Origin of the sequence: Aeromonas sp. SCS5 (assembly GCF_001887375.1) — a bacterium.
Classification (GTDB): domain Bacteria; phylum Pseudomonadota; class Gammaproteobacteria; order Enterobacterales; family Aeromonadaceae; genus Aeromonas; species Aeromonas jandaei.
The window spans coordinates 1-56,220 of the sequence record NZ_LFCS01000013.1; the positions used below are offsets into that span (position 1 = coordinate 1).

Consider the following 56,220-nt stretch of genomic DNA (forward strand, 5'->3'; position numbering starts at 1 on the left):
AAGGGCCATATTGACCACACCCTCCTCCATCTGGACATCAATGGTAAAGCCGAGTCGCCTGGCGAGGGTCACCATGCCGCGATTGCTCGGCATGGTCATGCCTGATAAATCTGCGTAGAGCAAACAAATAGGCCTTCCCGTTGGGAAGGCCTATTTTCTTTATCTATCAGGAGATTGGGACCACTTTGTCGACTAATCAGGGTTTCTCTTTCTTGCCGAGGCTTAGACCCAGCTTGATGGAGAGTGCCGCCAGCAGCAGCAGCATCATGATCAGGGAGAAGAAGTTGCTGCCGAGTTCCGGGTATTGCACCTTGAGCAGGGCCGAGTGACCGAAGGCGCCGATAAAGAAGCAGAGCAGGGTGCAGATGGGGGTATTGCCCACCATGGGTTCGTGGCGATAGTGCTGGAACAGCTGATAGGCAGCCAGCCAGAGAGCGATCAGCGGAAAGAAGGAGAAGGGTACGACCGCGTTGGTCAGCACCGCCAGAGACGCGTCGCCACAGATGCCGATTAGCATCGCCATGGCGAGCGGTTTTTTGGGGATCACAAGCTGTTCAGTCATATCGTTCTCCGTCCTGTGGTCATGGATGGGGCTCACGGCGTTTCTGGTTCTGTACCTCGGCGCCCATGGCAATCATCCGCAGTTGGCGAATAGTGCGATCGGAGAGTGCCCGGCACTCTTCGCTGGTCATGTCGAGCGCATCGGCACCGGCGCTGAATACGATGGTAACCATGGCCTCGGCCTGGATATAGGCATCTTCCCGCGGTGCCTGGGTGGTGGCCTCCAGATAATCGGTCAGCTCGGCAATAAAGTGCTGGATCTCGCGAGCAACAGCCTGACGAAATGCGGCCGAGGTGCCGGAGCGCTCTCGCAGCAACAGCCGGAAGACGTTGGGGTTGTTCTCGACGAACTCCATGAAGGTCTGCACCGAGGTGCTGATGACGCTGCCGCCACCGGCAATGCGCTGGCGTGCCTGGCGCATCAGCTGACGCAGAGTCAGACCGCCCTCATCGACCAGGGTCAGGCCCAACTCTTCCATATCGCGAAAATGGCGATAGAAGGAGGTGGGGGCGATGCCCGCTTCACGAGCCACTTCCCGCAGGCTGAGATTGGAGAAACTCCGGTTGGCGCACAGTTGGCTGAATGCAGCATCGATCAATGTACGCCGGGTTTTTTCTTTTTGTTGAGCGCGAATACCCACGAAATCAGTCACCTTCAGCTTAACGAGGACAAATGATAACCCGAAGGCGCCTCAGGATCAGGTTTGTATCCTACTTTTTTACCATTGACCCTGGCGAAGTCGCCATGGAAAATGGCTAACAGCTGTTCGCTGAAAGGATGCAAGAAGATGGCTAGACCCCCGATTATTCTCACCAATACCCTGTTGTTCTCTCTCTCCGGACTGGTGGCGCTGGTTGCCGTGCCCTGGTATGGGATGAGCCACGGTTACGATCTCTGGCAGTGGGCTACGTTCCTGCTGCTGTTCTGTTTGAGCGGGCTCTCGATCACGGCGGGTTATCACCGCCTCTGGTCACACAAGGCTTACAAGGCTCATCCGGCGTTGCAGTGGCTGTTTGCCATCGGTGGTGCGCTGGCGTTGCAGAACTCGGCGCTGCACTGGTCGGCGGATCATCGCCGTCATCATCGTCATGTGGATGACAACGATAAAGATCCCTACAGCGCGGGGCGTGGCTTCTGGTACTCCCATATCGGCTGGATGCTGCGAGAGTATCAGGGGGAACAATATGGTGATTACAGCAATGTGCGGGATTTGCAGAACAACCCTGTGGTCATGTTTCAGCATCGCCACTATCTGGCGCTGGTGCTGGCGACCAATTTGGGCCTGCCGCTGCTGTTTGGCCTGATCCACGGAGACCTGCTCGGCATGTTGCTGCTGGCGGGCGTCTTGCGGATGGTGATGACGCACCACACCACTTTCTTTATCAACTCACTGGCCCATATCTGGGGCAGCCAGCCCTACACGGATCGCAATACCGCCCGTGACAACGGCATCCTGGCCTTTTTCACCTTTGGCGAGGGGTATCACAACTTCCACCATCTGTTCGAGAACGATTACCGCAACGGTATACAGTGGTGGCAGTTCGATCCGACCAAATGGCTGATCCGGTTTGCCTCATGGTGCGGGCTGGCGAGAGATCTGCGGTCATCGCCGGAGGAGCGTATCGAACAGGCCAGGCTGGAGATGCAGCTCAAACGGGCGCAGGCAAGGCTTGTCAAACAGGATGATCGCGAACTGTGGCAAGCACTGCTGCAGGAGGAGTACGCCAAGCTGAGTCAGCAGTTGCAGCACTACTATGCCAGTCGCAAGCGGCTGCTTGAGCTGCGCAAACGCAAGGCGCTGGCGCGCTATGACCGCCTCAAGCTGCAACTGGAGTACCGAGCCCTGCGGGACGGTTTCATCGCCAGCAAACGCAACTGGAGTCGCCTGCTGGCAGGTATTGCCAGAGCCCCAGTGTAAACAAGCAGAAAAGAGAAGACCGCCACTCGGCGGTCTTCTCTCTGGTGGAGCCTGCGCGCCGGTTTGGCGCCAGCATCTCTACTTATTCGGGGTGATCCTGCTCTTGCAGCTGGCTCAGGGTCTGTTGTTCCAGCGGGTTGAGCCCCAGTTGCTCGCACGCCTGCTCAAAGCTGATCCCCATATGGCACATCATGATATCCAATAACGGGAGGGCTAGTTGGCTTGGCTCTGCTGTTGCTGCAACTGATCCAGCGCCTGCTGCTCCTGCTAGCTGAGCCCCAGTTGCTCACACGCCTGCTCAAAGCTGATCCCCGGATGGCACATCATGATATCCAATAACGGGAGGGCTAGTTGGCTTGGCTCTGCTGTTGCTGCAACTGATCCAGAGCCTGCTGCTCCTGCTGGCTGAGCCCCAGTTGCTCGCACGCCTGCTCAAAGCTGATCCCCAGATGGCACATCATGATATCGATGGCGGGCAGATAGTTTTTCATAGCTTCTTCCATGGTGATCCTCCAGACCCGTCTCTTATGCCCTGAATGGTATGGCGCGGCAATTAGACTTTAGGCTTAGTCTCACCCTTTGATCCGCCCCCTGCCACTCGGTGGGGGAATTTGTTACCCTGCACCCAGATATAAAAACGGTTGCCGTATGACAGCGAGCAACGGGTGAGGAGCAGGGCATGTTATTGAGTTTCTTGATCATCGCTTCCGGTTGGTGGCATATCCGCGCCGCCTATGGTTCAGACAGCCGCCAGTTCTATATCAGCAAGCCGCTGACCATGCTGCTCATCATCGCGCTGGCGTTTGGCTATCAGGGCTATGACCACGATGGTTCCCACGCCTGGATCCTGCTCGGTCTCTGCCTCTCGCTGGCGGGCGATGTGCTGCTGATGCTGCCAAGCGACCGCTTTATTCAGGGCCTGGCGGCATTTCTTGTCGCGCACCTCTGCTACATCGTCGGCTTTGCCCAGGGGCCGCTGGTGCTCAATCTGGTGGATGGCTTGCTGCTCCTGCTCATCGCCGCGCTGGTATTTGGCCTGCTGTGGGGCAAGCTGGGAGAGATGCGCATTCCGGTCTTCTGCTACATGCTGGTGATCATCGGTATGGCCTGGGTGGCTGCGGGTGCCTGGCACGCATCGCTCACCGCAGGCAGTGCGGCTGCGCTGGCTGGTGCCCTGATGTTCCTCTTCTCCGACAGCATGCTGGCACTCGATCGCTTCCGCCGCCCCTTCCCCCACGCCAGAGCCTGGGTGATGAGCAGCTACTTTGCCGCCCAGTTCCTGATTGCGGGGTCGCTGGCGGGATGACGCCATGCAGTTGAATACAGGCAACAGATAAAGAAAAACGGGCGTTGGCCCGTTTTTCGTTTTATTTATCAGCTGCTTTTCACGCCTCTATCGGCTCGGCATCCGCTGCCCGCGGGGCGGGGGATTTGAGCAGCAGCATCAGACCGCTGGCGACCAGCAGGAAGATCCCCATGATGTAGAAGACCTGGTTGTAGGCCATGATGGCCGCTTCCCGGTTGATGGTGTTGGCGAGTATGGCGTGCGCCTGCTGCTCGGCCAGCTCGGGGCCGGAACCCTGTGCCATCATGCTCTGGGCCAGCTGCAGCAGATAGGTTTGTCCCTCGATACTGCTGGCAGGCAGGGTGCTGCCGATCTGGAGCATATGGGTGCGGGTATCGTTGTCGAGCATGGTCGCTATGATGGCGATACCAAAGGCGCCACCCAGGTTGCGCAGCACGTTGAGCAGGGTGGAGGAGGAGGGAACCTCATCATGACTCAGACTGGCGGTGGCGACCAGGGAGAGCGGCACCATGATGAAGGGCTGCCCAAGTGCCCGCACGATGAGCGCCTGAATAAGCTGCGGCCCGGCATAGTCGGCACTCATGTTGACGTTCATAAAGCAGCTGACGGCGAAGATGAAAAAGCCGAAGCTCACCAGATAGCGCGGATCGACCTTGTGGGTCAGTTTGGGCACCAGCGGCAGCACCAGCAGCTGGGGCAGCCCCATCCACATCAGCACTTCGCCAATCTCCAGCGCGTTGTAGTTGTGGATCTGGGTCATGTAGAGCGGCAGCACATAGATGGAGCCCATCAACGCCATCCCGAGGATCAGATAGGCGAAGCAGGCGAGGGCAAAGCGCGGGTTGTGCAGCAGCCGCAGGTTGACCAGCGGGTGGCGGCGCAGCAGCTGGCTGATGACGAAGAAGACCAGTGAGACGACCGAGATGATGGTCAGGCGCACGATGAAGGTCGAGCCGAACCAGTCCTCCCGGTTACCCTCCTCCAGCACCACCTCCAGCACGCCCAGGCCAAGCGCCATGGTGACGATGCCGATAAGGTCGACCCGCTTGATCACCTCCCAGTCCACCGCCTTCTTGTCCAGCCCGTGCGCCAGCATGGCCATCACCAGCAGCCCCGGCGGGACGTTGAGATAGAAGATGTAGTGCCACGACATCTGCTCGGTGAGCCAGCCGCCGAGAGTTGGGCCGATGGCCGGGGCGAAGGTGGCACAGAGACCGAACAGCGCCATGCCGGTAGCCCGCTTCTGCAGCGGCAGCAGGGTAACGATGAGGGAGAAGGCCATCGGAATAAGTGCCCCGCCGGTGAAGCCCTGCATCGCCCGGAAGACGATCATGCTGGTGAGGTTCCAGCTGAAGGAGCAGAGCACGGAGGAGACGATAAAGGCGCCCGTGGTCCACAGCAGGTAACGGCGCACGCTCAGCCCCCGGCTCAGCCAGCCACTAAGGGGGATGGCGATCATCTCCGCCACCAGATAGGAGGTGGAGATCCAGGAGCTTTCGCTCAGGGTGGCAGAGAGCGCCCCCTGAATGTCCTTCAGGGAGGCGTTGGTTATCTGGATATCGAGGATGGCCATGAAGGCGCCGATAAGGCCGCCGATGACCGCGATCCAGTGGCGACGTGGAATGGGTTCCATCAGTTGGCGGCCGTCATGGCATCAGGAGTACGGGTATCTACCGTTACTTCGCTGGAGAGACCCGGCAACAGCTTGCCGGCGAGCTGACCCGGCTCGGGGATACGGATTTTGACCGGTACCCGCTGCACAATCTTGGTGAAGTTGCCGGTGGCGTTCTCCGGTGGCAGCAGGGCGAACTTGGCCCCTGTGGCTGGCGCCAGACTGTCGATGACCCCCTCGACCGGCTGATCCGGATAGGCATCAAGCACCACTTCGACCTTCTGGCCGGGCTGCATATGGGCGAGCTGGGTCTCCTTGAAGTTGGCCTCGACCCACACTTGTTGCAGCGGCACCAGACTGGCGACCTGCATGCCGGACTGGACGTAGAGCCCCTCCCGCAGGCTGCGCTTGCCGATGATGCCATCGGCTGGTGCCCGCAGCTCGGTGTAGCCGAGCTCCAGCCTGGCCTGCTCCAGTTGTGCTTCACTCAGGGCCAGCTTGGCCTGATTCTGCTTGCGCTCGGCATCCAGTACCAGCAGTCGCTCACGGGCTGCCTGCAAGGCCGCTTTGGCTTCTTGTGCCTGTGCCTGATTGACCTGCAGACCAGCCCGCACTTCATCCAGACTGTCTTGCGAGCTGTAGTGGCGCTGGTTGAGCTGGCTGATCCGGGTTACCTGCTGGCTGGCGCGCAGCTGCTCGGCCTTGGCGGAGGCAACCTTGGCTTCGGCCTGCTGGATCAGGCTCAGCTGCTGGATGCGGGTAGCGGCCAGATTCTCGGCGGTTGCCTGATTGAGGCGCAGATCGGCCTCGGCCTCCGCGACCTTGGTCTTGTATTCGCGATCATCGAGACGGGCGATGAGCTGGCCCGTTTTGACCGGCTGGTTGTCGGTCACCAGCACTTCGCTGATATAGCCGGGCAGCTTGGAGCTGATCCCGGTTACCTCGCTCTGGAGATAGGCGTTGTCGGTGCTCTCGAAATAGCGGCCGTGGAGATACCAGTAGGCGGAGAAGAGGAGAGCGAGCAGGGCCAGGATCATGGCGGCCAGGAGAGGGATTTTCTTGTGTTGACTCATTTTGGAGATTCCTGAACGTAAGGGGCGCAGGCTAACACTGCTCGACTGTTTCGATTAGTATTGGTTCACGAGATATACAGTTTCACAGGTGCAACAATGGACCTAAATGCTGCGTTAATTCTGGTACGAATTGTCGACAAGGGCTCGTTTACTGCCGCAGCCCAGGAGCTGGGGATGACCAAGGCGATGGTCAGCCGGCGGATTGCCGAGCTGGAACAGAGGCTCGGGGTGCGGCTGCTTTATCGCTCCACCCGTCAGCTCACCCTGACCGAGGAGGGGGAGAAGTACTATCGGCACTGCAGCAAGGCGGTGGAGGCATTGACGGAAGCGGAGCTGATGTTGAGCGCCAGCCAGCAAGAGGTGACCGGCACTCTCAAGATGGCCGTGCCCATAGAGACGGGTCAGTTGGTGGTCGGGCGCCTGGTCGCCAAGTTTTTACAGGCCTATCCCGGCCTGCAGGTGGAGCTGGAGCTGACCAACCGGGTGGTTGACCCCATCAGCGAAGGGCTGGATGCGGTGGTGCGGATCGGCGATATGAGCGATTCCAATCTGGCCGCACGCCGCCTATGGAGCACCGGGAAGCTACTCTGTGCCAGTCCGGCCTATCTGGCGCGCAGCCCGGCGATCAAGCGGCCGGAGGATCTGGCCAACCATGAGCGGGTGACGGTGAGCAACGGCTTTCTCGCTTCCCACTGGTGCTTCGAGCTGGATGGCAAAGAGGTGCTGGTTGACCCTCCCTCCCGTTTTCGGGTCAATAATATTACCTGTGCCCGCGAGGCGGCCAAGGCGGGTCTCGGACTGGCCTCGATCCCGGCCATGCTCTGTCAGGAGGAGCTGGCCAGCGGCGAGCTGGTCGCGGTGCTGCCAGAGTGGCAGCAACCCAAGGTGTCGATCTACCTGCTGTTTCCGGAGCGACAACTTATGCCGCGTAAATTGCGGGCGTTCATCGATTTCATGGTGGAGAACGGGGCCGAGTTCGGCATCGACAAGCTGCTGTAAGGGGGAGCTATGGATAACTGGATCAATCTCTATCGCGCCTCTCACACTCTGGAGGCTCATGCTCTCAAGGGGGCGCTGGAGGCGGAAGGGGTGCCGGTGCGCCTCAATGGCGACGGCCTGTCAGGGGCCTTTGGCGAGCTGGCGGCGGATCTGCTGCAGGTGACCCTGATGGTGCGTGCCGAGGATCGCAGCAAGGCAGGGCGGGTGATCGAACGCTATCAGCAGCGCCAGGGTAACGGCTGGCTGTGCGGTCAGTGCGGGGAGGAGAACGGCGCCAACTTCGAAGTGTGCTGGCGTTGCCATCACGATCCCCACGACAACTAATCCTCCCTAGCGTAGGGGGACGTCGATATCTTCCCCGGCGTGTTCATCGTGATAGGTCGCCAGATCCAGCTCGTTTTCGCTGCGGGCGATCAGTACGGAAACCAGAATATCCCCCGAGACGTTGACCGCGGTGCGCGCCATGTCGAGCACCCGGTCAATCCCCGCAATCAGTGCAACCCCTTCCAGCGGCAGTCCGACCGCGGTCAGCGTGAGCGTCAGCAGCATCAGCCCGGTGCCCGGAGTGCCTGCGGTGCCGATACTGGCCAGGGTGGCGATGCTGATGATGGTCAGGTAGTCCACCAGATGCAGATCCACCCCAAATGCCTGTGCCACAAACAGGGCTGTGACCCCCTGATAGAGCGCCGTGCCATCCATGTTGATGGTGGCGCCGATGGGCAGCACTTTGGCGGTGATGGCGGGTGAGACCCCGAGCCGCTTCTCGGCACAGGCGAGGCTGATGGGCAGGGTGCTGCTGCTGGAGCTGCTGGTGAAGGCCACTGCCTGGGCATCGACGATGCTCTTGAAGTAGTGGATCGGATTGAGCCGCGCCAGCAGGAGCAGCAGGGTGCTGTAGACCCCGAGTACATGGAGCAGACAGCCGAGATAGACGGCGCCGATTACCTTGAGCAGGGGCAGCAGCAGGTCGATGCCATATTTGCTGGTCATCCATGCCATCAGGGCACAGACGCCATACGGAGCCAGCGCCATCACCATCTGGGTCAGCTTGAACATCCCCTCCGCCAGCGAGGTGAAGAAGAGGATGGCGGGGCGGCCGCGGCGGCCACAGGCATTGAGTGCCACCGCCAGCGCCACGGCAAAGACGATCACCTGCAGGATCTTGCTGTCCACCATCGCCTCGACCGGATTGCTCGGCACCAGATGGCTCAGCACGCTGGCCAGAGTCGGTGGTGTGGTCATGCCGGGTCGTTGGTAGGGGCCCATGTCGGCTCCCATGCCGGGCTCCAGCAGCCAGCCCATCATCAGGCCGATGCAGATGGCGATGGCGGTGGAGCAGAGGTAAAGGCAGCTCGCCTTGATACCTATACGATCGAGCGCCTTGCCCTTGAGCAGTGAGGTGAGGCCGGCGATGACCGAGCAGAAGATCAGGGGCACCATCAGCATCTGGATGGTGTTGACGAAGAGCACGCCGATGGGCTTGAGCAGCTGAGCCTGCTCCTCGAAGCCGACGCCAAGGGCGACCCCGGTCAGCATGCCGATCAGGGTCTTGAGCCAGAGCGGGCGACGGGTCCAGATCTGCCAGGGTTTGCTTGCCTCTCCATGGAACAGCATGGCGCCAATATCCTTATCAAATGTCTGCGGTGACCAAAAATGGGGCGCTAGTGTAGCGATCCCTGCAGTGGGTTGCCACATTATCGACAAAGCGGCGTCGCTGACCACTCTCGCAGCAGGGTAATCCGTTATTTATTGGCCTATATCAAGATCCCTCCTGACGGGAGAGGATTTAATTGACATTAAATATGTTCATTATTGAGGTGCAAGATGTCGCAATCGGTACATGGTCACGAAGTGATGGAGATGATGCTGGAACAGGATGGTCAATTCACCCGTGCCAGCCTCAAGCAGGCGATGGCGCAGCGGTTTGGTGCCGACGCCCGTTTTCATACCTGCAGCGCCAGCGAGATGGATGCCGAAGCGCTGATCGACTTCCTGGCCGCTCGCGGCAAGTTCATCGAAGCCGGTGAAGGTTTCCAGACCCGTGCCGACAAGATCTGCAATCACGGATAACCCCCCTTGGCGAGCGCGTGATGGCGCTCGCTCAACTTCTCGCCCTTTGCTATATTTCGCCCCCTCCCATTTCCCAATTCAAGGCGTAGCCCGGGCGTTGTATGGATACTTTTTCTGCCGCAGTCATGCTGTTTCTGATCATGGACCCGCTGGGCAACCTGCCGGTCTTCCTCTCAATCCTGCGCCATATCGATCCCAAGCGGCGGCGCAAGGTGATGATCCGCGAGCTGCTCTTCTCGCTGGCCATCATGATGCTCTTCCTCTTTGTCGGTCAGCAGATCCTCGGCTTCCTCAACCTGCGGCAGGAAGCAGTCAGCATTGCCGGCGGTATCATCCTGTTCCTGATCGCCATCAAGATGATCTTCCCGAGTGAAGGGGGGGTGACCGGACTGGCGGCGGGCGAGGAGCCCTTCCTGGTGCCGATGGCGATCCCGATGATCGCCGGCCCCTCGATCCTCGCCTCTTTGATGCTGCTGGCCAATCAGGAGCCCACCCGGATGGTGGACTGGTCGCTGGCGCTCTTCATGGCATGGGCCGCCAGCGCGGTGATCCTGATGTTCTACGAGGTATTCAACAAGCTGTTGGGTGAGCGTGGACTCACTGCGGTGGAGCGGCTGATGGGGATGCTGCTGGTGATGATCTCGGTGCAGATGCTGCTGGACGGGGTTCACCACTACTTGCAGGTAACGGGCACCCCTTGATCGGCGCGTGACTCCAGCTGACTCAGGATCAGGGTCAGCAGGGTCTCCCGCAGCCAGCGATGGCCGGGATCTTCCTCATGACGCTGATGCCAGATGAGCAGGTGCGAAATGCTGTCCAGCTCGATGGGCAGCGGCAGTTGCAACAGCGGGTAGACCTGGGTCGCGTGACGGGCATAGAGCTTGGAGAGGGTGACGATCATATCGGAGTGCATGCCCATCCGCAGCGCCGCCTCGAATGAGGGAACACTCGCCTCGATACGCCGGTAGAGATCGTGCTCTGCCAGCTTGTGATCCAGCATCCAGCGATCCCGCCCTTCGCAGTAGGTCTGGACATGGGGATAGCTGAGGTAGTGGTCGAGATCCCAGCGCGGCTCCTGCAGGGCGGGGTGGTGCTGTTGCACCAGACAGGTGAGGCCATCGATGGCGAGCAGTCGCTGGCAGATGCTGCCGGGCAGGGTATCGAGGCGGTAGTCGGAGTCGATACAGTTCTCCCGCACCGTGAAGGCGATATCCACCTGCCCCTGGCTCATCTCGGTCAGGCTGTTTTCGGTCCACTCCTCATAGCGCAGCCGCAATCTGGGGGCCTGTCGCTTCAGTTCGCTCAGGTAGAGCGGGGCAAACAGGGTGAAGGCGCTGTCCATGCTGGCGATGACAAACTCCCGATCCGAGTTGGCCGGGTCGAACTCCGGCGGCTGGATCAGGTTGTCCAGCGACAGCAGGATGGGTTGCAGCTGCTGTTGCAGCACCAGTGCGCGGGGGGTCGGTTCCAGCCCGTAAGCGGAGCGGATAAAGAGGGGATCGTCGAAGGTTTCCCGCAGTCGGCCGAGCGCCTTGCTGACGGCGGATTGACTCAAATGCAGTCGTCTGGCTGCCTTGCTGCCGTTGCGCTCCTCCAGCAGAACCTGCAGGATTATCAGCAAATTGAGGTCGATACGACCCAGTTGTTCCAGCAGCATGATATGAATCTCCTTCAACTCTAAGATGAATTTATACCATTTGTTTTCATATCTTGGCGATCTTATCCTCAATTTGTCTCTGGCTCGGATGAGCCACTGGTACAGGATGTAGCGGTTGAGGGGACACGTAGCACAATCAATATGGCGACCTTCGGGTCGCCCTATTTTTTGTAGTGATTTATTTGCTCACTTGCACCCGCCTTGATTTTGCCCAACAATTCTTGCGCTCTGTTTTGATACAACTGATAGATATCTCTCTTTGAGGAGCATCCCTATGGGACTCGGTGGAATTCATATCTGGCACATGTTGATCCTCTTGTTGGTGGTTGTGCTGGTGTTTGGCAGTAAGCGTCTGGCCAGTGCGGGTGAGGATCTGGGAACCGCTATCAGGGATTTTCGTAAAGCCATGCGTGACGATGAAAATCATCCGAAATAAGCAGTAGGAGTAAAAGTATGTCTGTTGACGAAAAAGTTGAACTGAACGAAACCTGCGACAGCTGCGGCTGTTTTGCCGAGATCGGCACCATCATCGGTGAAGGCGATGATGTGATGGAACTGGTGATCGAAGCCGCTGCCGAGGCTGATGCCCGTGCCAAGCTGGCTGCCTATGAAGCACTGGCCAAGCAGGTGACTGCCGAAGCCAAGAGCAGCAGTGAACTGACCCAGGGCGCCAACGGCGTGATCCTGAAAGCCCGCCTGCAATTTACCTGCACCGCCGAAAAACTGATCTTCGAAATGCGGGCCCGCTCTATCTGAGCCCTCTGATGACGCGGCAGGCCAGTCCTGCCGTGTTGACCCTTCTGCTGTGGGTCTGCGTTCTATAGTTACTCTATCCCACAGACGGTTTTGCCCGGCGCGAGTCGGCCAACAGAAGGCGACAACATCATGATGCGGCACTGGATCTGGGGCCTGCTGGCTCTCTGGTCTCTCCCCTTGCTGGCGGCCGATCTCAAGCCTCAGCGTCTTCCCCAACCCGGGGATCTCGAATCCATTTTGCAAAAGCGCGAACTCAGGGCTCTGGTGGTCTATGAGCGCGGGTTCTATTTCCTCGACAAGGGTGCCCAGTACGGCATTCTGGTCAATCAGCTGCAAGGGTTCGAGCGCTGGCTGAACAAGACCTATCTTGCCAGGGAGAAGGTGCCGCTCAAGGTGGTCTACATCCCGGTTCGGCAGGACAAGCTGCTCGATTATCTGGCGGAGGGGCGCGGCGATCTGGTGGCGGCCAATATGACGGTGACTCCGACCCGGCGCGAACAGGTGACCTTCTCCCGGCCGCTGATCTCCTCCATCGAGGAGTGGGTGGTCAGTCAGAACACGCTGCCAGCCTTCAACCGCATTACCCAGCTCTCCGGCCGGCGGGTCTGGGTGCGCGCCAGCTCCAGCTATTGCGAGAGTCTGCGCCAGCTGAACTGGTTGTTTCGCGAGCTTGGGCTGCCTCCTGTCTATATCGAGACGGTGCCCGAGTATCTGCAGGATGGCGATCTGCTGGAGATGGTGGCGGCCGGCATCATTCCGCTGACGGTGACCGACAGCTACAAGGGGCGGATCTGGCTGGGGGGGATGATCTCCGGCCTCAAGGCGCACAAGCTGATCCCCCTGCGCAGCAAGGGCACCAGTGCCTGGGCGCTGCGCAAGAACAGCCCCGACCTCCTTAAAGCGGTCAACCGCTATCTGGCGGGGGCCAGTCGCAACAGTCTCTATAGCGACATGACCCTGCGCCGCCTGCTGGCGCGCAGCGACCAGATGAGCAACATACTGGCACCTGACCCCATGGGGCGGCTGGCAACCATTCGCAAGGTACTGGAGAAGTATGCCAAGCAGTACGAGCTGGACTGGCTGATGCTGGCAGCGCTGGCATACAAGGAGTCCGGTCTCAACCCCGCTATCCGCTCCGAGAAGGGGGCTGTTGGCATCATGCAGCTGCTGCCCAGCACCGGTCGCGAGGTCAATATCACGGGGGCCAGACTGACGACGCTGGATGGCAACGTCGAGGCTGCCTGCCGCTACTTGCGCCTGATCCTCGATACCTACTTCAACGATCCCAATCTGGATCTGCTCAACCGCCACCTCTTTGCGCTCGCAGCTTACAATGCCGGGCCGAACCGGGTTCAGGCCTTGCGGGACAAGGCGGGCAAGCTGGGGCTGGATCCCAATGTCTGGTTCGGTAACGTGGATCAGCTGGTGGCCAACGAGGTGGGGCAGGGGCCGATCAACTATGTCGGCACCATCTACAAGTACTATGTTGGCTATCGCTTCAGCCTGCCCCAGATCGAGGGCAAGGCTGCGGCTATCGAAGCGGCTCAGCCATGAGCCGATTGACCGGCTGAGCCTCCGGCGTGGTCGGTAGCGGCCAGCCACCATCCCTGTGCAGCAAGAACCAGTGGGCCGACTCGGTGCCGGGTGTTTGATCCGGCTGGTGGAGCTGGCCCAGATAGCGCAGCATAGGGGTATCGTGCAGTTCCATAGCAACTCCCTGTTTCGAGATACGAAAAGTGTCGATATACGAAGAGGCTTGCTGCGTTATGACACCTGGCCATGACAGCAGGATGACAAGATGATCCCCGGATCCTTTGCCCTGATCGACGACCCGGCCCTGGCGCTCAAGGTGCGCTGCCACTGGATCCGCTCCGCCCGCGAGCAGATCCAGGCGCAGTATTACAGCTGGGAGGAGGACTGCAGCGGCAAACTGCTGCTGGGCGAGCTGCTCCATGCCGCCCGGCGCGGAGTCAGGGTACAGCTGCTGGTGGATGATCTCTATGCCGGGGACAACCGCTTTCTGGAGATGGTGGCTCACTGTCCCGGTATCGAGGTGCGGCTGTTCAACCCCTTCTGGTTAAGGGGCTGGCGGCCGCTGGCCCTGCTGCTGGAGGGGATTTTCACCTTTCGCCGCATTAATCACCGGATGCACAACAAGCTGCTGCTGGTGGATGGCAAGCTGGCGCTTATCGGTGGCCGCAATATTGGTGATCGTTATTTCGGGCTGGATCCGGATGCCCCTTTCGTGGATCTCGATCTTGCCTGTCAGGGGGCCATTTGCGAGCAGATGGCGGCGGGGTTTGCCCAGTTCTGGCAGAGCCGCTGGAGCCACCCTATCCGTCATCTGTTGCGCCGAAGATTGCAGCCAGCCGAAATTCGTGTGGTCAACGATTTCCTCCTCACCATAGCGGATCCCGCGGTCGCTGCCGTTTATGATCTGCCTGCCTCCCTGTTTGACGGCAACGAGCCTGCGCTTGCATGGCATACCGGTCGGGCCGAGGTCTGGTTTGACCGCCCCGGCAAAGGGCTGGTTTCCCGCCCGGTGACCGCTCGCCAGCTCTGGCGACAGTTGGCGGATGCTCCTTCCACGCTCCGCATGGTGACTCCCTATCTGATCCTCACGGGCGGTTTTCGGCGCCGTTTGCAGCGGTTGCGTCGGCAGGGAGTGGTGATCGAGATCCTCACCAACTCGCTGGCCAGCACGGATGTGCCACTGGTGCATGGAGCCTACCAGCGTCACAGGGGTTGGTTGCTGCGTCAGGGGATCCGGTTGTGCGAGTTTGATGAAGGGCAAGGCAGCCTGCACGCCAAGCTGATCCTGTTGGGAGAGGATCGCGCCCTGTTTGGCAGCCTCAACCTCGATCCCCGCTCGCTCTTTCTCAATACCGAGCTGATGTTGCAGCTGGAGTGTGCGCCCATCTGCCAGCAGTTGCAGGCGTGGTTGTTGCAGTGGCAAGGGCAGGGTGAACCACGCAAAGCGGAAGGGTGGTCACGGCGTCTGGTTGCCAGGCTCAGCGACTGGTTACCACTGCATCGCTGGTTGTGAGCTGGCCATTTTTTGTGCGAGATCTCGCAAAGGCGTGTAGGCCTTTGCCGATGCACATCGCGGGTGAATAGCCATAACCGAGTCTATCTAACTGTTTTATAACCAGTTCATGGTGGTGATAAGGCTGTTTTTTGTACCGCCATGTGAATGAATTGGGCATAAAATCGTTTTTTATTTTGTTTTTCTGCGTAATATTTCAGTTGCAAGGACAAACACGGTGGCTTGCTGCCGTGTGGAAGAGGGTTGTAACGGGTTGCTGGCCACTTGTATCGCTGCAACTGGCGCTGACTTCTGATGGGTAGCGAACTTTCGGGAGGTTCGGAGAGGCGCCCGCGACGACCGGATTCCAATATGGAACATGCTTATTTGCGAGGGGGTGACATGGATATGTCACCCCACTTTTTTTCTGGCTGAAGGCGGGGGTTATCCCCTGGTATCAGCGCTTCAAAAAAGAGGGCCGCTGTCGCGGCCCTCTCTCATTTCTCATGCAGATGCGGGAATCCATCAGCCTGCGCTGACCGCCACACGGCGGCGCTGTAGCCAGATGATGGCGCCAAACAGCAGGAAGCCCGGGATCCACATCAGCTCTTTGCGCCAGCGGTCGGTCGGCGCCTTGACGGCCAGGATCTCCTGATCGAACTCCAGCCCCATGGCGGCGGCCGGGCTGCCGAAGGCAACGCTGTCGATCAGCGTCTTGCCATCCTGCTCATAGAGGGTGAGCCCCAGATTGGCCAGCCGCTCTTCACCTGTTTCCCCTTCCGGTACGGGCACCAGCAGGGTGAACTGGCGCGCCTTGCCGACTGCATCCTCTCCCATGACCCGGACGCGCAGGGGACTCTCCGCTTCCACCTCACCCATGGTCCGGGCCAGCTGGGCAGGCGGTGTCTGGCGATAGGGATCGTGGGCCAGATCCATCCAGAAGCCGGGGCGGAACAGGGTAAAGGCGACCAGCAGCAGCAGGATGCTCTCGTACCAGCGGCTCTTCACCAGAAAGTAGCCCTGAGTCGCAGCGGCGAAGATCAGCATGGCAATGGTGGCCACGATGAAGATCAGCACGCCGTGGGCGAAGTCCACGTTGATGAGCAGCAGGTCGGTATTGAAGATGAAGAGGAACGGCAGCGCTGCGGTGCGCAGGCTGTAGTAGAACGCGGTGAGACCGGTACGGATGGGGTCCCCTTTGGAGACGGCCGCTGCCGCAAAAGAGGCGAGCCCTACCGGTGGCGTCACATCCGCCATGATGCCGAAGTAGAAGACGAACAGATGCACCGCGATGAGCGGCACGATCAGCCCGTTCTGCTGCCCCAGCGTCACCACTACCGGTGCCAGCAGGCTGGAGACCACTATGTAGTTGGCGGTGGTCGGCAGCCCCATACCGAGGATCAGGCTGAGCAGGGCGGTCAGCAGCAGCATCAGCAGCAGATTGCCCATGGAGAGCATCTCCACCAGATCCGCCAGTACCAGCCCGACGCCGGTCTGGGAGACGGCCCCGACGATGATCCCCGCCGTGGCGGTGGCGATACCGATACCGATCATGTTGCGGGCACCGGCAACCAGTCCCTCGCGCAGGTCGACCATGCCGTCGTTGAAGGTGCCGTAGTCGTGCTTGCCGTCGCGGCGCAGCCAGTTGAGCAGCGGTCGCTGGGTCAGCAGGATAATCACCAGCATCACCGTGCCCCAGAAGGCGGAGAGACCGGGCGAGAGGCGTTCCACCATCAGGCACCACACCAGCACCACCACCGGCAGCAGGAAGTGAAGGCCGGAGAGCAGCACGGTGCGGGTGTTGGGCAACTCTTCAAGGGGCTTGTCCGGATCTTCCGCCGGCAGGGGATCATTGCTGGCGGCGATCTTCAGCAGACCCAGATAGGCGATGGCCAGCAGCAGGCCGATAGCGGGCAGGGCATAGTCGCCCAGCGCCGGTTTGAGCCAGCCCAAGCCATAGTAGACCGCCATCGACAGTCCGCTGATGAGGGCCGCGCCAAAGGCAAAACCGGTCAGACGGTGCAGCCAGGGTTTCGGCTGATGGTTGCCGATGGGCTGCATGCCGAGCTTGAGCGCCTCCAGATGGACGATGTAGAGCAGCGCTATGTAGGAGATGGCCGCAGGCAGAAAGGCGTGCTTGATGATCTCCACATAGGGGATTCCCACGTATTCCACCATCAGGAAAGCCGCGGCCCCCATCACTGGCGGCATGATCTGGCCGTTGACCGAAGAGGCCACTTCAACCGCGCCCGCCTTCTCTTTCGAGAACCCCACCCGCTTCATCATGGGAATGGTGAAAGTGCCGGTGGTGACCACGTTGGCGATGGAGGAGCCGGAGATGAGGCCGGTGAGGCCGGAGGCAACTACCGCTGCCTTGGCCGGGCCGCCGCGCAGGTGACCCAGCAGGCTGAAGGCGAGCTGGATGAAGTAGTGGCCGGCACCGGCTCGCTCCAGCAAGGCGCCGAAGAGCACGAACAGGAAGACGAAGCTGGTGGAGACGCCGAGGGCGATGCCAAAAACCCCCTCGGTGGTGATCCACTGGTGGTTGGCCAGCGCAGTGAAGCTCACTCCGCGGTGGGCCAGCAGCCCCGGCATCCAGGGGCCCGCCAGACTGTAGGTGAGAAAGACGATGGCGATGACCGCCAGCGCCGGCCCCAGCGCACGGCGCGCAGCTTCGAGCAGCAAAGGTATGCCGATACAGGCCGTCACCAGATCGGCGGTGGTGAGGTTGCCCGGTCGCTGGGCCAGGGCCTGATACATCACGAAGAGGTAGGAGGCCGCGCCGGCCGCGATCAGGGCGAGAGCGATATCGCTAAAGGGCACCCGATCTCGCGGCGAGGTGCGAAACGCCGGAAACACCAGAAATGCCAGCAGCAGGGCAAAGGTGAGGTGAATGGAGCGGGTTTCGGTGTCATTGAGCACGCCAAAGCCGAGCATGAAGGGGAGCGGCGAGGCGATCCAGAGCTGGAACAGTGACCAGGCCAGCGCCAGCAGGGTGATGATGCCACCCATGGCGCCAGCAGGGAGCCGTGCGCCCACATCCTGGGCGATCAGCTCCTCGGTAGAGAGTTGTTTGTCTTGCATAGGGTTAATTTGTGCCCACCAGTACAACAAGAGCGACACCCGCCCCCGCAATCAGGGGCGAGGCAGACGGGTGTCGGTGAGAGTGACAGCGGCCCGGGGGCCCGCGCTTAGATCCAGCCGCGCTCTTTGTAGTAGCGGGCAGCCCCTTCATGGAGCGGTGCTGAGAGCCCCACCTTGATCATGTCGGCCTCTTGGAGGTCGGCGAAGGCCGGGTGCAGGCGCTTGAAGCGATCCAGATTGTCGAACACCGACTTCACCAGCTGATAAACCACTTCGGGGTCGGTCTTGGCGCTGGTGGAGAGCACCGCCTTGCCACCGATGGAGGGGGTCGGCTGGTCACTGCCCTTGTAGATGCCACCCGGAATTTCAGCCTTGGTGTAGTAGCTCTTCTCGGCCAGCAGCTTGTCGATCTCGGCGCCGGTGACCGGCACCAGCACGGCGTCGGTAGTGGTGGAGGCTTCCTGAATGGCGCCATTGGGGTGGCCGACGAAGTAGCTCATGGCATCGATGTTGTTGTCACCGAGGGCGGAGGCCTGTTCGGCCGGTTTCAGCTCGGAGACCAGACCGAAGTCGCCCTTCTGCCAGCCCTTGACCGCCATGATCTCTTCCATGGTATCGCGCTGGCCTGAGCCCGGGTTACCGATATTGACCCGCTTGCCCTTGAGATCATCGAAGCCGGCTACCTTGGCGTCCTTGCGGGCCAGGATGGTGAACACCTCGCTCTGCAGGGAGAAGACGGCGCGCATGTCATCCATGGCTCCTTCCGCCTGGAAGGGGGGCAGCCCTTTCATTGCCTTGAACTGGTGATCGGATTGCATGATGCCGAAGTTGAACTCGCCGCTGCGGATGCCGTTGACGTTGGCCACACCGCCGCCGCTGGCCGGGGCATTGCACTTGATCTGGTGATCGGACGCGCCGCGATTGAGGAAGCGGCAGATCGACTGGCCCGCCACGTAGTAGACGCCGGTCTGGCCGCCGGTGCCTATGGTCACGAAGCGCTCCTGCGCCTGTACCGGGCCACCAAACGACACGCCGACCAGAGCAGCCGACAGGGCGCATGCCAAGGATAATCCTTTCATGTTTTCCATCCTTTTCATTGAGTTATCTCACCCGTTCCACGAGTGAATTTATGGCGAGCCTGCGGCGGGAGCCGGGCTGGCCGATAGGGCCTCGTACGAGGAAAAGGTCGGGCTGTTACCCCCTCCCAAAAAAGCCACCATCATCCTGCGGTGAGATAACCGGCGTCCTGCCGGCAGAAGATAATTTGGCCCCTGAGGGGCCAAAGAAAAAGTTGTAACGGCTTCGATTAAGCACATCTCGCCAACAACAATCAAACAAAAGGGCAAAAAAGCAGCGTTTAATATCGAAAAGTTTGATGCCGATCATTAATTTGTTGATCGTGGATTAATTGTGCAGGAGTCGGGTGGGAAGTAGTGAGGGGTTTCTTTTGTAGCCCTTGCGTGGCAAGGGCTAGCGTCATATGAGATCAGTTTGCCGGGGCGGCCAGATCCAGGATAAAGGCGTACTCCAGGGCGATATCTTCGTAGGCTTTGAAGCGGCCCGACTTGCCACCATGGCCGGCGTCCATGTCGGTGTTCAGTAACAACTTGTTATCATCCGTCTTCAGCTCGCGCAGCTTGGCGACCCACTTGGCGGGCTCCCAATATTGCACCTGGGAGTCGTGCAGCCCGGTAGTGACCAGCAGGTTGGGGTAGGCTTGCGCCTTGACCTGATCGTAGGGGCTGTAGCTCTTCATGTAGTCGTAGTAGCGCTTCTGGTTCGGGTTGCCCCACTCGTCATACTCCCCGGTGGTGAGGGGGATCGACTCGTCCAGCATGGTGGTGACAACATCGACGAAGGGCACCTGTGCCACCACGCCGCGATAGAGTTCGGGTGCCTGATTGATGACGGCCCCCATCAGCAGACCGCCGGCGCTGCCGCCCATGGCGTAGACCTGATCCCTGGCACCGTAGCCTTGCTCGACCAGCGCCTTGGTAACATCGATGAAGTCATTGAAGGTGTTCTGTTTTTTCAGCAGCTTGCCATCTTCGTACCAGGGGCGACCCAGCTCTTCGCCACCCCGGATATGGGCGATGGCGTAGACGAAGCCGCGATCCAGCAGGCTCAGGCGCGAGCTGCTGAAGTCGGGATCCATGCTGGCGCCGTAGGAGCCGTAGCCATAGACCAGCAGCGGATTCTTGGGCGCATCGGCCTGCTCTTTCTTGAACTTGTCCTTGCGATAGACCAGAGATACCGGCACCGATACGCCGTCGCGGGCAGTCACCCAGAGTCGCTCGCTGGCGTACTGGTCGGCCTTGAAGCCGGCCACCGGTTGCTGCTTGAGCAGGGTGCGCTTGCCACTCGCCATATCCAGCTCATAGGTGGAGGAGGGAGTGGTCATGGAGGAGTAGCCATAGCGCAGGGCGCTGGTATCCGGCTCCGGGTTGTAGGCGAGCCAGGTGACGTAGGCAGGGTCGTCGAAGGCGATCTCCTTCTGCTCACCGCTATGCCAGTTGACCTGACGCAAGCGGGTCAGCCCCTTGCTGCGCTCCTCCAGCACCAGCCAATCCTTGAACAGGGCATAGCTCTCCAGCAGCACGTCGGGATTGGGGGCAATCACCGGCTTCCAGCGATCGACCGGGCTCTCCTTGGTTTCGTAGAGGCCGAAGTTCTTGCCGTCCTTATTGGAGCGCACATAGAAGCGGCCGCGGTAGTGATCCAGGCTGTATTCGTGATCCACCTTGCGCGGCAGGAACAGACGGGGCGAGTGCTCCGGCAGGTTGGCATCGATCAGCCGCGCTTCGCCGGTGGTAGTGCTGGAGAGAGCGATGACGATGAAATCTTCCGAGGTGGTGGCGTAGAGGCTGACGTAGAAGGAGTCATCCTTCTCCTCGTAAACCAGCTTGTCCGTGGCCGGATCCGTACCGAGCGTGTGGCGGTAGACCTGGTACGGCAGCAGGGTCTGCGGGTGTTTGCGCACATAGAAGACGGTCTTGTTGTCGTTGGCCCACACCAGATTGCCGGAGGTGTTCTCCAGCGTGTCGGCGGCCCACTTGCCGCTCTCCAGATCGAGGAACTGGATCTTGTATTGGCGGCGGGAGAGATAATCCTCCGCCACCGCCAGCCAGCGGTTGTTGCGACTCACCTCAAGGGCGCCGAGGGCATAGAACTCGTGCCCCTCGGCCCGCAGGTTGCTGTCGAGCAGCAGGTTTGCCTGCTCCTCTCCCAGCCTGGTGCGGGAGTAGATGGCGTACTCCTTGCTCGGTTCATAGCGGGTCTGGTAGCGGTAGCCGTTCTTCACATAGGGAACCGACTCATCCTGCTGGGGGATGCGGGCCACCATCTCCTTGTAGAGTTGCTCGCGCAGCGGTTTGGTGGGCTTGAGCATGGCTTCGGTATAGGCGTTCTCGGCCTCGAGGTATTGCAGCACTTCCGGCGCCTGACGCTGATCGTCACGCAGCCAGTAGTAGTTGTCGATCCGGGTGTCCCCGTGCTTTTTCAGCGTGCGGGGATGTTTGGCGGCCACGGGCGGCTGGATTGAGGTGTCAGGTGTCGTCATGGCAGGCTCTTCATTGGCATAAGTAGGGGGGAGAACTGTCAGAAAGGCTAGCAGCAGAACTCCTCGGGAAAAGGTAAACATGTCGCATCCTTGGCGCTGGAAAGGGTTGGCAGACCTGAGCATCGGCTCCATGAATTGGCGTTAAATCTGCCCCTTGTTGTCGATTGTTGCAAGCAATCCCTTGTTATTGAAGGAAAAGCAAACAAAAAAGGCCGCCATCTCGCGATAGCGGCCCCTTCTCTGGCCATGAGCGACAAGAGTCCGCTCAGGTGTGCCTCACATGATAGTGGAGTGCCGGTTCATGGCCAGTTGTCGTCAGCCCGGGTAGCGCGACCAGCTGCTGGTCGTGCCCTCGTTGCTGATGCTCAATACCTCGTAGGGCTGGCCGGGAATATCCATCCCCGGCGCACTCTGGGGCATGCCCGGAATGGTCAGACCGCGGATGGCAGGCCGCTCCTTGAGGAGTTTCTTCACGTCGGCGGCCGGTACATGCCCCTCGATCACATAGCCATTTACGATGCCGGTATGGCAAGAGGCCAGTTCCGGCGCGATACCGTATTGCTGTTTCACTGCGCCGAGCTGCTCGGTCTCGATGACTTCCAGTTCGAAGCCATTCTGCTCCATGTGTTCGTTCCAGCTTTGGCAGCAGCCACAATATCTGGATTTGTAGACGGTCATCTTCTCGGCCGCGAGGGCTGAAAAGCTGACGGTACCGGCCAGCATGGCCAGTAACAGGGGTTTGTACATAACTCACCTCAGATGAAAGAAAAGATGCCCGATACGGGATGACTTTCAGGCCTGAGTGCGAGGGGGGCGTTCGAGCCGCTCCAGCGGCGCTTCCGGCATATAGAGAGAGGGGGAGGAGAAGTCGGGACTATCCGGTTCCAGCACCGCCACCGTCAGGCTGTCGCTGGCCAGCAGCGTCATCGAGAGCGCTGTGGTGAAACTGCCGCAGGGCATCGCTTTTTCCAGCGAGCGTTCGCTCTGGCTGCAGTGGGTGGTCAGGGTACAGAGGTCGGTTGCGGCCCGGCTGCCAAACGACATCAACACCAGCACCAGACTCCACAGGGGGAGCCAGCGACGGGCGTGAGCGAGTTGGCGACGGGTGAGAACCATGGAATGACTCGAAAATAACAAGGGGCACATGGTAACCCTGTGCCCCCGGGGAGGGTCAAGCCCTCCCCATAGTGCCCGTCAGCGCAGATTAAGGTTGCTGACGGGTGGCCGCCAGCACGATCTCGCGCACGCAGACGTTGGCCGGCTGGTTCCAGGCATAGAGCACCGCCTCGGCGATCACTTCCGGCGCGATGACGCCGCCCATCTGATCTTTCCAGTCGTGGTAACCGGCCTTGATGCTCTCGTCGGTGGTGTGGCTGAGCAGCTCGGTCTCGACCGCACCCGGAGCTATGGTCACCATCCGCACGCCGACATCGGCCACCTCTTCGCGGATGTTTTCGGTCAGGGCGTGGACGGCGAACTTGGTCGCGCAGTAGGCGGCATGGTTCGTGAAGGTCTTGCGACCGGCGATGGAGCTGATGTTGATGATGGTGCCGCTGCGGCGCTCCTTCATCCCGGCCAGTACCGCATGGACGCCGTTCAGCACCCCCATGACGTTGATGTTGAGCATCTGCTGCCACTCGGCCGGATCCTGCACGTCAGCCTGACCCAGCAGCATGACGCCGGCGTTGTTGACCATGCAGCCGACCGGGCCAAATTTGGCTTCCGCCTGCTGGACGGCGGCCTTCATGGCGGCGGTGTCGGTCACATCGACCCCGATGCAGAGGGTATTGGGCAGACCGAGTGCCTGCATCGGCTCGACCCGACGGGCCAGCAGCAGCAGGGGATGACCGGCAGCAGAGAAGGCACGGGCGATGGCGGCACCGATCCCGGCAGAGGCACCGGTGATAACGACGAGAGCTTTGGACATGTTTTTTTCCTTCAGATTCGATAGTCGGTTTGAGCCAACAAGCTGCTGGCCAGCGCGGAACAGGGTCACTATAGTCACTGCATCTATAAGTGATAAATATTGTTTTCCGCTGGTTATCATCTGAAAAAACTATGGTTGGGTTTATGCTGGATTTGCGACTGCTGCGTTTCTTCATCGCCATCTATGAAGAGAAGAACATCACGGCGGCGGCCGAACGCTGCCACGTCAGCCAGCCTTCTCTCTCGGCTGGGCTGCGCCAGTTGGAAGAGGCGCTCGGTGACAGCCTCTTCATCCGTGGCAAGAAGGGGGTGGAGGCGCGCGATCCTGCCCACTATCTCTATCCCCATGCGGTCAAGCTGGTGGAGGAGGCGCGTCGTCTGCCGGAGCTGTTTCGCCAGAAAGCGACGCGTGCGAGGCTCAATATCGCCATCATGCCCGATCTGAGCCGGCGTCGGGTGGCGGGGTTGCTGCAACGGGTACAGACGGTACTGCCCGAGCTTGATCTCACCCTCTCCGATTACGGCACGCCAGCCGACTGTCGGCTGACGCTGGACGCTCTGCGCCGGGAGGACGAGATCTTTCTGCCGCTCTGGGAAGAGGATTACGTGCTCTGCGTGCCGGTCGACCATCCCTTGGCCAGCCGCGAGAAAATCGAGCTGGCCGAGCTGCAACATTATGATTTTATTGAGTGCCCGCCCTGCGAGGCCCATCAGCAGACTATCGGCCTGCTGGCCTGTGACCGGCTCACCCTCAATCTGGTGGCCAAGGCCGAGAGCAAGGGGTTGGTGATGGCGCTGGTGCTGGCCGGGGTCGGCATCAGCTTTCTGCCGGACGGGCTGGTGGAGGATGAGGCGGGGCTCTGTACCTTGCCGGTAAGCGGGCCACGGATGTTTCGCCGGATCGGGCTTTGCTATCCCGCTCATCAGACCCTCAATCCGGCGCTGCGGGAGCTGATCCCCGAGTTGGCAGGCCACGGTGCTTCCTGATAAGGTCGCTTTTCTGTGCATCTTTACGATGCCTCTGTCACACCCCTTTTCTCTTTTATCGCGCCAGCTCTGGCGCTTGTTCGGGTGATGTTGTCATGAAACGCATTCTGGTTATTTTTTCCCATCCCGCCTTGCAGGGCTCGCGGGCCAACAAGCAGCTGTTGCAGGCGATTGAGGGGTTGGAGGGGGTCACGGTTCACGATCTCTACCACCACTATCCCGACATGTTCATCGATGTTAAGCGGGAGCAAGCGCTGCTGTCGGAGCACGACATCATCGTCTTTCAGCACCCGTTTTACTGGTACTCCTGCCCGGCCATCATGAAGGAGTGGATGGATCTGGTGCTGGAGTATGGCTACGCATACGGTCCCGAAGCTCATGCCCTCAAGGGCAAGCAGTGGCTGAGCGCCATTACCACCGGCGGTGCGCCGGAGTCCTACTGTAGTGAGGGGTACAACAGCCGGCCGCTGCTCGATTTTCTGCTGCCCTTTCAGCAGGCGGCCAGATTGTGCGGCATGAACTGGTTGCCGCCCTTTGTGCTCCACTCGTTCCACAAGATCAAGGATCCCGCCGCCCTGCGCCGCTGCGGTCAGGATTATCGCCAGCTGCTGACGGCGTTGCGTGACGAGCAACTCACGCCGGAGCAGCTGGCCAGCCGCCCCTATCTGCGCGATCTGCTGGAGGTGCTCTGATGAAACACGGGCTGCATTTTGGCCGAGCTTATGAGCCGGATCAGACGTTGAAACGGAGGGCTGACTGATGGGCCACGGGATCCTGTTTGATGCCTTTATCTATCTCTCGGCGGCGGTTATCGCGGTGCCGCTGGCCAAGCGCTGGGGGCTCGGTTCGGTGCTCGGCTATCTGCTGGCGGGGATCATCATAGGCCCTTTTCTGCTGGGGCTGGTGGGCGAGCAGAAGGATGTGATGCACTTCGCCGAGTTTGGCGTGGTGCTGATGCTGTTTCTGGTCGGTCTTGAGTTGCGTCCGGCCCTCTTGTGGCAGCTGAAGGGGCCGATCCTCGGCACCGGCGGCCTGCAGGTGCTGCTTACCACGGCAGCGCTGACCGGCGTGGCGCACCTGATCGGTTTGCCGCTGCAACAGGGGCTGGCCATCGGCCTGATTCTGGCGCTCTCCTCCACCGCCATCGTGTTGCAGAGCCTGCAGGAGCGCAAGTTGATGCAGAGCGAGAGCGGTCGCTCCGCCTTTGCCGTGCTGCTGTTCCAGGACATTGCCGTCATTCCGATCCTGGCGATCCTGCCGCTGCTGGCCATGGCGCCGGTGAGCAACAGCGGCAGCTCCGAGCTGGCGGGCTGGCAGCACGGCCTGCTGGTGGTGGCGGCTATCTCCGGCATCGTGCTGGGTGGCCACTATCTGATGCGGCCGGTGTTCCGGGCCATTGCCCAGTCCCACATGCGGGAGATCTTTGTCGCTGCCGCCCTGCTGCTGGTGATCGCCATCGCCGTGTTGATGGAGTCGGTCGGCCTCTCGCCTGCTCTCGGCTCTTTCCTCGCTGGCGTGGTATTGGCCGACAGCGAATACCGTCATGAGCTGGAGGCGGACATAGAGCCGTTCAAGGGCTTGCTGCTCGGCCTCTTCTTCATGTCGGTGGGGGCGGGCATCAACTTCGGCCTGTTTGCCGAACACCCTTTCCTCATCCCGACGCTGGTGGTGGGGCTGATGGTGCTCAAATGGCTGGTGTTGATGGCGCTTGGCTTCGTCTTGCGCATCTCGCCGAGCCAGCGCTGGACCTTCGGGCTGGCGCTCGCCCAGGGCGGTGAGTTCGCGTTCGTGCTCTTTTCGTTTGCCGCGCAAAACCGGGTGCTGCCCGGCGAGACCATCTCCCTGCTGACGCTGGTGGTGGCGCTCTCCATGGCGCTGACGCCGCTGTTGCTGATCCTCAACGATCGGGTGATCCAACCCTGGTTCGATTACCGTAACCAGAGCGAGGTGCCGCAGCATGAGCAACCCGAATTGGTGGAGCATCCGGTGATCATCGCGGGCTTCGGTCGTTTTGGTCAGATCGTGGGGCGTTTGCTGCACGGGCACGGCATCGGCACCACCATCCTCGAGCAGGATGCCAGCCAGATAGAGACGCTGCGCAAATATGGCTATCAGGTCTTCTATGGCGATGCCAGTCGCCTTGATCTGCTGCATGCCGCAGGAGCGCACAAGGCCAAGTTACTGGTGCTCTCCATCAACGACAGCGCAACTTCGCTGGCGGTGATCGAGATGGTGCAGAAGCACTTCCCCCATCTGAAGATCCTGGCGCGGGCGCAGGATCGTCCCCATGCCCACGAGATCCTGCGCCACGGTGTCGACAGCGTATATCGGGAGACGCTGGGCTCCGCCGTGGATCTGGGGGTGGAGGCCCTGACTCAACTCGGTTTTCGCGCCAATCAGGCCTGGCGGGCGGGCCAGACCTTCAAACAACACGACAACTGGTTGCTGCGCGAGCAGGTCAACTATCTCGACGACGAACACACCTATATCAACAAGAGCCTGCAATACCGGGAGATCCTCTCCGATCTGCTGCAAGACGACGAGGAGGGGCAGGAGCGTATTCATGCCCACAACTGGAACAGCGGGCTACCCGACGACGACAAGGAAGCAAAATGATTGCCTATTATCCCATGCTCAAACACCTGCACATGACGCTGGCGCTGGTCAGCCTGCTGCTGTTTGCCTACCGCTGGAGTCTGGCACTGTCCGGCAGTGCGCGGTTGCAGCAGAAGTGGCTGAAGATCCTGCCCCATATCAACGACACCTTCCTGCTGCTGCTCGGTGTGCTGCTGGCGGTGGCACTGCAGCTGAGCCCTGGTCAGCAACCCTGGCTGCTGGCCAAGCTGATTGCTCTGGTGCTCTATATCGGTCTGGGTGTCATGGCGCTCAAGCGTCCGGCCCGTGGCCAGAAGCTGGTGGCCGGCTTGGCTGCACTGGCAGTGTTTGGCTATATGGTTGGCGCCGCTGTCACCAAGTCGCCCTGGTCATGGCTGATGTAAATCCGGTGAGGAGGAGAGCTTTCTCCTCCTCTTTTTATACGATTAGCTGTTAATCATTGATTGAATGGTTTTTTATGCTGCCTTATTCATTTGATGTAGAGCTTTAATTTGATGTTTTTTCTGCAAATCTTTTCAGTTTTTAGCCTTCCTTACTGATAGTTTTTATTTATAAATCAATCTCATAGTGCATTTTGTATGAAAATGGCGACAGTTGTCGCGGCAAAACTTGCGACATAGACTGTCGCAAGATGCCCTTAGCATACAGTCAACGCTAAACCAGTGAAGGCATGCACCATGAGTAAGAAGCTGTTACGACAACTGACCTTGGCGCGTTGCATCCCGCACCGCCCTTACAAGCTGACCGCCAGCCAACTTCAGGTAAAACTGGAAGAGGAAGGTATCCACGTCAGTCTGCGTACCGTGCAACGGGACCTGGAAGAGATGTCCGGCATGGGACTGTTCGACCTCACCTCGGACGAGCGCAGCAAACCCCATGGCTGGTGCTTCGAGCGCCACGGCCTCAATGACTTTGCCAACATCATGCCGCTCTCGCTGGCCGTTGCGCTGAAAACCTGGAGCGACCAGGCCAGCCAGCTGTTGCCCGCGAGTGTGCTGACCGAATTGAACCCGCTGGTCGACAAGGCCAGTCAGGTGATCCGCGACAGCCAGAGTGAACTGGCCGAACGCTGGCTGGAGAGCGTGCACCAGTCGCCGCGCCCGTTTGCAGGAAACCCGGAGATCCGCCGCAGCACCCTGATCCGCGATGCCTTGTGGCGTGGCCGCAAGTTCAGCGCCGAGATCCAGCGGGTGATCAAAGAGCGCACCGTGTGGCTCTGCTACGACCGTATCAATCCGCTCGGCATTCTCAATCAGCCGGATGGTCCGATCCTGCTCTGCACCCTGTCCGAGCTGGATCCCAAGGTTTACGGCATTCCGTTCGACCATATCAAGAACGTGGAGCTGACCAACTTCAGCGCCACCCAGCCGAAGGATTTCAATATCCAGAAGCTGATCCGCGATCAGGGCTATCAGGATGTGAGCGGCCCGATCCGCTTTGTCGGCCGGATTGATGCCAACAGCCAGTCGCTGGTGGATAACCAGATCCCGGGCAACAACCCGCGGATGACCCGCTACGACAAGCGCAGCGTGGTGGTGGAGACCGAAGTGCAGGACACCCCGGAGTTTCGCAGCTGGTTGAACAATATCGGTGGCGAGCTGGAGGTGCTGGCACCCGAGTCGCTGCGCAGAGCCTATCTCAACCCGGGCAATCGGGTGAGCTGAACGGTACGTTTGGCACCATAGTGAAAATCGCAAATAGCCGGTTCCAGTGCCGGCTTTTTTTTGCGGTTTTTTTGAGCATATTTATTCAACTTATTTTTAAGCTTTTACGGCGAAATTGAACCGTTTTCCCTGGCCATTCCGGTGCAGGATTGCCGTGTAAGAGATCTGCCATAGCTGCTGTAGGAGGCTGGCGCTTTAACCCGTGCGCGAAGCTAGTCAGGGTGGAGTCCACTTTCCATTGAAACCAAATAAGTTATTGATTTTAATCTATTATGTTTGCAGTCCACTTTGTCTGATAAGCGGTTGGCAGGATCTTTCTCCAGAAATCCCCCTTGTTCTGATCCGGCAACGCTTTACTATGGGTCTCACAAGGACGGAGCTGGTTCTGCAGGACGCAGAGCAGCGCATAAAGATGGAATAGTTCGCAGGATGCGAGCAAGGACACCTCAGGATGAGTTCGATGGTCTGGATGACTGTCGTCACGGATGAACGAGGGAACACCGCGGGATGCGGCAGGGATACTCTCAGGACGAGAGCAGGACGAACAGGACATCGTTCTTCAGGATGAGCAGGAACTCGCTGGATGCGGGCAGGATTCTTCAGGATGAAGCGAGATAACCCGGATGGTTATCGGTCAGGAAGACGCAGGGAACCCCACAGGACGTGGTAATGGACACCTCCAGGACGGAGACAGTGAAGCAGTTCGGGATGAATTGCCAAGCCAGGAAGGCTGAGGACACGCCAACGGATTGGAAAGGGGATATTCCAAGGGATTAGGATAACGTCAGGGATTGCAGGGAGCATTGCAGTTCTACGGACAGGACGACACGACTATAGGGGACGGCGAAAGCCGTCCCCTTTTCTTTTATGCCTGATCCTGATTTTTTGGGCGCTGGGCCGCGCTGACAATCTCCTGCAGGCGATGGCGAATATCCACCATGCCGAATACGCCGAAGACCAGCACGCCGACAAACTCGGCCTTGGTCACTTCGAAGTAGCGTTTGCAGGCAGCCTTGATCATGCTGGCCTGTAGCCAGTGGAACAGGGCGACAATCACGCCGCAGACCGGCAAAAAGCCGTTCAGTTTGCCGGGCAGGGGGGCGATCAGGCTCATCAGCACGCCAAACCAGAAGAACAGCACCAGCCCCATCGCCAGCAGATTAAATACCCGCTTCATTGTTTACCTCCCTTACATAGAGTTGATAGCAGACCTGACCGGCCTGTTTGTCCTTGAGTAGTTGCCAGCTGGCGGGTAGCGCCAGATCGGCCATCTCCTTCTCCCGCTCCAGATAGATGAGGGCATCAGGGGCCAGCCAGCCGCGCTGTTCCAGCAGTTCGCAAACTTGCGGCAGCAGATCCCGACGAAATGGCGGATCGAGGAACACCAGATCAAATGGTGTCGCCGGGCCTTGCAGCCAGCTCACTGCATCGGTCTGGAATACCTGACCCTGCGTGCTGCCGAGAGTGGCCAGATTCTTCTTGATCTGCTCTGCCGCCCCTCTGTCCATCTCGATCAGGGTGACCTGCTCGGCATAGCGCGACAGCGCCTCCAGACCAAGGCCGCCGCTGCCGGCAAACAGGTCGAGGCAGCGGGTGCCGCGGATGTGGGGAGCCAGCCAGTTGAAGATGGTCTCTTTGACGCGATCCGTGGTGGGTCTGAGCCCTTCCACATCCTTGACCGGCAATTTGCGGCCTCGCCACTGGCCGCTGATGATTCTTACAAAGCCTGATTTTCCTTGCGGGGCAGGGCTTTTGCTCGGGTTGCTACGGCTGGATTTCACTCTGGGCATCGCGTTTCATCGTCAGAAAATAAAGTGGTAGTATAAGGCGGTTCATTTTTATGCCGACCCGCCAAGGGACGGCTATCTTAGCAGTCAGCCAACGAAGTGAGTATTTTTTAGATGGCAAAAGGTTTGTTTTCCTGGCTGGGTTTCGGCCGCAAGAAAGAAGAGGCTGAGGCTGTCCAACCACAGACACCCCAAGCCACCCCGATTACCGCTGAGCCTGAGGTCGCTGCTACCCCCGCTCCTGTTTCCGATGTGATTGTTTCCGATAGTACGCCGGCCGTTGCACCCGAAGTGCCCGCCAGCGCACAGAATCCCGTTTTGCACGACGATTGCTGCCCGCCAACCGAGCTGGATGATCATGGTCCGCTGGTGGTGGAGGAGTGCGCCTCCGATCTGGAGCCGGTGATCGTCAACGAATCCCTGATGGCAGAAGAGGAGCGTGCCGCCGCAGAGGCGCAAGCCACCGAAGCTGCCCGTGTTGCCGCCGAGGTTAAAGCCGCGGAAGAGGCTCGCATTGCTGCCGAGGCCCGTGCGGCGGAAGAGGCTCGTATTGCTGCTGAAGATCACGCTGCGGAAGAGGCGCGTGTTGCCGCTGAAGCCCGTGCGGTGGAAGAGGCTCGCATTGCTGCTGAAGCTCACGCTGCAGAAGAGGCTCGTATTGCTGCTGAAGCCCGTGCAGCGGAAGAGGCGCGTATTGCCGCTGAAGCTCGCGCTGCGGAAGAGGCGCGTATTGCTGCCGAGGCTCACGCTGCGGAAGAGGCGCGTATTGCCGCCGAAGCCCGCGCTGCGGAAGAGGCGCGTATTGCTGCCGAGGCCCGTGCCGCAGAAGAGGCGCGTATTGCTGCTGAAGCCCGCGCTGCAGAAGAGGCGCGTATTGCCGCTGAAGCTCAGGCTGCGGAAGAGGCGCGTATTGCTGCCGAGGCTCACGCTGCGGAAGAGGCGCGTATTGCCGCCGAAGCCCGCGCTGCGGAAGAGGCGCGTATTGCTGCCGAGGCCCGTGCCGCAGAAGAGGCGCGTATTGCTGCTGAAGCCCGCGCTGCAGAAGAGGCGCGTATTGCCGCTGAAGCTCAGGCTGCGGAAGAAGCCCGTATCGCCAAAGAGGCCCAGCGAGCGGAAGATATGCGTCTGGTCGCCGCGATGGAGGCTGAGGCCGCCGCCCTGGCCGCTCTGCCGCTGGCCGCCAAGGTGGACGACGACACCCAGGACAAGCCGCAGCGGGAGGGCTTCTTTGCTCGCCTCAAGCGCAGTCTGGTGCGCACCAAGGAGAATATCGGCTCCGGTTTCTTCGGCCTGTTCCGTGGCAAGAAGATCGACGATGAGCTGTTCGAAGAGCTGGAGACCCAGCTGCTGACCGCCGATCTTGGCGTCGACACCACCACCCGCATCATCGAGGGGCTGGTGCAGCACGCGGATCGCAAGCAGCTCAAGGATGCCGAGGCACTCTACGGTCTGCTCAAGCAGGACATGGGCGAGATGCTGGCCAAGGTGGAGCAGCCGCTGGTGATCGACACCAGCAAGAAGCCTTACGTCATCCTGATGGTCGGCGTGAACGGCGTCGGCAAGACCACCACCATCGGCAAGCTGGCCAAGCAGTTCCAGGCCGAGGGTAAGAGCGTGATGCTGGCGGCTGGCGATACCTTCCGTGCTGCCGCCGTCGAGCAGCTGCAGGTGTGGGGTCAGCGCAACAATATTCCGGTGATTGCCCAGCACACCGGTGCCGACTCCGCTTCCGTCATTTATGACGCCATCGAGGCTGCCCGCTCCCGCGGGGCTGATGTGCTGATCGCCGATACTGCCGGCCGCCTGCAGAACAAGAGCAACCTGATGGAGGAGCTCAAGAAGGTGGTGCGGGTGATGAAGAAGCTGGACGAAGAGGCGCCCCACGAGATCATGCTGACTCTGGATGCCGGCACCGGCCAGAACGCCCTGAGCCAGGCCAAGCTGTTCAGCGAGGCGGTCGGCCTGACCGGTATTACCCTCACCAAGCTGGATGGTACTGCCAAGGGCGGCGTTATCTTCGCGGTAGCCGACAAGTTCCAGATCCCGATCCGCTATATCGGGGTGGGCGAGGGGATCGACGATCTGCGTCCCTTTGTCGCCAACGACTTTATCGAGGCCCTGTTTAGTCGCGATGAGTAAACATCCCATGCCCCGACTTCGGTCGGGGTTTGTCAATGTCAGGGAACCGTTATGATTCGTTTTGACAAGGTCAGCAAGGTATACAGCGGTGGCCATCAGGCGCTGCAGAAGGTCAGCTTTCACCTGCGCAAGGGGGAGATGGCTTTCCTGACCGGACACTCGGGGGCGGGCAAGAGTACCCTCCTCAAACTGATCAGCGTGATGGAGCGACCGACCGATGGTCGCGTTTTCTTTCATGGAGACGACGTCAGCCATATCCAGCGTAGCCAGATCCCCTATGTGCGCCGCCAGATCGGGATGATCTTTCAGGATCACCGGCTGCTGATGGACCGCACCGTGTTCGACAACGTGGCGTTGCCGTTGGTGATCGATGGCTACAGCCACGCGGACATCAACAAGCGGGTCGCCGCGGCGCTGGACAAGGTGGGGCTGCTCGGCAAGGAGCGCTACCAGCCGCGCATGCTCTCCGGTGGTGAACAGCAGCGGGTCGGCATCGCCCGTGCCATCGTCAACAAGCCGCCGTTGCTGCTCGCTGACGAACCGACCGGTAACCTGGATCCCCAGCTCTCCATGGATATCATGCGGCTGTTCGAGGAGTTCAACCGCTTCGGCGTCTCCGTGCTGATCGCCACTCACGATCTGGGGCTCATCGCCCGCATGCGCTATCGCACCCTGACCCTCAAGGCGGGGCGGATGTATTCGGCAGGGGAGGAGCTCTGATGGCTATCGTTCGTCACAAGCAGCCGCCGCTGCGCCGTTTGATGATGTACGGGGTTGACCACGTGCGGCAGGCGTTTGCCAGTCTGGGTGAGCTGTGGCGCAACCCGCTCGCCTCCCTGATGACGCTGGCGGTGCTCGGCGTCAGTCTGGCGCTGCCCTCCTGCTTCCATGTGCTGCTGAAAAATGCCGAGGTGGTGGAGGGGAGCTGGCAGACCAGCTCCCAGATCTCCCTCTATCTGCGCAAGGATCTGCCGGAGCAGAGCATTCTCGACCTGCAACACAGGATCCTGCTCTACCCCGAGGTGGATTCGGTGACCTATATGAGTCGCGACGATGCGCTGCGGGAGTTTCGCGAGATCTCCGGTTTCGGCGATGCGCTCGATTATCTGGACAGCAACCCGTTACCACCGGTGCTGAGCGTCATTCCGGATCCGCGCTGGCAGAATCCGGAAGGGGCCGCCGAGCTGCTCGGCAAGCTCAACAACGAGGATGGTGTGGAACAGGGCAAGCTGGATCTGCAGTGGCTGACCCGTCTGCAGGGGATCATGAACCTGCTGCGCCACACCATTACCGGCATCGCGGTGCTGCTGCTCTCCGCCGTGCTGCTGATTGTCGGCAATACCCTGCGCCTCAACATCCTCAACCAGCGATCCGAGATCGAGGTGCTGAAACTGGTGGGGGCGACCGATGCCTTTATTCACCGTCCGTTCCTCTATACCGGCATCTGGTTCGGGGTGATCGGTGGCATGCTGGCCTGGTGGCTGACCGAGGTGATGGTGATCTGGAGCGAGGGGGTGGTGAAAGAGCTGGCGGGCTTGTATAACAGTAACTTCCAGCTGGTTGGCATGGGTCTGGTGGACGGGGTGAACCTGATCCTGCTGGGCGCTCTGCTGGGGCTGATTGCCTCCTGGTTCTCGGTTCACCGCCACATTCGCGACATCGAGCCTTCCTGATTAATTTATCAACATTGTGAATTGCTGGATTTTGCGAAGCGGATCAAGTAAAAGAGTGGCCGTTTCTGGCTTGGCCACTCTTCTCGGAGTATTCTGAATAACGGCGATCTTCAGGATCTTTGCTGGATCCTGTGAACCTTCTGCTTTATAAGCAGTCAAATAGCTGAACGAATTTATACGAGTGTGGCCCCTATGCCTTGCTCGTCAGACTTGGCAAGCATGTGAAGGTTGCGAGCTCCGCAACAATGGACTTAGCATGCTACTTTTCGGGGGTCCTTCATTGTGACCCCCTTTTTTTGACTGTTCATTCATGATTCATCCTGCGGGCATAAGATAAGCCAGTCTAAAGCTGGGCTTGTGATCTATGATGTAAGCCGCAGAATGAGACCCGGTCAGTAGACAGTCCCTCTTGGGGTGTTAGACTGGTTCGATTGAAAAGTAAGAGGTAACAGATGGGAACTTCATTGCAGCGCACTATGGCTTTGATTCCGCAAGGTAGTCTGGAAGGCTATATCCAGGCAGTAAACTCTATTCCGGTGCTGAGCGCAGAGGAAGAGCGTGAGCTGGCTGAGCGTTTGCAGCAGGATGGCGATCTCGAGGCTGCCCGCCAGCTGGTTATGTCGCACCTGCGCTTTGTCGTTCATGTCGCCAAGAGTTATGCCGGTTACGGTCTGCCGCAGGCCGATCTGGTACAGGAAGGCAACATCGGTCTGATGAAGGCGGTCAAGCGCTTCGACCCGAGCGTCGGTGTGCGTCTGGTCTCCTTCGCCGTGCACTGGATCAAGGCCGAAATTCACGAATATGTTCTGCGCAACTGGCGCATGGTCAAGGTGGCAACCACCAAGGCCCAGCGCAAGCTCTTCTTCAATCTGCGCAAATCCAAGAAGCGTCTGGGCTGGCTGAACCACGAAGAGGTGAAGGCCGTGGCTGCTGATCTCGGGGTTTCCGAGAGCGACGTGACCGAGATGGAAGCGCGCATGAGCAACTACGATCAGGCGTTCGATCTGGTTGGCGATGATGAAGATGAGGGCGGTTTCGCACCGGTTCACTATCTGGAGGACAAATCCTCCGATCTGGCCGCGACCATCGAGAACGACAACTGGGACGATCATGCGACCCGCCGTCTGAGCTCGGCGCTCTCTTCTCTCGACGAGCGCAGCCAGCACATCATCCGCGCCCGCTGGCTCGACGATGACAGCAAGACTACCCTGCAGGAGCTGGCCGATACCTACGGCGTCTCTGCCGAGCGAGTGCGTCAGCTTGAGAAGAACGCGCTCAAGAAGCTGAAAGATGCCATGGAGGCCTGATGCCTCCGCGCTGAAAACAGGGCCTGATGGCCCTGTTTTTGTTTCTGCCGCCGGTAATCGGGGCTTGCCCTGATAACCCTTGGGTATGTTATGTTGCCGCCACAGCCACATGATGGAGAGCAGAAGTGAAACTGTTGAAGGACCTGTTTACCAATAACCGTGAGTGGGCCGAGCGGATCAAAGCGGAAGATCCCGCCTTCTTTGCCACCCTCTCTGCCCAGCAGGCTCCCGAATACCTCTGGATCGGCTGCTCCGATAGCCGGGTGCCCGCCAACCAGCTGATGGGGCTGCTGCCGGGGGATGTCTTCGTTCACCGCAACGTCGCCAATCTGGTGGTACATACCGATTTCAACTGCCTCTCCGTGCTGCAATACGCGGTCGAGGTGCTCAAGGTGAAGCACATCATCGTCTGCGGTCACTATGGCTGCGGCGGGGTCAAGGCGGCGATGCAGAATCAGGAGCTGGGGCTCATCGACAACTGGCTGCGCAACATCAAGGATGTCTACTTCAAATATGGCGAAGAGCTGGAGGCCATCGAAGATGAGCACGAGCGCTTCGACTATCTGTGCGAGCTGAACGTGGCCGAGCAGGTGGCCAACGTCTGTCATACCACCATCATCCAGAACGCCTGGCGCAAGGGGCAGGAGCTGGCCGTCCACGGCTGGATCTACGGGATCAAGGATGGCTTGCTGCACGATCTCGATCTCTGTATCAGCGGGCCGGATCAGATCCCCGATGTCTATCGCGCCTGGCCGGACATGCGTCCGCCCCACCGTCGGCGCTAAGGAGCACCCCGTTGGCGCCCGCCCTCTACCTGCAGATCAAGCAGCATATTCTGGACCGGATCCGCGAACGCCACTATCAGGCAGGGGATCAGATCCCGACCGAAGCGGCCCTGTGCGAGCAGTTCACCGTGAGCCGGATGACGGTCAACCGGGCACTGCGTGAACTGGTGGCCGAGGGGTGGCTGGTGCGTACCGCCGGTTCCGGTAGCTTCGTGGCGGACAGACGTACCGAGTCGCCGCTGCTGGCTATTCGCAACATCGCCGACGAGATCGCCGAGCGTGGCAGCGAGTACAGCGCCCGGGTGATCCGGCTACAGCGATTGGCTGCCGACGAGAAGGTGGCGGTACAACTGGGGCTACGGGTTGGCGCCCCCATCTTTCACAGCCTGATCGTTCATCAGGCCGATGGGGAGCCGCTGCAGCTGGAGGAGCGCTTTGTCGATGCCGGGCGCTTGCCTGGCTATGGCGAGCAGGATTTTACCCAACAGACCCCCAACCGCTATCTGATGGATGTCTGCCCCCTCTCCGAGATGGAGCACGTGGTGGAAGCCGTATTGCCGAGTGCCGGTGAGGCTGGATTGTTGCAAATTCGCGTGGATACACCCTGCCTATTGTTGCACAGGCGCACCTGGTCGGAAGGACATCTGGTCTCCTACGCCAGATTGCTCTCCCCCGGTTCCCGCTACAAGCTGAGCTCCAAGGCGCAGCTGTCTTAATTGTCTATACAAATTGATTCTTCTCAAGCCCACCTCTGGTGGGCTTTTTTGTGCTTAAACTCTAAGCGTGATGCTGTTATCAGGTTGTGAATCCTGCTCTTTATTTCGCCTGATGGATCGATTATAAGGATATGTATATACATATGAGGGCGCTATGAACAAGGAACTGTTGAACTGCGAGCGGGTCTGGCTCAACGTGACGCCCGCCACCCTGAATGCCGGACTGGCCGATTATGGTCTGCTGCCGCTCCATGCCATCGGCATGAAGGATGGCAAGATCCACGCCCTGGTGCCAATGGCCGCGTTGAAGGGGCCGTATCCCGCCCATTGGCTGGATATGCAGGGCAAGCTGGTCACTCCCGGCCTTATCGATTGCCACACCCATCTGGTCTTTGCCGGCAGCCGTGCCGAGGAGTTCGAGCTTCGTCAGCAGGGGGTGCCCTATGCCGAGATCGCCCGTCGGGGCGGCGGCATCATCAGCACGGTGCGTGCTACCCGCGCCGCCAGCGAGGATCAGCTCTTTGAGCTGGCGCAGCCGAGGGTGAAATCCCTGATCCGCGAAGGGGTCACCACAGTGGAGATCAAGTCCGGCTATGGCCTGACGCTGGATGATGAACTCAAAATGCTGCGGGTGGCCCGCCGACTGGGAGAGGTGCTGCCGATCCGGGTCAAGACAACTCTGCTGGCGGCCCATGCGGTGCCACCGGAGTATCGCGATGACCCTGACAGCTGGGTCGAGACCATCTGTCAGGAGATTATCCCGGCCGCCGCCAAAGCGGGCCTGGCGGATGCGGTGGATGTCTTCTGCGAGCATATCGGTTTCTCGCTGGCCCAGACTGAGCAGGTCTATCTGGCGGCGGATCAATACGGCCTGTCGGTGAAGGGGCATATGGATCAGCTCTCCAACCTCGGTGGCAGCACCCTCGCCGCCAACTTCGGCGCCCTCTCGGTGGATCATCTGGAGTATCTGGATCCGCAGGGGATCCAGGCACTGGCCCAGCGCGGCGTAGTTGCCACCCTGCTGCCCACCGCCTTCTATTTTCTCAAAGAGACCAAACTGCCGCCGGTCGCCGCGCTGCGCAAGGCGGGGGTTGCGATGGCGGTCTCCTCCGACATCAACCCGGGCACGGCCCCCATCGTCTCGCTGCGGATGGCGATGAACATGGCCTGTACCCTGTTTGGCCTGACTCCGGTGGAGGCGATGGTCGGGGTGACCCGCCACGCCGCCAAAGCACTTGGCGAGCAGGAGCGCCTTGGCCAGCTCAGGGTGGGGATGGCGGCCGATTTCCTGATCTGGCACTGCGCCCATCCGGCCGAGTTGAGCTACATGGTCGGCGTCGATCAGTTGGCAGGCCGCATCTTCAACGGCGAGGAGACCCTCCATGGATAAGTTCAACCAGGTCGACATGTCGCTCTGGCAGGGACGACAGGATCCGGAAGATGGTGAACTGGCCCTGCGCTGGCATGACAAGGTGCAGCCCTGGGCTGCCGGGGCACAAGAGGCAGCTGGTGTAGTGCTGCTCGGTTTTGCCTGCGATGAAGGTGTGCGCCGCAACAAGGGGCGTGTCGGCGCCGCCGGGGCGCCGCTGGCGGTGCGCAAGTTGCTGGCCAACACTGCCTGGCACCTGAATCGACCCGTCTACGATGGCGGGGATGTGAGCTGTTCGGATGGGGATCTCGATGCCGCCCACGGCCGTCTGGCCGAGCGGGTCGCTGCTGCGCTCGATCTGGGCCACTTCCCGCTGGTGCTGGGGGGCGGCCACGAGGTGGCCTTCGGCAGCTGGAGCGGCCTTAACCTGCATCTGGCGGGTCAGGGGCGAGTCGGCATTATCAACCTCGATGCCCACTTTGACTTGCGGATGAAGCAGGAATTGGCAAGCTCCGGCACCCCCTTCTTCCAGATTGCCGAGCAGTGTGCCGCTCAGGGCACACCGTTTCACTACGCCTGCCTCGGGGTGGCCGAGACCGCCAATACCCACGCCCTGTTTGCCCGTGCCAAGGTGCTGGGAGTGTGGCATGTGCTGGACGAGGCAATGACCCAGACCGGGTTGCCAACCTTGCTAGGCGGGCTGGACGCCTTCATCGCCGATTGTGATCACCTCTATCTGACCATCGATCTTGATGTGCTGCCCGGAGCCGTGATGCCGGGAGTGAGTGCCCCCGCCGCCCGCGGCGTGGAGCTGGCGGTGATCGAACCGCTGATCGCCCATATCCGGGCCAGCGGCAAGCTCAGGCTTGCCGATCTGGCCGAGTACAACCCGACGCTGGATCAGGATAACCGCAGTGCCCGCGTGGCCGCGCGGCTGGTTCATCTGTTGACCCGTTAACCCTTTGGCCGCCCGTCGCCGAAGGCACCCTATTGATACAACAAGGAGTGTGTATGTCTGTGCAACAGCAGGATCCCCGTCATGATCCGAACCGCGTGATCCGTGCCCCGCGCGGCACCGAACTGACCGCCAAGAGCTGGCTCACCGAAGCGCCGCTGCGGATGCTGATGAACAACCTGGATCCCGAGGTGGCCGAGCATCCCCAGTCGCTGGTGGTCTATGGCGGCATCGGTCGCGCCGCCCGCAACTGGGCCTGCTTTGACAAGATCGTTGAGGTGCTGACCCGGCTCGAGGAGGATCAGACCCTGCTGGTGCAATCCGGCAAGCCGGTCGGGGTGTTCCAGACCCACAAGGATGCGCCGCGGGTGCTGATCGCCAACTCCAATCTGGTGCCTCACTGGGCCAACTGGGAGCACTTCAACGAGCTCGATAAGAAGGGCTTGATGATGTACGGCCAGATGACTGCGGGTTCGTGGATCTATATCGGCACCCAGGGGATCGTGCAGGGCACCTACGAGACCTTCTTTGCGGTGGCCAATCAGCATTTTAACGGTGAACCCAAGGGGCGCTGGATCCTGACCGGTGGTCTCGGCGGCATGGGCGGTGCCCAGCCGCTGGCCGCCACCATGGCCGGCTTCTCGATGATCGCCGTGGAGTGCGACGAGACCCGCATCGATTTTCGTCTGCGCACCCGTTATGTGGACAAGAAGGCTCACAGTCTCGATGAGGCGCTGGCCATGGTCGAGGAGGCCAAGCAGAGCGGCAGCGCCGTCTCCGTCGGTCTGCTCGGCAACGCCGCTGACGTCTTTGCCGAGCTGGTGGCACGAGGCATCACCCCGGATGTGGTGACCGACCAGACCTCCGCCCACGACCCGGTGCATGGCTACCTGCCGCAGGGTTGGAGCGTGGCAAAGTGGCGCGAGCTGCAGCAGAGTGCCCCGCAGGAGGTGAATCTGGCCGCTCGTCGCTCCATGGCCCGTCAGGTGGAGGCTATGCTGACCCTGCAAGAGCGCGGCGCGGCGACTCTGGATTACGGTAACAACATCCGTCAGATGGCGCTTGAGGAGGGGGTGAAAAACGCCTTCGACTTCCCCGGCTTCGTCCCCGCCTATATCCGCCCGCTGTTCTGCGAGGGGATTGGCCCGTTCCGCTGGGTGGCCCTCTCCGGTGATCCGGAAGATATCTACAAGACCGATCAGAAGGTCAAAGAGCTGATCCCCGATGATCCTCACCTGCACAACTGGCTCGACATGGCCCGCGAGCGCATCGCGTTTCAGGGGCTGCCGGCGCGGATCTGCTGGGTCGGGGTCAAGGATCGGGTACGCCTCGGTCTGGCCTTCAACGAGATGGTGAAAAACGGCGAGCTGAAAGCCCCCATCGTCATTGGCCGCGACCATCTGGATTCCGGCTCGGTGGCGAGCCCGAACCGCGAGACCGAGTCGATGATGGATGGCTCCGATGCCGTCTCCGACTGGCCGCTGCTCAACGCCCTGCTCAACACCGCTGGCGGCGCGACCTGGGTCTCCCTGCACCACGGCGGCGGGGTCGGCATGGGCTTCTCCCAGCACTCCGGCGTGGTGATCGTCTGTGATGGCTCCGATGACGCCGCCAAGCGGGTCGGCCGTGTGCTGCGCAACGACCCGGCCACCGGCGTGATGCGCCATGCGGATGCGGGCTACGAGATTGCCATCAACTGCGCCCGCGAGGCGAAACTGGATCTGCCGATGATTGACGGCGCCAACGGTGTCAAAGGAAAGGTGTAACACCATGTTTGAATTGACTATTACCCCGGGCGAGCTGGATCTTGCCACCCTGCGTCGCGTCAGCCGCGAGCCGGTACATATTGCACTGGATCCGGCGGCGTTGCCGGCGATCCACGCCTCTGCCGCCACTGTCTCCCGGGTGATCGAGCAGGGACGCGTGGTGTACGGCATCAACACTGGCTTTGGCCTGCTGGCCAATACCCGGATCCCGGTGGATCAGCTCGACGAGCTGCAGCGATCCATCGTGCTCTCCCACGCTGCGGGCATCGGCACCTATATGGATGACGCCACCGTGCGGTTGATGATGGTGCTCAAGCTCAACTCGCTGGCGCGCGGTTTCTCCGGCATCCGGCTGGAGGTGCTGGAGGCGCTGATGAAGCTGGTCAACGCCGAGGTCTATCCGCTGGTGCCGAAGAAGGGCTCCGTTGGCGCCTCCGGCGATCTGGCGCCGCTGGCCCATATGAGCTGCCTGCTGATCGGCGAAGGCAAGGCTCGTCACGACGGGCGCGAGATCGATGCCAGCGAAGCGCTGCGGATCGCCGGGCTTGAGCCCATCGCGCTGGCACCGAAAGAGGGGCTGGCGCTGCTCAACGGTACCCAAGCGAGCACCTCCTTCGCGCTGGAGGGGCTGTTCCACGCCGAGGATCTGTTTGCCGGAGCCATCACTATCGGTGCCATGAGCGTGGAGGCGGCCCTTGGCAGCCGCCGTCCGTTCGATGCCCGCATTCACGCGGTACGCGGTCAGCGTGGCCAGATTGATGCGGCTACCTGCTATCGCCATCTGCTCGGTGATCTCAGCGAGATCGGTATGTCCCATCACAATTGCGAGAAGGTGCAGGATCCCTACTCATTGCGCTGCCAGCCGCAGGTGATGGGTGCCTGCCTGACCCAGATCCGTCAGGCGGCCGAGGTGTTGGTGTGCGAAGCCAACTCGGTCTCCGACAACCCGCTGGTGTTTGCCGATGACGAGGAGATTATCTCCGGCGGCAACTTCCACGCCGAGCCGGTGGCCTTTGCGGCCGATAATCTGGCGCTTGCTATCGCTGAGATCGGTTCCCTTTCAGAGCGGCGGATGGCGCTGTTGATCGACTCGCGGATGTCCGGTCTGCCGGCGTTTCTGGTCAACAATGGCGGGGTCAACTCCGGCTTCATGATCGCTCAGGTCACCTCGGCGGCGCTCGCCTCCGAGAACAAGACCCTGGCCCATCCGGCCTCGGTAGACAGCCTGCCCACCTCCGCCAATCAGGAGGATCATGTCTCCATGGCGACCTTCGCCGGCCGCCGGCTGGCGGATATGGCCGAGAACACCCGTGGTATTCTGGCAGTCGAACTGCTGGCGGCGGCGCAGGGGCTAGATTTCCGTGCTCCGCTGCGGGCCAGCGAGGGGGTGGAAGTAGCCAAGGGGCGGTTGCGCGCTCATGTCCCCTTCTACGACAAGGATCGCTACTTTGCCCCCGATATCGAGGCGGCGGCCGCGCTGCTGGGGCGTGCCAGCTACAACGATCTGCTCCCGGCTGGGGTGCTGCCCAGCCTGTAAGCCTTGATCCCCCTTCTCCCCTGGCGGGAGAGGGGTAGGGGATGAGGGGGACGCCGCTTCACTGGCGTCCGTGAGATCCCGGAGCTGATAACAAAAGACCGCCCAATCGGGCGGTCTTTTCGTCTCTGCGATAGTCGGTCACTGGTGCTCGAACATCAGGAACAGATAGACCACAAACAGAACCAGATGGGTGGCGCCGTGCAGCACATTGGTACGGCCGCTGCTGAAGGTCACCTTGCACACCATGAGCGTAGTGATGAGCAGCACCATGTCGGCGGCGGAGAGGCCGAGGCGCACCTCCTGACCCAGCATGGAGCCGATAAACAGCACTGCCGGCACGGTGAGGGCTATGGTGGCCAGCACCGAGCCGAAGTAGAGGTTCATGGCCCGCTGCAGCTGATTGTTGATGGCGGCCTTGATGGCGCCAACCGCCTCGGGGGCCAGCACGATACAGGCTACGATAAAGCCGCCGAGCGCCTGCGGTGCTGACAGCACCTTGACCCCGTAGTTGATGGGGATGGCCAGGGTCTTGGCCAACAGGATCACCACTACCAGATAGGCGAGCAGCAGCAGGGTGTGATAGACGTTGCTCTGCAGCGGGCCGTGGTGCTCCTCGTAATCCTCGTGATCGCTGTCGACAAAGAAGTGGCTGTGGCTGCGGGTCTGGATCAGCAGGAAGACCCCGTAGAGCAGGATCGAGATGGTGATGAGCATCCATGACATGGCGCGCGACATGCTGCCAACCGTGCCCCCTTCAGTGAAGTTGGGCAGCACCAGACAGAGCAGGGCGAGCGGGATGATGGCCACCAGATAGGATTTGACCCCGTCCAGATTGAAGCTCTGGGTGTGGTAGCGCCAGCCGCCAAACAGCAGGGTGAAGCCGACCAGACCGTTGGTGACCAGCATCACCACGGCGAACATGGTGTCGCGGGCCATCACCGGATTGGGCTCGCCGGTCAGCATGACCGAGGAGATCATCACCACCTCCAGCGAAATGACCGAGAGGGTGAGGATCAGGGTGCCAAAGGGTTCGCCCAGCTTGATGGCGAGGGCATCGGAGTGGCGCACCACCGAGAAGATGGCCCAGGTGACGATGGCAAGCAGCCCCGCCGACACAGGAAGATAGATCCCGAGCGGAGTTGTCTCTGTCAGCAGGTCGCTGCCGAGCGTCTTGAAAAAGAGCAGGGTGAGCAGGCCGACGGGCAGGGCAATCTCTTGCCGGATAACTGTCTTCATAGGCAATGGTTCTCTTCTGGGGCGACCGGTGGGCCGGGAGATGAATGGAATGTGCAACGGGCGGTTGCACCCTGACCAGCCCCTTATGATAAAAGCTCTTGGCCTCGAGGGGCAGCCCATTTTGTTAACAGATGTAAATTGTGGGCTTGGATCGGAGCAGATCTCGGGTTGTGGCGGTGCCGATGGCAGGCTTGCCCCGTTGGCAAGGCTCTGCTGAAATGGCTCCCCCCTGCTCAGGAGTCCATTTGATGCTATTGCCACCCATCTCTCACGACTATGAACCGGCCAGCGCAGCCGAACAGGCGGCGCTCTCGGCCAGTGATCCGCTGGTGATCGTGGCCGCCAGTGCCAGGATCCGCATCGATCCCGTCTATTACCGGCTCGGTCTGGCGGGCAGTGAGCCGCAGATCCGGGTGCGGGAGCCGCTTGCCAAAGCGCTGGCGCGGGTAGCCGCAGCGCTGCCTGCGGGATTGGGGCTCACCTTGCTCGACGGATTTCGCAGTCGCGCCACGTCTTTGGCCATCTTCGAGCGGATCAAGGGCGAAATTGCCGCAGCCAATCCCGACTGGGATGGTGCCCGGCTTGAGCAGGAGACTCGCCGTTTCTGTGCCCATCCCTCTGACCCCGGTCACTATCCGGTACCGCCCCATCTGTCGGGCGGAGCCATCGATCTGCTGCTGCACGATCTGGCGAGTGGCGAGCCGCTCGACTTTGGTACCGGCTTTGACGATATCAGCGAGCGGGCCGAGAGCGACTATTTCGAACGCCCCTGTGCGGGAATGAGCGAGACGCGGTGGCTGCAGATCCGTGACAACCGCCGTTTGCTGTTCTGGCTGATGCGGCGGGAAGGGTTCAGCAACTATCCCGGCGAGTGGTGGCATTTTGATCTGGGCGACTGCCTCTGGGCCCGTTTTCGCGGCGGTGAGTACCGCTATCCTGCCGCGGAGTGAGTGATCCCGGAGCACCCCCCGGGAAAGAGAGTTCTCTTCTCTGTCGTCAGGCCGTTTCCGCCATGGGTTGGCGGAAGGCCTGTTGCCAGAGCAGCAGCTCTTGCAGCGGCATGGGTTTGCCAAAGACATAGCCCTGTATCAGATAGACTCCCTGCCGATACAGGTAGTCGACCTGCTCCCGGGTCTCGACCCCCTCGGCAATCATCTCCATCCCAGACTCTCGGCCAAAGGCGATGATGGCATCCAGCACGCTGCGTTTGAGGTCGTCGGTGCCAATGGTGTCGACGAACATCTTGTCGATCTTGATCTGGCGGATCCCGAGGCTCTGCAGATAGGCGAAGCCGCCATAGCCGGTACCAAAGTCATCCAGTTTGATGTGATAGCCCCGCTCTTGCAGGGCATTGATCTCGCTGGTAGCACTCTTGATATCGGTCAGCGGTTTGCGCTCGGTCAGCTCAAAGGTGAGCTGGGCGGGGGAGGGCCACTGATGCTGTTGCAGCAGGTTACGCAGCAGAGGCTGCTCGATATGGGCCGCTACCAGATTGACGCTGACCCACTGAGTTGCAGTCAGAGAGGAGAGGTCTGTGAGTACTCGCTCCAGCAATTGGGCGGTTATCGGCAGGATCAGCCCCTGCTCTTCGATATAGTCGATAAAGGCGCCAGGAGGAACCAGTTCACCGCCGCGCCGCCAACGCAGCAGCGCCTCGAAGCCAACGACTTCTCTGGTTCGGCTATCCACTACCGGTTGGTAGAAGGGTTCAAACTCCTGATTTTTCAAACCGATCTGCAACAGTCCTTGCAGCGAGCGCTGATAGTGGCGATGCAACCAGTAGGCACCAGCCAGCAGGATACCCAGCGCCACACCAATCCATAAAGCCAGGGTTTCAGCCTGCGCTCTGGCATAACGTGTCAGCGCCTGGCCTGCCCACAACGTCTGTTTGGTCAAGGTGTTAGGTTCATAAGAGTCGATACTGTTCGGACCTGGCTCCTGTTTGATTCGTTTGTCTCCACGCGGCAGCATGGGGACGTACGAATCTTTGTTGATCAGGTTGAACTCCAGATAGAAGCAGTCAGCACAGGGAGTCTGAAGGATCTCGTGGATCCAGCTGTTGTCCAGCACCCAATAGGCAATGTTGCCGTTGGTGGCTCTGTAATAGACCACCAGTTCTTGTTCCGTATTGAAGCTGGGTGGTGTGGCGGTCAGGCCGAACGGGCCTATGGCGATGTCATCAGGTTGTGGGCTGATGGCAATCGAGATTCCTTGCCCCAGGCTGGAGCAGACCTGCCCCGAGCCAAGCTCCAGTCCTTGCAGGCGAATATGGGTGTTGTAAAAACGGGGGCTGCGCAGTAGCGACATATCCCTGGCGCCGCAGTTGAACTCGAACTGTTTCAACTGGGTAGAAAGAATCTCGTTAATAATTTTGTAGCGTTCGATGTTGGCCTGCTTTATCTCGGCCATCTTCTGCTCCTGCATTCTTTCTGCAAGAGGCTCAGCCAGCCAGTACGCAATCGGTTGACCGAAAAGAACAGGAAAAGCCAACAATAACAAATAGATAAGTATTGATGGGGTGCGCATGGGGCGACCTGCTGTATGGTTGGGCCCATATGGGCAACATTGAGTTTATTGCATTAGTACAATCAATTTGAAGCGGGATTATTAGTTGCCTTGATTAAATTATTAACATAATGATTTTAAATGATTTTGTATCTTGGTTATGGAGAGATTCAATCGTTAACCTGTCATAAATGACAATTGCCCGACTTATCCGAACGCATTAGAGTAGCCCCGCGGTTTGACTCACCGTGTGTTCAATACTCCTGTATCTGTTTTTTGTCAGTAGCACAGAGTGTTAGTTTTGATATGAGTGTTCCTTTTGGTCCCTTTTCAGGGACCATTTTTCTTTCTGCCGTTTTCCGCTCTTCTCTCTTCGTTTGTTCCGTGTTTGGTAATATTCCCCCGCTTTCGGTATCCTCGCCCCTTTGAAATTGCAGAAGCGGGATCTCCATCCATAGCAGGGCGCTGATCGCCGCTGCTACCATGAGGTCACATGGATGATGCTGGGCATACGGAAAGGCGCATGAAACTGACTACACAGCTTGTCTCGTTTATCACCCTGTGCGTGATTGCCGCCATGGCGACCGTGCTGATTGGCGGCGTGTTCAGCTTTCGCGAGCTGGGGATGGAGCTGCAGCAGAAGAAGGTCGATGCGCTGGTCGAGGTGATCGACAAGCAGCTCGATGTCTCCCATGACATGAACGAGATGAGTCACTGGCTGCCCACCCTGCTGCGCGCTTCCCACGTCGTCGAGCTGGAGGTGCGCCAGAACGATCAGCGTGTCTACTGGTTTCGCGATGTGCAGCGTTCGGTCGATGATCAGTTGTTGCTGCCATACAGCAAGGCGCTTATCCATCAGGCCGGCATGCAGGCCAATCTGAAGCTGGAGCGTCCCTTCAAGGAGGCGGAGTACTCCATCAAGGCGATGTCCGGTATCTCCTTCGGCGTCTTTATCGTGGTGTTCGGCCTCTGGTACTCCATTCGCTGGCTGCGCCAGCAACTACGCGGTGCCGAGTTGTTGGCCGAGCGTGCCCAGCTGATCCTCGATGACAAACTCTCCAAACTGAATCACGACCCCGCCGAAGAGTGGCCGGTTGCTGCCAGTCAGGCGCTCGACCATCTGCTGGCCGAGCTGGCGGATGCCCGCAAGGAGCGCAGCCGCTTCGACAACTTCATCCGCAGCAATGCTTTCGTCGACAAGATGACCGGCATTGGCAACCGTCTCTTTTTCGACAACCGGCTTGAAAGTGCCATCATGGAGGCGAGCGTGATGAGCGGAGGTGTGCTGCTGATCGATCTCGCCTGTCTAGAGGATCTGGAGGCCGAGCAGTTCGATCTGCTGGGTCATGATCTGATGCTGGAGGCAAGCGCGACTATCGGGGCCTTCGTGCGCAAGCACAGTGGCGCCCTGCAGGCCCGCTATGCCGGGCAAGTGTTTGCCGTGCTGCTGCCCAATATGTCCGAAAGCGAGATGGTGGACAGTGCCAGCCAGCTGCTCAAGAGCCTGCAGCGCCTCCACTGGCCGCAAGAGGTCAATCCGGAGACCGCGGTTTATCTCGGTGCCGTCTGCTATCAGTCGCAGGACTCCCTGCTCAAGGTACAGGAGGAGGCGGAGCTGGCCCTCAAGAGCGCCCGCCTGCAAGGGCACAACGGCTGGTTCCTCTACGAAAAGCAGCTGGATGAGGAGCAGAGCAGCAAGGGCACTGTGCGTTGGCGTACTCTGCTCAGCCGTCGCCTTGAGGAGCAGGCCATCGAATTCTATATCCAGCCGATCCAGCAGGATCGCGGGCAGGTGGTGCTGCAGCAGGAGTTGCTCACCTATCTTGAGGATGAGCAGGGGCGGCCACTGCCGGCCGGGATCTTCATGCCGATGGCGGAGAAGGTGGGGCTGTTGCTCCAGCTGGATCGGCTGGTGGCGGAGCAGACCCTGGCGTTGCTGCGTCAGCGCTCCGACCAGAGCTGCCCGGTCAGTCTGGCTCTCAGCGCCCAGAGCCTGCTCCATCGCGACTTCCAGCGCTGGCTCTTCTTCGCTCTGTTCCAGCTGCCACGCAGTACCAACGAGCGGCTGATCCTGCAACTTTCCGAGGCGCAGGTGACCCGCCATTTCGAAGCCCTCAAGCGACCGCTGCGCTCCCTGCGGATGCTCGGATGCATGCTGGCCATCGATCATGCCGGCCAGGATGTGGTAAGCACCCAGTACATCAAGGAGTTCGAAATCAACTTCCTCAAGCTCCACCCCAGCCTGGTGCGGGAGATCCATGCTCGCCAGGTGAACCAGATGGCAGTGCGCAGTCTGGTGGGCGGCTGCGCCAATACCCCGACCCGGGTATTGGCTGTTGGGGTCGAGAGTGGTGACGAGTGGAAGATGCTGCGTCACCTCGGGGTACATGCGGGGCAGGGCCCCTGGTTTGCGCTGCCCGAGCGACTGGTGATGGAACCGGCCGAAGCCTGATGTCTCAGAGGCGGCCCTGCTCCCTGAGCCCGGCCAGCCCCTGCATGCCACCGGTGTGGATAAAGACGATCCTGCTGCCCGGGGCAATGCGACCCGCAGCCAGCTCGCGAAACAGCCCGTACATTGCCTTGCCGCTGTAGATGGGTTCCAGCGGCAGACCGGTTTCGGCGCTGAAGGCCTGTACCCACTGCCAGAGCGCCGGGCTGAATCTGGCGTAACCTCCATCGTGATGATCCAGTGCGATCTGCCAGCCTGGGGTTGTGGCGGCGGCGGAGTAGAGGCGGCGCACTTCGTCGGCGATAAAGTTGCCTCCCTTGAGCACGGCGATGGCGAGGATCTGCTCCCTTTCCCGCTTGCCTGCAATCAGGCCGGCCAGGGTGCCGCCGCTGGCGCAGGGGAGCACCCAGAGATCCGGCGAGAAGGGGAGCTCGGTTACCAGTTCGGCCACGCCGGGGATGGCGAGAGGACTGCTCCCGCCTTCGGGAACGATGAGGGTGTCTGCGGCTTCAAATTGAGCCAGCCATTCCGGCTCCTGCCGCCGCCGGTAGCTCAGCCGATCGACAAAAACGAGATCCATGCCCCAGCGTCTGGCATCGCTCAGGGTAGAGTTGCTGACTGAGTCACTTTCGCCCCGTATGATACCTGTGGTGCGAAGGCCAAATTGATGGCCAGCAGCGGCCAAGGCATGGATATGATTGGAGTAAGCGCCACCAAAGGAGAGCAGGTGGCATTTGCCGTGTTCGCGGGCATGGTACAGATGGTACTTGAGCTTGCGCCACTTGTTGCCGGAGATGAGCGGGTGGATCAGATCGTCCCGTTTGCACCAGAGCTCGACGCCATAGCGGGTCAGCAGGGGATGGTGGAGCGCTTGCAGTGGTGATGGGCCAATGGCACTGATTTCAAACGCCGACGGCGAAGGGTTGGCTTGCAATGGTGAGTCCCTCTTTTGTCTGGAGGCTAATCTGCTGTTTATGTTAATGTTTCACTCATTTAATCACTAATGACGGGCGGGCTTACATGAAACAACTGTTCAGACGGTCGACGCCAAGCCGCCAGGTGGGGCTCTTGCTGGCCAATGACAGGATCATGCTGGCAGCTGTGGGCAATCCCCCTGTGTTTGCTACGCGCGCCATCAACAGCCCGCAAGAGTGGCCGCTCGCCGTCAACGAACTATTCACTCGCCACGGCCTTGCCAAATCCCGGGTACGCGTTGCTCTGGCCGCCCCGCTCTATCAGCAGATCCAGATCGACAAGCCTGCCGTCCCCGATGCCGAAATGGCGGGGGCGCTCCCCTGGGCCATCAAGGATTATGTCAACGAGCCGGTGCTGCAGCTGGCGATGGATTACGTGGATCTGCCCACTCCACCCGCCGGTCGACCGCGGATCAATGTCATCTGCCTGCCCAAAAGCAGGGTGCAGCAACTGGCGGAGGCGATCAACGGCATTGCCACCCTGCAATCCATCATCAGTGACGAGCTGGCGCTGACCTCCCTCTATGAGGCGGATGAGGCGGTGCGCATGCTGCTCTGGCAGCCGAAGGGGCAGGATCTGCAACTGCTGGTTTTCCATCAGGGGGGGCTCTGTTTCTCCCGCCAGTTGCGCGGCTTTGCCTCCCTGACCGGCGAACAGGAGCCTGACAGCATGTTGCTCGACTCGCTGGCGCTGGAGATCCAGCGCTCGTTCGATTATCTGGTCGGCCAGCTCAAACTGCCGGAGATTGGCCAGATGCAGCTTGCCGTCGCCTCGCCCTTTATCGGCACTCTGGTTCGCCACATGGAGCATACCTTCGGCCTCGCTGTCTCAGCCATGGCCAACAAGGCGGTACTGGCCGGGGTCGAATACCTCTCGGCCTATGCTGCCGCCATCGGGGAGGATGCCTGATGAAACGTCAGATAAACCTCTATGGCGCCGAGTTTCACCCCAAGCGGCAGTGGGCCAGCCTCAACCAGATGGTGCTGGCGTGGGGTGTTGCTCTGCTTGTTATCTTGCTGGTCGGCGCCGGTTACGGTTGGCAGCAGCACAGTGTCAGCAGGGCGCTGGCACAGGTCAATGCCGAGCTGGCGCTCAAGCGCAGCGAGGCGCAGCGACTCGATGCCGATCTGGCGCGCCATCTGGCCGATCCGGCTCTGCAGCAGCAGTTGCTCAACAAGCAGGATGATCTGGGGGCCAGACAGGAGCTGCTGCGCCAGCTGGGCTCCTTATCCCTGCAAAAATCGCAGGGGTATGCCGGAGTGATGGCCGATCTCTCCCGCATTCGCAGCAGCAATCTCTCCCTGCAACGGATCGAGATCCTCGAAGGGCGGATCAATCTCTCCGGCTTTGCCGGTCGCAGTCAGGATGTGCCGGCCTGGGTCAACCGATTCAAGCAGGCGCCGACTCTGATGGGCAAGGAGTTTGGCGAGTTGACCCTGAGTCGTGACAAGGAGGGGCGTCTTGCGTTCCAGTTGAGCGGCATTGCGCGGGAGAAGCCCTGATGAACCTGAAAGCACAATGGCAGGAGTGGTCCCGGCGGATTGCAGCCCTGAGCCAGCGGGAGCGGGTGCTTATCCTGCTGACCGGGCTGGTGTTGCTGGTGGCTGCCAGCGTCTATGGCTGGCTGGATGGTGCCGACACCCGGCTGCAACAGGATCGCATGGCCCTGAGCGCGGCCGAACGCGATCTCGAGATCCTCGGGCTGGAGAATCTGGGCAAACAGGCTCGTCTGCAGCGGGATCCCAATCAGGGGGTTCGTGAACAGCTAGCCCGGGTGGATAGTGATCTTGCCGCTGTCGATGAGGCGCTCAAGGCCCAGACCGTCGATCTGATCCCGGCGCACGAGATGCCGCAGGTGCTGGAGGCGCTGCTCTCCCGCTCTGCCAATCTCCATATGCTGGCACTCAGTTCACTGGAGCCGACGCCACTGATGGCCGGAGAGCAGGGGCAGAAGGTCAATCTTTACAAACACGGTATCCGTCTCCAGCTGGAAGGCGGTTATTTCGATGTATATCAATATCTCAAGGCGCTGGAGGCGTTGCCTCGCCACTTTTACTGGAAACAGTTCGACTATCAGGTGAAAGCCTATCCGGGGGCTGTGGTGGAGATGGAGATCTACACCCTGAGTACCAGCAAGGAGTTTATTCGTGGCTAGATGGTTTGCATTGGGAGCTTGCCTCTTTGCGTTGCTGGCGCAAGCCGAGCCGGTCGAAGTGTTGCAGGATCCCACTGCGCCCTTGGCCGATGTGGCGGTTGGCGCGAGTGCAACCGGCCAGAACAGCGTCGGCTTGCCGAAGCTGCAGAGCATCATGCTGGGTAATGGCCCGGCACTGGCGGTACTCAATGGCAAGAGTTATCGGGTCGGGCAGCAGGTGGACGGCTACAAGCTGGTGGCCATCAACGCCGATGCGGTGGTGCTGGAGAAGGCGGGAAAACGCCATTCGGTGGCACTGTTTGCCAGCAAGATCAGGGTTTGAGCCGCACTAGCCATTGGCAGGTAAGCCGGGTTTATCGAGTTTCATTGCAGGGTGCACTAATTACATGAAAATACACCGTTTCTGTCTGATCACCTTGGCCATGATGGCCGCAGGCTGCACTACCTACAAGCACCCGGAGCCAACCCAGGCCAAGGACGCGCTCAAGCAGGCGATGAATGAGCAGCAGAAGCAGCAAAATGCCCCCCTGACCACGCTGCCCAAGTCGGTGCAGAGCGAGTTGCTGCAACTGAACCGGCCGCAGATGCCGGTTGCCATGTCGGAGAAGCGGCTGCGTATTGCTGCCCATGACGTGGAAGCGGTGGAGTTTTTCGGTTCCCTGTTCAAGGGCTCCCGCTATAGCGTGGCGGTGCATCCCGGGGTCTCCGGGCTGGTCTCGGTCGAACTGAAAGATGTCACCCTGCCCGAAGTGCTGGCGGTAGTTGGCGATATGTATGGCTTCGACGTGCAGCGCAAAGGGAGTGTTTTCCATATCTATCCTGCCGGCCTGCGTACCGAGACCATCCCGGTCAACTATCTGATGCTCTCCCGGCGCGGCCTCTCCCGCACCTCGGTCAGTACTGGCGGGGTGACTGCCAATGACAACAACAACGGCAGCAACAGCAATTTCGACAGCTCATCCAGCAACAGCACGACCAATAGCACGACAAATAACTCGAGCAACTCGAACAGCAGTGGCAATGGCACCCGGATCGAGACCGACAGCAATAGCGACTACTGGACCGATCTGCGCGATGCACTGCAGACGCTGATTGGCAACGGGGATGGACGAGCCGTGATCACTAGCCCACAGGCGGGTCTGGTGACTGTGCGGGCCTATCCAAAAGAGCTCAAGGCGGTACGTGAGTTCCTCAGCCAGTCGGAAGATCATCTCAAGCGTCAGGTGGTTCTGGAGGCTCGGATTCTTGAAGTCTCGCTTAACGAAGGCTATGAGCAGGGAGTGAACTGGAACAAACTCTCTGCAACTGCCGATGGCAAGGGGATGACCACTGGCGGCTCTCTGGCAAATACTCAGTTGCCCAGTACATCCAACCAGATCTTTACCGCGCTCGGTGGTGGAGCCAGCTTCAAGATTTCCGACGGCAACTTCGATGTGACCGTCAATCTGCTCAAGACCCAGGGCGATGTGAATACCCTCTCCAGTCCGCGCGTTACCGCCACCAATAACCAGAAGGCGGTGATTAAAGTCGGTACCGACGAATATTTTGTCACCAATGCTTCGACTACAACGGTGAGTACGGCGAGTGGTGACCGAACTACGCCTAATGTTGAGCTGACTCCTTTCTTCTCGGGTATCTCTCTCGATGTCACGCCACAGATCGATGAAGAGGGTAAAGTGCTGCTGCATATTCACCCCTCAGTCATTGATACCGAAGAGCAAACCAAGACCATCAAGGTGACTGACAGCGACATCCTGGAATTACCACTCGCCAAGAGCTCTATTCGTGAGTCAGATACCGTGGTACAGGCCAAAAATGGCGACATCATTGTCATCGGCGGTCTGATGAAGACCGACAAGAAGGAGGCTGTCAGCAAGGTGCCGTTACTGGGCGATATCCCCTGGGTGGGCGAAGCCTTTACCAACCGCAGTGAAAGTAACAGGAAGGTGGAGCTAGTGATTCTGCTCAAGCCGACTGTGGTGGAAGATGGAACCTGGCAGAACGAGTTGCAGCGTTCCGCCGATCTGCTCGACAAGTGGTATCCCTCCAAGGGCTAACTCATGACTCAGCGAGCGGTCAGTCTTATTCCGGGTGGCCTGCGGCGATTTGTTCGCAGAGGCCTCTTGCCCGTGGCAGCAGGTAACGACTGATGTACCTGACTCATTTCGGCCTGCAGGAGGCGCCCTTCAGCCTTACCCCCAACACCGGTTTCTACTACGGCCTGCCGCCTCATGAAGAGGCGCTGCAGGTGCTCAACTGGGCGCTGGCTCAGGGGGAAGGGTTTATCAAGGTGACCGGCGAAGTGGGTACTGGCAAGACGCTGCTCTGCCGCAAACTGTTGAGCGAGCTGGGCTCGGAAGAGTGCCCAGTACGCCTGGCTTGGCTGCCCAATCCCCACCTCAGTCCAGCCGAGCTGCGCACCGCGCTGGCACTGGAGCTGGGGCTGTCAGTGCGGGATCAGAGCGAGCTGGATCTCACCGATCGCATCCATCGCCATCTGATCAGCCTGCATCAGCAGGGGAGTCGGGTGGTGGTTCTGATCGACGAGGCACAGGCTCTGCCGGACGAGACGCTGGAGGCCATTCGGCTGTTTGGCAATCTGGAAACCGAGTCGAGCAAACTGTTGCAGATAGTGCTGTTTGGTCAGCCCGAACTGGATGTGCGGCTGGCCAAAACCAATCTGCGTCAGCTGCGCCAGCGCATTGGCTTCTCCTATCGCCTGCGACCACTCAGTTTTGACGAGACTCGTGCCTATCTGGAGCACAGATTGCAGGTCTCCGGCTATCGCGGTGCGCCGCTGTTCGCCGGCCGCTCCTTGCGCCTGCTGTGGCGCGCCTCGCGCGGGGTGCCAAGGCTTATCAACATCCTGGCGCACAAGTGCCTGATGCTGGCCTATGGTCAGGGGGCTCGTCAGGTTGATGGCCGGCTGGTAGGGCTCGCCATTCGCGATACCGACGATGCCAGCCGCTTTGCGCCGCGGCGCTGGTGGCCGCTGTTGCTATTGCTGGGATGTGCCCTGGCTTATGGAGTCTGGTCATGAGCGTGATCAACCAGATGCTGAAAGATCTGGAGCAGCGCCAGCAAGGTGCCGAAGGGGCGGCCGTCTACGTCGCTCCGGCGCGCCAGCAGGGTTGGTGGATGTTGCTGCTCACCCTGCTCTGCGGGCTGGCGCTCGGGATCCTGGGGTGGCGAACCTGGATCTACTGGCAGCAAACCCGTGCGGTGGCGCCGCAAGCCAATGTAGTCAGTGAGCAGGCCACTCCCGATGCGGTTGCCCGAGTTGCCGAGCCGGTCGCTTCAGCCGCATCGGCCGAAGTGGCCGCTACCCTGCCTCTGCCCCGTCAGGCGGAATCTGCAGAGGAAGAAGCAGAAGACGAGGCATCTCTGGCTCCGCCGGGGGAAGGTGCTCCCTTCGATGCCTCCAGCGAGATTGACCAGCGGACGCCGACCGATGAGGAGCTGCAGCCCGAGCTGTATGCCGAGCTGGCTGCGGAGCAGCAGGCTGCCGCCGCACCGCGCAAGCCGAGCGCGCTCAAGATTGAAACGGTCGAGCTGTCACCCAAAGAGCTGGCAGCGCTCTCGGAGCGCAAGGCGACTACCGCCATGGCCAAGGGCAATATGCGCGATGCGCAGGACAACTACTACGACGTGCTGGCCCACGATCCCTATAACCAGGGCGCCCGTGAACAGCTGGCCGGCTTGCTCTACGGAGAAGGGCGGCTGACCGAGGCACGCCAGCTGCTGGAGGAGGGGATCCGGCTCGATCCGCAACAGGCCGATTTTCGCCTGCTACTGGCCCGTCTTGCCATTAGCGAGGGGTTGCAGCAGCAGGCGCTGGGCTGGTTGGCTGGTTATCAGCCCGATCTCGCCAGCAATCTGGACTATTACGCCACCTGGGCTGGACTGGCACAGGAGCTGGGACAGAATGTCGAGGCGGCCAATCTCTATGTGAAGCTGCTGCGCCAACAGCCCGATCAGGGGCGCTGGTGGCTGGGACTCGGTGTGGCCGAGGATGGTCAGGGCCACAGCCAGCGTGCCCTCGATGCCTATCG

53 protein-coding genes (1 of these 53 only partly in view) are annotated in these 56,220 nt (G+C 60.3%); 34 read left to right on the plus strand and 19 right to left on the minus strand.

The window, feature by feature from the left end; translation table 11 throughout:
- Positions 1-196 precede the first annotated feature (196 nt).
- Together BS300_RS16490 and fabR are read right to left on the minus strand one after the other, a co-directional pair.
- On the minus strand, positions 197-562 hold the full coding sequence (locus tag BS300_RS16490; RefSeq protein WP_071914047.1) for a YijD family membrane protein: 366 nt from the start codon (positions 560-562) through the stop codon (positions 197-199).
- A 19-nt stretch (positions 563-581) separates the two neighbouring features.
- Complete coding sequence (gene fabR / locus BS300_RS16495) at positions 582-1,202, minus strand: HTH-type transcriptional repressor FabR (protein ID WP_033112608.1); 621 nt, start codon at positions 1,200-1,202, stop codon at positions 582-584.
- A 147-nt stretch (positions 1,203-1,349) separates the two neighbouring features.
- Here fabR and BS300_RS16500 point away from each other — a divergent pair, with 147 nt between their 5' ends.
- Positions 1,350-2,480, plus strand: coding sequence for a fatty acid desaturase (locus tag BS300_RS16500; RefSeq protein ID WP_071914050.1), 1,131 nt, complete (start codon positions 1,350-1,352; stop codon positions 2,478-2,480).
- Positions 2,481-2,827: 347 nt separating this feature from the next.
- Here the strand turns inward: BS300_RS16500 and BS300_RS21185 are convergent, their stop codons facing one another.
- Positions 2,828-2,971, minus strand: coding sequence for a hypothetical protein (locus BS300_RS21185; protein ID WP_162182404.1), 144 nt, complete (start codon positions 2,969-2,971; stop codon positions 2,828-2,830).
- Positions 2,972-3,159: 188 nt separating this feature from the next.
- On the opposite strand from BS300_RS21185, the gene BS300_RS16505 reads away from it, so the two are divergent.
- Positions 3,160-3,786 (plus strand): lysoplasmalogenase, encoded by a 627-nt coding sequence (locus tag BS300_RS16505; RefSeq protein WP_041209586.1) that lies wholly within the window; start codon positions 3,160-3,162, stop codon positions 3,784-3,786.
- A 79-nt stretch (positions 3,787-3,865) separates the two neighbouring features.
- Here BS300_RS16505 and BS300_RS16510 read toward each other — a convergent pair whose 3' ends face one another.
- Positions 3,866-5,419: a DHA2 family efflux MFS transporter permease subunit gene (locus BS300_RS16510; RefSeq protein ID WP_071914052.1), complete on the minus strand. Its 1,554-nt coding sequence runs from the start codon at positions 5,417-5,419 to the stop codon at positions 3,866-3,868.
- Positions 5,419-6,471 carry an HlyD family secretion protein gene (locus BS300_RS16515; RefSeq protein ID WP_071914055.1) on the minus strand — a complete coding sequence of 351 codons (1,053 nt, stop codon included), beginning with the start codon at positions 6,469-6,471 and terminating at the stop codon, positions 5,419-5,421. The genes BS300_RS16510 and BS300_RS16515 overlap by 1 nt, the downstream gene beginning before the upstream one ends.
- Positions 6,472-6,567: 96 nt before the next feature.
- Between BS300_RS16515 and BS300_RS16520 the strand changes: the two genes are divergently transcribed.
- The gene (locus BS300_RS16520) at positions 6,568-7,470 is read left to right on the plus strand and encodes a LysR family transcriptional regulator (RefSeq protein ID WP_041209589.1); all 903 of its coding nucleotides are present in this window, start codon (positions 6,568-6,570) and stop codon (positions 7,468-7,470) included.
- A 9-nt stretch (positions 7,471-7,479) separates the two neighbouring features.
- Positions 7,480-7,794, plus strand: coding sequence for a DUF2007 domain-containing protein (locus BS300_RS16525; protein ID WP_042032285.1), 315 nt, complete (start codon positions 7,480-7,482; stop codon positions 7,792-7,794).
- 6 nt (positions 7,795-7,800) lie between these two features.
- Here the strand turns inward: BS300_RS16525 and BS300_RS16530 are convergent, their stop codons facing one another.
- Positions 7,801-9,084 (minus strand): dicarboxylate/amino acid:cation symporter, encoded by a 1,284-nt coding sequence (locus tag BS300_RS16530; RefSeq protein WP_041209590.1) that lies wholly within the window; start codon positions 9,082-9,084, stop codon positions 7,801-7,803.
- 210 nt (positions 9,085-9,294) lie between these two features.
- Here BS300_RS16530 and BS300_RS16535 point away from each other — a divergent pair, with 210 nt between their 5' ends.
- Positions 9,295-9,540: a YecH family metal-binding protein gene (locus BS300_RS16535; RefSeq protein WP_033112600.1), complete on the plus strand. Its 246-nt coding sequence runs from the start codon at positions 9,295-9,297 to the stop codon at positions 9,538-9,540.
- 101 nt (positions 9,541-9,641) lie between these two features.
- On the plus strand, positions 9,642-10,241 hold the full coding sequence (locus tag BS300_RS16540; protein WP_041209591.1) for a YhgN family NAAT transporter: 600 nt from the start codon (positions 9,642-9,644) through the stop codon (positions 10,239-10,241).
- Here BS300_RS16540 and BS300_RS16545 read toward each other — a convergent pair.
- Positions 10,214-11,197 (minus strand): LysR substrate-binding domain-containing protein, encoded by a 984-nt coding sequence (locus tag BS300_RS16545; protein ID WP_071914057.1) that lies wholly within the window; start codon positions 11,195-11,197, stop codon positions 10,214-10,216. The two genes, BS300_RS16540 and BS300_RS16545, sit on opposite strands and share 28 nt — an antisense overlap.
- Positions 11,198-11,471: 274 nt before the next feature.
- On the opposite strand from BS300_RS16545, the gene tatA reads away from it, so the two are divergent.
- The 3 genes from tatA to BS300_RS16560 all read left to right on the plus strand — a co-directional run bounded on the left by tatA (position 11,472) and on the right by BS300_RS16560 (position 13,507).
- On the plus strand, positions 11,472-11,633 hold the full coding sequence (gene tatA, locus BS300_RS16550) for a twin-arginine translocase TatA/TatE family subunit (RefSeq protein WP_033112597.1): 162 nt from the start codon (positions 11,472-11,474) through the stop codon (positions 11,631-11,633).
- A gap of 17 nt (positions 11,634-11,650) precedes the next feature.
- Positions 11,651-11,953, plus strand: coding sequence for a YfcZ/YiiS family protein (locus BS300_RS16555; protein WP_033112596.1), 303 nt, complete (start codon positions 11,651-11,653; stop codon positions 11,951-11,953).
- Positions 11,954-12,082: 129 nt separating this feature from the next.
- Complete coding sequence (locus tag BS300_RS16560) at positions 12,083-13,507, plus strand: lytic transglycosylase F (protein WP_041209593.1); 1,425 nt, start codon at positions 12,083-12,085, stop codon at positions 13,505-13,507.
- On the opposite strand, the gene BS300_RS21390 is transcribed toward BS300_RS16560, so the two are convergent.
- A complete protein-coding gene (locus BS300_RS21390) occupies positions 13,485-13,661 on the minus strand; it encodes a hypothetical protein (RefSeq protein WP_167335508.1) in 177 nt (58 codons plus the stop codon). The genes BS300_RS16560 and BS300_RS21390 overlap by 23 nt on opposite strands.
- 90 nt (positions 13,662-13,751) lie before the next feature.
- On the opposite strand from BS300_RS21390, the gene BS300_RS16565 reads away from it, so the two are divergent.
- On the plus strand, positions 13,752-14,999 hold the full coding sequence (locus BS300_RS16565) for a phospholipase D family protein (RefSeq protein ID WP_071914059.1): 1,248 nt from the start codon (positions 13,752-13,754) through the stop codon (positions 14,997-14,999).
- A 504-nt stretch (positions 15,000-15,503) separates the two neighbouring features.
- Here BS300_RS16565 and BS300_RS16570 read toward each other — a convergent pair.
- The 6 genes from BS300_RS16570 to BS300_RS16595 form a co-directional block, all read right to left on the minus strand.
- The gene (locus tag BS300_RS16570; RefSeq protein WP_071914061.1) at positions 15,504-18,062 is read right to left on the minus strand and encodes a TRAP transporter permease; all 2,559 of its coding nucleotides are present in this window, start codon (positions 18,060-18,062) and stop codon (positions 15,504-15,506) included.
- Positions 18,063-18,169: 107 nt separating this feature from the next.
- Positions 18,170-19,141, minus strand: a complete 972-nt coding sequence (locus tag BS300_RS16575; protein WP_041209596.1) for a TAXI family TRAP transporter solute-binding subunit — start codon at positions 19,139-19,141, stop codon at positions 18,170-18,172.
- A gap of 407 nt (positions 19,142-19,548) precedes the next feature.
- Positions 19,549-21,702, minus strand: coding sequence for a S9 family peptidase (locus tag BS300_RS16580; RefSeq protein WP_071914063.1), 2,154 nt, complete (start codon positions 21,700-21,702; stop codon positions 19,549-19,551).
- A gap of 234 nt (positions 21,703-21,936) precedes the next feature.
- Complete coding sequence (locus tag BS300_RS16585; RefSeq protein ID WP_071914065.1) at positions 21,937-22,368, minus strand: DUF411 domain-containing protein; 432 nt, start codon at positions 22,366-22,368, stop codon at positions 21,937-21,939.
- A gap of 45 nt (positions 22,369-22,413) precedes the next feature.
- Complete coding sequence (locus BS300_RS16590; RefSeq protein WP_033112589.1) at positions 22,414-22,737, minus strand: hypothetical protein; 324 nt, start codon at positions 22,735-22,737, stop codon at positions 22,414-22,416.
- 88 nt (positions 22,738-22,825) lie between these two features.
- Positions 22,826-23,548 carry an SDR family oxidoreductase gene (locus BS300_RS16595; RefSeq protein WP_071914067.1) on the minus strand — a complete coding sequence of 241 codons (723 nt, stop codon included), beginning with the start codon at positions 23,546-23,548 and terminating at the stop codon, positions 22,826-22,828.
- A 143-nt stretch (positions 23,549-23,691) separates the two neighbouring features.
- Between BS300_RS16595 and BS300_RS16600 the strand changes: the two genes are divergently transcribed.
- The 5 genes from BS300_RS16600 (at position 23,692) to BS300_RS16620 (ending at position 28,814) form a co-directional block, all read left to right on the plus strand.
- A complete protein-coding gene (locus BS300_RS16600) occupies positions 23,692-24,534 on the plus strand; it encodes a LysR family transcriptional regulator (RefSeq protein WP_041209599.1) in 843 nt (280 codons plus the stop codon).
- Positions 24,535-24,629: 95 nt separating this feature from the next.
- On the plus strand, positions 24,630-25,226 hold the full coding sequence (locus BS300_RS16605; protein WP_071914068.1) for an NAD(P)H-dependent oxidoreductase: 597 nt from the start codon (positions 24,630-24,632) through the stop codon (positions 25,224-25,226).
- Between the two features lie 67 nt (positions 25,227-25,293).
- The gene (locus BS300_RS16610; protein ID WP_042032272.1) at positions 25,294-27,150 is read left to right on the plus strand and encodes a monovalent cation:proton antiporter-2 (CPA2) family protein; all 1,857 of its coding nucleotides are present in this window, start codon (positions 25,294-25,296) and stop codon (positions 27,148-27,150) included.
- Positions 27,147-27,533, plus strand: a complete 387-nt coding sequence (locus BS300_RS16615; RefSeq protein WP_033112584.1) for a SirB2 family protein — start codon at positions 27,147-27,149, stop codon at positions 27,531-27,533. The genes BS300_RS16610 and BS300_RS16615 overlap by 4 nt, the downstream gene beginning before the upstream one ends.
- Positions 27,534-27,827: 294 nt before the next feature.
- Positions 27,828-28,814, plus strand: a complete 987-nt coding sequence (locus BS300_RS16620; RefSeq protein ID WP_033112583.1) for a WYL domain-containing protein — start codon at positions 27,828-27,830, stop codon at positions 28,812-28,814.
- 865 nt (positions 28,815-29,679) lie between these two features.
- Here the strand turns inward: BS300_RS16620 and BS300_RS16625 are convergent.
- Both BS300_RS16625 and rsmD read right to left on the minus strand, forming a co-directional pair.
- Positions 29,680-29,991: a DUF1145 domain-containing protein gene (locus BS300_RS16625; protein ID WP_033112582.1), complete on the minus strand. Its 312-nt coding sequence runs from the start codon at positions 29,989-29,991 to the stop codon at positions 29,680-29,682.
- Positions 29,975-30,604 (minus strand): 16S rRNA (guanine(966)-N(2))-methyltransferase RsmD, encoded by a 630-nt coding sequence (gene rsmD, locus BS300_RS16630; protein WP_041209602.1) that lies wholly within the window; start codon positions 30,602-30,604, stop codon positions 29,975-29,977. The genes BS300_RS16625 and rsmD overlap by 17 nt, the downstream gene beginning before the upstream one ends.
- 111 nt (positions 30,605-30,715) lie before the next feature.
- On the opposite strand from rsmD, the gene ftsY reads away from it, so the two are divergent.
- From ftsY to hutH, 10 genes are all read left to right on the plus strand, one after another.
- A complete protein-coding gene (gene ftsY, locus BS300_RS16635) occupies positions 30,716-32,740 on the plus strand; it encodes a signal recognition particle-docking protein FtsY (protein WP_071914070.1) in 2,025 nt (674 codons plus the stop codon).
- A gap of 51 nt (positions 32,741-32,791) precedes the next feature.
- A complete protein-coding gene (ftsE, locus tag BS300_RS16640; RefSeq protein WP_033112579.1) occupies positions 32,792-33,460 on the plus strand; it encodes a cell division ATP-binding protein FtsE in 669 nt (222 codons plus the stop codon).
- Positions 33,460-34,413 carry a permease-like cell division protein FtsX gene (gene ftsX, locus BS300_RS16645; RefSeq protein ID WP_041209605.1) on the plus strand — a complete coding sequence of 318 codons (954 nt, stop codon included), beginning with the start codon at positions 33,460-33,462 and terminating at the stop codon, positions 34,411-34,413. The genes ftsE and ftsX overlap by 1 nt, the downstream gene beginning before the upstream one ends.
- Before the next feature lie 452 nt (positions 34,414-34,865).
- On the plus strand, positions 34,866-35,720 hold the full coding sequence (gene rpoH, locus BS300_RS16650; protein WP_041209606.1) for an RNA polymerase sigma factor RpoH: 855 nt from the start codon (positions 34,866-34,868) through the stop codon (positions 35,718-35,720).
- A gap of 125 nt (positions 35,721-35,845) precedes the next feature.
- On the plus strand, positions 35,846-36,505 hold the full coding sequence (can, locus tag BS300_RS16655; protein WP_033112576.1) for a carbonate dehydratase: 660 nt from the start codon (positions 35,846-35,848) through the stop codon (positions 36,503-36,505).
- An 11-nt stretch (positions 36,506-36,516) separates the two neighbouring features.
- Positions 36,517-37,221, plus strand: a complete 705-nt coding sequence (gene hutC / locus BS300_RS16660) for a histidine utilization repressor (RefSeq protein ID WP_071914072.1) — start codon at positions 36,517-36,519, stop codon at positions 37,219-37,221.
- Positions 37,222-37,375: 154 nt separating this feature from the next.
- Positions 37,376-38,611, plus strand: a complete 1,236-nt coding sequence (hutI, locus tag BS300_RS16665; RefSeq protein WP_071914074.1) for an imidazolonepropionase — start codon at positions 37,376-37,378, stop codon at positions 38,609-38,611.
- Positions 38,604-39,548, plus strand: a complete 945-nt coding sequence (hutG, locus tag BS300_RS16670; RefSeq protein WP_071914075.1) for a formimidoylglutamase — start codon at positions 38,604-38,606, stop codon at positions 39,546-39,548. Before hutI ends, hutG begins: the two co-directional genes overlap by 8 nt.
- Positions 39,549-39,601: 53 nt before the next feature.
- On the plus strand, positions 39,602-41,311 hold the full coding sequence (gene hutU, locus BS300_RS16675) for a urocanate hydratase (protein WP_071914077.1): 1,710 nt from the start codon (positions 39,602-39,604) through the stop codon (positions 41,309-41,311).
- A gap of 4 nt (positions 41,312-41,315) precedes the next feature.
- Complete coding sequence (gene hutH / locus BS300_RS16680) at positions 41,316-42,848, plus strand: histidine ammonia-lyase (RefSeq protein WP_071914079.1); 1,533 nt, start codon at positions 41,316-41,318, stop codon at positions 42,846-42,848.
- A 138-nt stretch (positions 42,849-42,986) separates the two neighbouring features.
- Here the strand turns inward: hutH and BS300_RS16685 are convergent, their stop codons facing one another.
- Positions 42,987-44,084, minus strand: a complete 1,098-nt coding sequence (locus tag BS300_RS16685; protein ID WP_043851005.1) for a calcium:proton antiporter — start codon at positions 44,082-44,084, stop codon at positions 42,987-42,989.
- A 248-nt stretch (positions 44,085-44,332) separates the two neighbouring features.
- Here BS300_RS16685 and BS300_RS16690 point away from each other — a divergent pair, with 248 nt between their 5' ends.
- On the plus strand, positions 44,333-45,034 hold the full coding sequence (locus BS300_RS16690; RefSeq protein ID WP_071914081.1) for a M15 family metallopeptidase: 702 nt from the start codon (positions 44,333-44,335) through the stop codon (positions 45,032-45,034).
- Positions 45,035-45,080: 46 nt separating this feature from the next.
- Here the strand turns inward: BS300_RS16690 and BS300_RS16695 are convergent, their stop codons facing one another.
- Positions 45,081-46,610 carry an EAL domain-containing protein gene (locus BS300_RS16695; RefSeq protein ID WP_071914083.1) on the minus strand — a complete coding sequence of 510 codons (1,530 nt, stop codon included), beginning with the start codon at positions 46,608-46,610 and terminating at the stop codon, positions 45,081-45,083.
- 502 nt (positions 46,611-47,112) lie between these two features.
- Between BS300_RS16695 and BS300_RS16705 the strand changes: the two genes are divergently transcribed.
- The gene (locus BS300_RS16705; RefSeq protein ID WP_033112567.1) at positions 47,113-49,041 is read left to right on the plus strand and encodes an EAL domain-containing protein; all 1,929 of its coding nucleotides are present in this window, start codon (positions 47,113-47,115) and stop codon (positions 49,039-49,041) included.
- Between the two features lie 4 nt (positions 49,042-49,045).
- Here the strand turns inward: BS300_RS16705 and BS300_RS16710 are convergent, their stop codons facing one another.
- A complete protein-coding gene (locus tag BS300_RS16710; protein WP_071914087.1) occupies positions 49,046-49,972 on the minus strand; it encodes a pyridoxal-phosphate dependent enzyme in 927 nt (308 codons plus the stop codon).
- 86 nt (positions 49,973-50,058) lie between these two features.
- Here BS300_RS16710 and BS300_RS16715 point away from each other — a divergent pair, with 86 nt between their 5' ends.
- The 7 genes from BS300_RS16715 to BS300_RS16745 all read left to right on the plus strand — a co-directional run.
- Entirely contained in the window at positions 50,059-50,922 is an 864-nt protein-coding gene (locus tag BS300_RS16715) for a hypothetical protein (protein WP_043851010.1), read from the plus strand.
- A complete protein-coding gene (locus BS300_RS16720; RefSeq protein WP_071914089.1) occupies positions 50,922-51,515 on the plus strand; it encodes a PilN domain-containing protein in 594 nt (197 codons plus the stop codon). The genes BS300_RS16715 and BS300_RS16720 overlap by 1 nt, the downstream gene beginning before the upstream one ends.
- Positions 51,515-52,168, plus strand: coding sequence for an MSHA biogenesis protein MshJ (locus tag BS300_RS16725; RefSeq protein WP_071914090.1), 654 nt, complete (start codon positions 51,515-51,517; stop codon positions 52,166-52,168). The genes BS300_RS16720 and BS300_RS16725 overlap by 1 nt, the downstream gene beginning before the upstream one ends.
- Complete coding sequence (locus BS300_RS16730; protein WP_071914092.1) at positions 52,161-52,490, plus strand: MSHA biogenesis protein MshK; 330 nt, start codon at positions 52,161-52,163, stop codon at positions 52,488-52,490. The genes BS300_RS16725 and BS300_RS16730 overlap by 8 nt, the downstream gene beginning before the upstream one ends.
- Positions 52,491-52,554: 64 nt before the next feature.
- Positions 52,555-54,225, plus strand: coding sequence for a pilus (MSHA type) biogenesis protein MshL (gene mshL, locus BS300_RS16735; protein ID WP_071914094.1), 1,671 nt, complete (start codon positions 52,555-52,557; stop codon positions 54,223-54,225).
- 92 nt (positions 54,226-54,317) lie between these two features.
- A complete protein-coding gene (locus BS300_RS16740; protein WP_071914096.1) occupies positions 54,318-55,208 on the plus strand; it encodes an AAA family ATPase in 891 nt (296 codons plus the stop codon).
- On the plus strand, positions 55,205-56,220 hold the 5' portion of the coding sequence (locus BS300_RS16745) for a tetratricopeptide repeat protein (RefSeq protein ID WP_071914098.1). Its footprint extends 79 nt past the window's final position; 1,016 of the gene's 1,095 nt are visible here — the first part of the coding sequence; it begins with the start codon at positions 55,205-55,207; its stop codon lies beyond the right edge, outside the window. Before BS300_RS16740 ends, BS300_RS16745 begins: the two co-directional genes overlap by 4 nt.

What these genes read in the sequence shown, in the direction of transcription:
- ftsX (WP_041209605.1), top strand. Translation starts at nt 33,460, where the DNA reads ATGGCTATCGTTCGTCACAAGCAGCCGCCGCTGCGCCGTTTGATGATG.
- BS300_RS16620 (WP_033112583.1), top strand. Translation starts at nt 27,828, where the DNA reads ATGAGTAAGAAGCTGTTACGACAACTGACCTTGGCGCGTTGCATCCCG.
- BS300_RS16615 (WP_033112584.1), top strand. Translation starts at nt 27,147, where the DNA reads ATGATTGCCTATTATCCCATGCTCAAACACCTGCACATGACGCTGGCG.
- rsmD (WP_041209602.1), bottom strand. Translation starts at nt 30,604, where the DNA reads ATGCCCAGAGTGAAATCCAGCCGTAGCAACCCGAGCAAAAGCCCTGCC.
- BS300_RS16705 (WP_033112567.1), top strand. Translation starts at nt 47,113, where the DNA reads ATGAAACTGACTACACAGCTTGTCTCGTTTATCACCCTGTGCGTGATT.
- ftsE (WP_033112579.1), top strand. Translation starts at nt 32,792, where the DNA reads ATGATTCGTTTTGACAAGGTCAGCAAGGTATACAGCGGTGGCCATCAG.
- BS300_RS16580 (WP_071914063.1), bottom strand. Translation starts at nt 21,702, where the DNA reads ATGTTTACCTTTTCCCGAGGAGTTCTGCTGCTAGCCTTTCTGACAGTT.
- BS300_RS16560 (WP_041209593.1), top strand. Translation starts at nt 12,083, where the DNA reads ATGATGCGGCACTGGATCTGGGGCCTGCTGGCTCTCTGGTCTCTCCCC.
- BS300_RS16720 (WP_071914089.1), top strand. Translation starts at nt 50,922, where the DNA reads ATGAAACGTCAGATAAACCTCTATGGCGCCGAGTTTCACCCCAAGCGG.
- BS300_RS16690 (WP_071914081.1), top strand. Translation starts at nt 44,333, where the DNA reads ATGCTATTGCCACCCATCTCTCACGACTATGAACCGGCCAGCGCAGCC.
- hutU (WP_071914077.1), top strand. Translation starts at nt 39,602, where the DNA reads ATGTCTGTGCAACAGCAGGATCCCCGTCATGATCCGAACCGCGTGATC.
- BS300_RS16555 (WP_033112596.1), top strand. Translation starts at nt 11,651, where the DNA reads ATGTCTGTTGACGAAAAAGTTGAACTGAACGAAACCTGCGACAGCTGC.
- BS300_RS16685 (WP_043851005.1), bottom strand. Translation starts at nt 44,084, where the DNA reads ATGAAGACAGTTATCCGGCAAGAGATTGCCCTGCCCGTCGGCCTGCTC.
- hutH (WP_071914079.1), top strand. Translation starts at nt 41,316, where the DNA reads ATGTTTGAATTGACTATTACCCCGGGCGAGCTGGATCTTGCCACCCTG.
- BS300_RS16585 (WP_071914065.1), bottom strand. Translation starts at nt 22,368, where the DNA reads ATGTACAAACCCCTGTTACTGGCCATGCTGGCCGGTACCGTCAGCTTT.
- tatA (WP_033112597.1), top strand. Translation starts at nt 11,472, where the DNA reads ATGGGACTCGGTGGAATTCATATCTGGCACATGTTGATCCTCTTGTTG.
- BS300_RS16570 (WP_071914061.1), bottom strand. Translation starts at nt 18,062, where the DNA reads ATGCAAGACAAACAACTCTCTACCGAGGAGCTGATCGCCCAGGATGTG.
- BS300_RS16545 (WP_071914057.1), bottom strand. Translation starts at nt 11,197, where the DNA reads ATGCTGCTGGAACAACTGGGTCGTATCGACCTCAATTTGCTGATAATC.
- BS300_RS16575 (WP_041209596.1), bottom strand. Translation starts at nt 19,141, where the DNA reads ATGAAAGGATTATCCTTGGCATGCGCCCTGTCGGCTGCTCTGGTCGGC.
- BS300_RS16535 (WP_033112600.1), top strand. Translation starts at nt 9,295, where the DNA reads ATGTCGCAATCGGTACATGGTCACGAAGTGATGGAGATGATGCTGGAA.
- BS300_RS16715 (WP_043851010.1), top strand. Translation starts at nt 50,059, where the DNA reads ATGAAACAACTGTTCAGACGGTCGACGCCAAGCCGCCAGGTGGGGCTC.
- hutI (WP_071914074.1), top strand. Translation starts at nt 37,376, where the DNA reads ATGAACAAGGAACTGTTGAACTGCGAGCGGGTCTGGCTCAACGTGACG.
- BS300_RS16540 (WP_041209591.1), top strand. Translation starts at nt 9,642, where the DNA reads ATGGATACTTTTTCTGCCGCAGTCATGCTGTTTCTGATCATGGACCCG.
- BS300_RS16725 (WP_071914090.1), top strand. Translation starts at nt 51,515, where the DNA reads ATGAACCTGAAAGCACAATGGCAGGAGTGGTCCCGGCGGATTGCAGCC.
- BS300_RS21185 (WP_162182404.1), bottom strand. Translation starts at nt 2,971, where the DNA reads ATGAAAAACTATCTGCCCGCCATCGATATCATGATGTGCCATCTGGGG.
- BS300_RS16610 (WP_042032272.1), top strand. Translation starts at nt 25,294, where the DNA reads ATGGGCCACGGGATCCTGTTTGATGCCTTTATCTATCTCTCGGCGGCG.
- mshL (WP_071914094.1), top strand. Translation starts at nt 52,555, where the DNA reads ATGAAAATACACCGTTTCTGTCTGATCACCTTGGCCATGATGGCCGCA.
- ftsY (WP_071914070.1), top strand. Translation starts at nt 30,716, where the DNA reads ATGGCAAAAGGTTTGTTTTCCTGGCTGGGTTTCGGCCGCAAGAAAGAA.
- BS300_RS21390 (WP_167335508.1), bottom strand. Translation starts at nt 13,661, where the DNA reads ATGGAACTGCACGATACCCCTATGCTGCGCTATCTGGGCCAGCTCCAC.
- BS300_RS16600 (WP_041209599.1), top strand. Translation starts at nt 23,692, where the DNA reads ATGCTGGATTTGCGACTGCTGCGTTTCTTCATCGCCATCTATGAAGAG.
- BS300_RS16500 (WP_071914050.1), top strand. Translation starts at nt 1,350, where the DNA reads ATGGCTAGACCCCCGATTATTCTCACCAATACCCTGTTGTTCTCTCTC.
- BS300_RS16605 (WP_071914068.1), top strand. Translation starts at nt 24,630, where the DNA reads ATGAAACGCATTCTGGTTATTTTTTCCCATCCCGCCTTGCAGGGCTCG.
- BS300_RS16525 (WP_042032285.1), top strand. Translation starts at nt 7,480, where the DNA reads ATGGATAACTGGATCAATCTCTATCGCGCCTCTCACACTCTGGAGGCT.
- BS300_RS16490 (WP_071914047.1), bottom strand. Translation starts at nt 562, where the DNA reads ATGACTGAACAGCTTGTGATCCCCAAAAAACCGCTCGCCATGGCGATG.
- BS300_RS16590 (WP_033112589.1), bottom strand. Translation starts at nt 22,737, where the DNA reads ATGGTTCTCACCCGTCGCCAACTCGCTCACGCCCGTCGCTGGCTCCCC.
- BS300_RS16510 (WP_071914052.1), bottom strand. Translation starts at nt 5,419, where the DNA reads ATGGAACCCATTCCACGTCGCCACTGGATCGCGGTCATCGGCGGCCTT.
- BS300_RS16695 (WP_071914083.1), bottom strand. Translation starts at nt 46,610, where the DNA reads ATGCGCACCCCATCAATACTTATCTATTTGTTATTGTTGGCTTTTCCT.
- BS300_RS16740 (WP_071914096.1), top strand. Translation starts at nt 54,318, where the DNA reads ATGTACCTGACTCATTTCGGCCTGCAGGAGGCGCCCTTCAGCCTTACC.
- BS300_RS16520 (WP_041209589.1), top strand. Translation starts at nt 6,568, where the DNA reads ATGGACCTAAATGCTGCGTTAATTCTGGTACGAATTGTCGACAAGGGC.
- rpoH (WP_041209606.1), top strand. Translation starts at nt 34,866, where the DNA reads ATGGGAACTTCATTGCAGCGCACTATGGCTTTGATTCCGCAAGGTAGT.
- hutG (WP_071914075.1), top strand. Translation starts at nt 38,604, where the DNA reads ATGGATAAGTTCAACCAGGTCGACATGTCGCTCTGGCAGGGACGACAG.
- BS300_RS16515 (WP_071914055.1), bottom strand. Translation starts at nt 6,471, where the DNA reads ATGAGTCAACACAAGAAAATCCCTCTCCTGGCCGCCATGATCCTGGCC.
- BS300_RS16505 (WP_041209586.1), top strand. Translation starts at nt 3,160, where the DNA reads ATGTTATTGAGTTTCTTGATCATCGCTTCCGGTTGGTGGCATATCCGC.
- BS300_RS16625 (WP_033112582.1), bottom strand. Translation starts at nt 29,991, where the DNA reads ATGAAGCGGGTATTTAATCTGCTGGCGATGGGGCTGGTGCTGTTCTTC.
- BS300_RS16565 (WP_071914059.1), top strand. Translation starts at nt 13,752, where the DNA reads ATGATCCCCGGATCCTTTGCCCTGATCGACGACCCGGCCCTGGCGCTC.
- BS300_RS16595 (WP_071914067.1), bottom strand. Translation starts at nt 23,548, where the DNA reads ATGTCCAAAGCTCTCGTCGTTATCACCGGTGCCTCTGCCGGGATCGGT.
- BS300_RS16530 (WP_041209590.1), bottom strand. Translation starts at nt 9,084, where the DNA reads ATGCTGTTCCATGGAGAGGCAAGCAAACCCTGGCAGATCTGGACCCGT.